Source organism: Streptomyces sp. NPDC107538 (assembly GCF_055657445.1).
The window spans coordinates 611,315-665,239 of record NZ_JBVKAY010000005.1 but is presented as its reverse complement, the minus strand read 5'-3'; the positions used below and the strand labels follow the sequence as shown (position 1 = coordinate 665,239).

Genomic DNA, 53,925 nt, shown 5'->3' with positions numbered 1-53,925 from the left:
GGCATCTCCTCGGTGAGCATCACGCTCGCCCGGATGGAGAACAGGAACGCCGTACGGGACGGTTCGACGTTCCAGAACGAGTTCCTCGCCTCCCTGGACGTCTTCCGCGACGGCCCGAAGATCAAGGGCCACGACAACGCGAAGTGCTTCCTCTCGCCGAAGGGCGCCGACGAGGACCTGGACAGGATGTTCTGCTCCGCCTACGCCGGAGACGTTCTCGTCACTCTCACCGCGAGTGCGGCGAAGCCCCTCGACCAGCGGGGAGTGGCCGAGCTGCTGCGCACCCAGCTCGACCGGGTCGCCGACCAGGGGGTGGCCGTATGAGCGACCAGTCACGCACCACGGAGGACGCCATGCCGGAGACGTACGACGCCCCGGTCGCGGTGCACGACGACGCCCCGGCCGGCGTGCATGACAACGCCCCGGCCGCGGAGCCCTCCGCCGCCGGGCCGGCGCAGCCCCCGGCGTCGCCGCCCGCGCAGGCCGGCCCGCCCCCGCACCCGCCCCGCCGTGACCGTCGCGCCCTGCGCGCCGTCCTCCGCTGGACCGCCGCCGTCGCCGTCTTCGCCTCGGTGGGGACGGCCACGGCGTACGGGATCGCCGGGGTGGAGCGTACGGACGTACCCGGTCTGGCCACGGAGTCGGACGGGCGCTGGGTCTTCCCCCGGCTCGTCAGGGCACCGCTGCCGTCCGGAAGCCCGGCACCCTTCGCCGAGGACAACCCGGCCGGAGCCCATCACGCCGATCTGCGCGCCCTCCTCCTGCCCGCGCCCGAGGGCGCGAAGGAGGACAGGGCGCTGCGCGGCTCGGACGGCTGGCTGCCGGTGAAGGAGTATCTGGCGGAGTTCGAGCCGGAGGACCGCGAGGAGCTGGGGCAGAAGCTCGTCGACACCGGCCTGCGGCACATCGCCGCCCGTGGCTGGACCACCCCGGACGGCACCCGGACGCGGATCTATCTGCTCCGGTTCAACACGGCGAACGTCGTGGAGACCGAGCTGGCGAACCACGCCCTGGCGCACGTCAGCCCGACCTACCGGGTACGGGGCGCGGGCGAGGTCGTCTACGACGAGGACTTCCCGGAGGCCGCCGCCGTCTCGGGGATCTCCCGAACCGCCTATGCCGAGGCGAAGCCGTACGGTGCCGAGCAGGTGCGCCAGGCCTATCTCTCGGCGGGGGACGTGTACGCGGTGATCCTGCAGTCGCGCGAGGCGGGGGTGCGGACGGTCCCGTTCCGGCAGACCGTGGTGCTGCAGAGCCAGCTGCTCGGCTGACCCCCCCGCCGGACGGGCAAGGGTCGACCTCACTCCGAACCCCGGGCCCCGGCCGCGTAAGCTGGGGCCCGGCCCCGTGCAGTACCGACCCTCCGCTCATCCGAGGAGCACCCCGTGATCATCTTCTTCGAGACCCTGCTGGTCCTGGTCGCCGTCGGCGTGCTCGCCTTCGCCGGGCTGACCGTGAAGAAGCTGTACCAGGGCCAGCGCTGACCCACTGCTAGGAAGAACCGATGATCGAGATCCCGTCCGACCTGCACAAGGACCTCGTCCCCCTCGCCTTTCTGCTCGGCGACTGGGCCGGCGCGGGCGTCCATGACTTCCCCGGTGCCGAGAAGTGCAACTTCGGCCAGGAGGTCACCTTCACCCACGACGGCCGGGACTTCCTGGAGTACCACTCCCACACCTGGGTGCTGGACAAGGACGGCAACAAGGTCCGCCCGCTGGAGACCGAGTCCGGGTTCTGGCGGATCGACGCCGACCGCAAGGTCGAGATCGTCATGACCCGTGACGACGGCGTCGTCGAGGTCTGGTACGGCGAGCTGGCCAAGCAGAAGCCGCAGATCGACCTGGTCACGGACGCGGTCGCCCGCACGGCGGCCTCCGGCCCCTACAGCGGCGGCAAGCGCCTCTACGGCTACGTCCACAGCGACCTGATGTGGGTCGGCGAGAAGTCCACCCCCGACGTCGAGCTGCGCCCCTACATGTCCGCCCACCTCAAGAAGGTCGTCACCCCCGAGGACGTCGAACGCTGGGCCAAGGCCCTCCCGGACGACATGCCGGACGACGGCATCGCGTTCTTCAAGTAGTCCTAGACTCTGAGGTGTGGTGAGCACCGACTGGAAGAGCGATCTCAGGCAGCGTGGCTATCGGCTGACGCCGCAGCGGCAGCTTGTGCTCGAAGCCGTGGACACCCTTGAGCACGCGACCCCTGACGACATCCTCGTGGAAGTGCGGAAGACGGCGTCGGGGGTCAATATCTCGACGGTCTACCGGACCCTGGAGCTGCTGGAGGAGCTGGGGCTGGTCAGCCACGCGCACCTCGGGCACGGGGCGCCGACGTACCACCTGGCCGACCGGCACCATCACATCCACCTCGTCTGCCGGGACTGCACGAACGTGATCGAGGCGGATGTGTCGGTGGCGGCGGACTTCACGGCCAAGCTGCGCGAGACCTTCGGCTTCGACACCGACATGAAGCACTTCGCGATCTTCGGCCGCTGCGAGGACTGCTCCCGCAAGATCTCCAAGAGTTCAACTACCGAGTCGTAGGCTTAGCGTATGAAGAGCCCTCTGCTGTCCCTGCCCGGTGCCGTCCCCGCGGAGGGGGTGGACGAAGGGGTCGCCGCGCACTACGGCGACCTGTTCCGTGAACAGCGCGCCCTCGCCGACGGCACGGGCTTCGTCGACCTCTCCCACCGGGGCGTCATCGCCGTCTCCGGCGAGGACCGGCTCAGCTGGCTGCATCTGCTGCTCACCCAGCACGTCAGCGAACTCCCCACCGGCGAGGCCACCGAGGCGCTGATCCTCTCCGCCAACGGCCACATCGAGCACGCGCTGTACCTCGTCGACGACGGCACGACCGTCTGGGCCCATGTCGAGCCCGACACCCAGGAGGCGCTGCTGGCGTACCTGGAGTCGATGAAGTTCTTCTACCGGGTCGAAGTGGCCGACCGTACGGCCGAGTTCGCGGTCGTGTATCTGCCCGCCGGTTCGATCGCCGAGGTCCCCGAGGGCGTCGTCGTCCGCGAGACGCCGTACGGCCGTGATCTGTTCCTGCCGCGTACGGATCTGGAGGCGTACGCCGAGAAGGCGGGCCCCGCCGCCGGTCTCCTCGCGTACGAGGCGCTGCGCGTCGAGCACCACCGCCCCCGGCTCGGGTTCGAGACCGACCACCGCACCATCCCGCACGAGCTGGGCTGGATCGGCACGGCGGTGCATCTGCAGAAGGGCTGCTACCGGGGGCAGGAGACCGTCGCCCGCGTGCAGAACCTGGGCAAGCCGCCGCGCCGCCTGGTCTTCCTCCACCTCGACGGCAGCGAGGTCCACCTGCCGCCGCGCGGCGCGGAGATCCGCCTCGCCGAGGACGGGCCGGACGGGCGCAAGCTCGGGTTCATCACCACGTCCGTACGCCACCACGAGCTGGGACCGGTGGCATTGGCCCTGGTCAAGCGGAACATTCCGGTCGACGCGCGGCTGATGGCCGACACGACGGCGGCGGCGCAGGAGGTCGTGGTCGAGCCGTAGGGCCCGCGCCCTCAGCCGGGCTACATCTCCAGCAGCACGGTGAACGGGCCGTCGTTCGTCAGGGAGACGCGCATGGACGCGCCGAAGCGTCCCGTGGCCACCGTCGCACCCAGCGCGCGCAGCTGGGCGACGACCTCCTCCACCAGCGGCTCGGCGACATCGCCGGGGGCCGCCGCGTTCCAGGTCGGGCGGCGGCCCTTGCGGGCGTCGCCGTACAGCGTGAACTGGCTGATCACCAGCAGCGGCGCGTTGATGTCACCGCACGACTTCTCGTCGTGCAGCATCCGCACGGACCACAGCTTGCGCGCCAGTTGCGCCGCCTTCTCCTTGGTGTCGTCGTGCGTCACCCCCACCAGGACGCACAACCCCTCGCCCTCGATCGCCCCGACCGTCTCACCGTCCACGACGACGCTCGCACCGTCGACCCTCTGCACCACCGCACGCATGCCGACCATCATGCCGCCGACGTCCATCGGCCGTACCCGAGGGGGTCCCTCGTACGGGGGGTTTGTGATCACAGGGGTTTGAAGAGTGCTTTGCCCGGTCTTTCTCATTGATCCATTACCGCCCATCTGGACCATCTGGGGTGGATCGCGGGGACTCGGTCACCAAGGGGCTACCGGGAGTGGCACCATGCTCACACACACCGGTCGAGGGGACGGTTGAGGCGCATGAGCACATCGAGTTCCGGGCAGCCCCCGGGGACCACGACGTTTGACCCTGCGACCCCGGGGCCCGGCCCCGGCGTCCGCCGGCCACCGGTCCAGCGCACGGACAGCGGACCACTGCCGCCGCCGGACCAGGCCGAGCACGATCTGTCCCGGCTGCGGCTGCCCGAACTGCGCACCCTGCGCCGGGACGCCCAGCGGGACGAGGCCGACCTCAGTTATCTGCGGCGGCTGCTCCAGGGCCGTATCGACATCCTGCGCGCCGAACTGGCCCGCCGGGGCGGAACCCAGGGCGAGCCCTCGGCGCTCGTCGACCGGCTCTCGGCGATCCTCACGGACGCACCGGCCCGGCACCGCTCCTCGGCCCGGCACGTCACCGTGGGCACGCCGCACGGGGAGGAGCACCGCAGACTCGCCGCCGAGATGCTGGACGAGGTCGAGCTGTCCGACCTCGAAGCCCGCACCGACGACGAACTCACCGCCGGGCTCGCCCGTCTCGTCCACCACGAGCAGCAGATCTCCGGCCGCCGCCAGCGCCTCCAGCGCACCGCCGACGACTGCAGCGCGGAGATCGCCCGCCGCTACCGGGAGGGCGAGGCGCAGGTGGACGATTTGTTGACGTGAGGGTGCGCTGTCGGGTGCGGGCCCGGTGGGGCTTCTCGCGCAGTTCCCCGCGCCCCTAAAGACAAAAGCACGGGGCGCAGCCCCTGCTTTTGAGGGGCGCGGGGAACTGCGCGACCAGCCCCCACCGAACCCGCACGCACCCACCCCCGCGCGGAGCGCGAAAAGGGGGTCGAAGGGGCGCAGCCCCTGGGGATGGGACGGGTAGGGGCGGCGGGGGCGAGAAAACCCCGAGACATGCCGAGGGCACCCCCCTAGCGTGACCCCATGAGCCCCTCCCAAGACACCGCCGTACGCCCCGTCACCGAGGACGAGATCCCGGCCTGGCTCACCGCCCTGAACACCGGCTTCCTACGAGCCCCGGAAACCCTGACCCCCCAGGAGCTCAAGGACCGCTCGTCCCACATAGACCCACCCCGCACCCTCGCCGCGTTCGACCCCACCACCCCCACGAACCCCGTCGTCGCGACCTTCCGCTCGTTCCCCCAGGAACTGACGACCGTCGGCGGCCGAACCGTCCCCGCCGACGCCATCTCGAACGTCACGGTCAGCCCCACCCACCGCCGCCGAGGCCTCCTCACCCGGATGATGGCCGCCGACCTCACCGCCGCGAAGGACCGCGGCGACGTCGTCGCCACCCTGATCGCCGCCGAGTACCCCATCTACGGCCGCTACGGCTTCGGCCCCGCCACCTGGACCACCGAGTGGACCGTGGACGTCCCCCGCACCGGCCTGGACCCCCGCTGGTCCGGCCCGGCGGACGGCGGCCGGGTCGACCTCGTCGACGGCGCGGCCGTACGCGCCCTCGGCCCCGCCCTGCACGAGCGCCTGCGCGCCGCGCAACCCGGCGCGGTGAGCCGCGACGAGCGCTGGTGGCGGATCAACACCGGCGAGTTGCGCGTCTTCGGCTCCTGGACCGAGCCGTTCTACGCGGTCTACCGCTCGGCGGCCGGCGAGGTCGAGGGCATGGTCTCCTACGAGGCGGACGACGCCTGGCAGATGAAGCAGCCGCAGAACACGGCCGAGGTCAACTGGCTGATCGCGACCACCCCGGCCGCCGAGCGCGCCCTGTGGCACTACCTCTGCTCGATCGACTGGATCACCAAGGTCAAGTCGGGCTGGCGGGCCCCCGACGACCTCCTCCCGCACTTCTTCCCCGACCCGCGCGCCGTGAGCGTCACCACCCACGCGGACTGGCTGTGGGTGCGAATCCTGGACGTCGTACGGGCGCTGGAGGCCCGTACGTACGCGGGGACGGGGACGCTGGTGCTGGAGGTCGTGGACCGGGACGGCTTCGCGAACGGGCGCTATCGGCTGGACGCGAGCCCGGACGGGGCGAGTTGTGTGCCGACGAGCGCGACGAGCGCGGACGGGGATCTCGTGCTGGAGGCCGCCGACCTGGCGGCGCTGTGGCTGGGCGACGAGTCGGCCGTACGGCTCGCCGCGCTCGGCCGGGTGCGGGAACAGCGGAAGGGCGCCGCCTCCATGGCCGACGCCCTGCTGCGGACGTCCAGGCGCCCTTGGTGCCCGGACCTCTTCTGACCTTTCTGGGTGGGTGCGGGGTGCTGTCCTTCTTCTGCTTCCGTAGCTGTTCAGTTGTGGCTGCGCATTCAGTTATGGCTGAACCATTCAGTTGTGACGGTGCGGACCGGTCGAACTCCCGGCTCCCCTCCGGAAGGGAGGTCGATCGGTCGGTCTGTGGTTGGTCTGAAGTTTGACCATGTTGTAAAAGTTGGTGACCAACTCCACCTTACTTATCTCCGCTTGGAGTCGTCTCATAACCACCTTCCCATGAACTGCCCAAAGATGGCGAGAAGTTGTAGGGTTTGTGCGTGGAGCGGGAACGCACGGCCGCCGACGGGCGGAAGTCGTCACAGCGGCCCCAGAGGTCACATCACGAGGTGGCCGACGTGTTGCGCGGCCGGATCAGGTCCGGCGAGCTGCGACCGGGACAGCGCATGCCCACCCAGGCGAAGCTGGCCGACGAGTTCGGCGTGGAGCGCGGGGCCGTACGCCAGGCCTTGCGCATCCTGCAGTCGGAGCACCTGCTCACCAACGTTTCCAAGGGCAGCCCGGCCACCGTCGCCGCACGTGTGGGAGCGGCGGCCGGCGGCGGTCCCGGAGCGGCGCCGCGGCCCACGATGGTGGAGCTTGCCCCGCGCATATCCGCCGCCTTCGCGGCCCCGCATGTGAAGATCGACGCCCTCTGCCTGACCTCCGTGTCCCTCACGCTCGCCGTGGGTGAGCCGTTGCGCGAGATTCACGCGGGGCGCATAAAACCGGCCAGGGTCGACGTCCGGGTGATGCTGCCCAGCCGTGACATCCCGCTGGCCTTCCCGGCCCCGGTCGACCTCCTGGACGACGCCTCGGCCGACGGCCGGGTGCAGCGCCGCTGGCTCGCCCAGCGCAACGCGCAGGGGCAGGTGCTCAAGCACAACCTGCTGGCGCTGCGGTCCACGCACGGCGTGGACGTCCATGTCTCCTTCCGGGCGCTGCCCTTCACCCCGCCCGTGAAGCTGTATCTGCTCAACGGCCGGGAGGCGCTGTTCGCGTACTACACGGTCCAGCGGAGGGAGGCCGAGGTGGACAGTGAGCAGCTGGAGATGTACGACGCCGAGGGCACCCAGTCCACGCTGTTCGCGTTCGAACGCGGCCCGGTCGCCGCGCCGCGGGACACGACGTTCGTGGAGCAGTCGGGGCTGTGGTTCAACGCGCTGTGGGAGACGATCAGTTCGGATCTGCTGCTGACCAGCTGAAGCTCGGGCCGTCGGCCGTCACATCGCCGGGCCGGCGAACATCAATGTGAGGATGACCGCGCCGATCGAGCTGCAGGCGTGGTTGTTCGCCTTCAGCCCGACGGTGAGGAACAGCAGGCCGACGATTCCCATGGTGCCGTAGCGCCACTCGACGAATCGCTGGAGGGCGAGGACGGCGAGGGCGGAGGCGAGTGCGAGGGCAGCGGGCATGGTGGTACCTCCTCCGAGGGGCGAGAGAACTTTCGCCAACTTGACCAAGTTGGCAACCAACTTCGTTTAAATGGTTCCCTCTTGGTCTATGTTCATAACCACCTTTCCGTGAACTCCCCAAAGATGGGTGAGAGTTGTAGCGTTTGGTCGTGACTCAGGAGAACGTTGCAGTGAACGGCAGCAGAAAGCTCTCGGCCCAGGAGATCGCCGCGACCCTGCGGGACCGCATCCGCGGTGGCGACCTCCGGCCCGGCGAGCGCCTGCCCACCCAGGCCGAGCTGGCGGAGGAGTTCGGCGTGGAGCGCGGCACGGTCCGGCAGGCGCTGCGCGCGCTGCAGGAGGACGGGCTGCTGAGCAACGTGAGCAAGGGGAGTCCGCCCCGGGTCGCCGAGGCCGGGCACACCGCGGGCCATGAGCCGCAGCCGACGATGGTGGGCCTCGGCCCCCGCCTCGCCGAGGCCTTCTCCGCGCCGCACGTCCGCGTCGACGCGGCCTGCCTCACCGCCGAGACCCTGATGCTGGCCCTCGGCGAACCGGTCCGCCGTATCCATGAGAAAACGATCCGCCCGAAGTCGATCGACGTCCGTATCCTGCTGCCCTCCCGGAAGATCAACCTGGCGTTCCCGGTCCCGGTGGAGGCGCGCGGCGGGGACGACGAGGAGGACCCGGTCCACAAGCGCTGGCTCGACCAGCGCAACGCCCAGATCCGCGTCCTGCGGCACAACCTGCTGGCCCTGCGCACCTCCCACCAGCTCGACGTCCGGGTGACCTTCCGCGCCCTGCCCTTCACCCCGCCCGTCAAGCTCTACCTCCTCAACGGCCAGGAGGCGCTGATCGCGTACTACATGCTCATGAAGCGCGAGGAGCAGATGGAGAACGGCCCGCTGGAGATGTACGACGCCTTCGGCACCCAGTCCCTCCTCTTCTCCTTCGAGAAGCAGACCGGCCCGCGCGACGCCGCCTTTGTGGATCAGTCCCAGCAATGGTTCAACGCCCTCTGGGAAACCATCACGACGGACCTGACACTCTCCTAGTGACTTCTGATACGGCGCGGAACAGAGCGCAGAACGAGGCGCGGAACGCAGCGCAGAACGAGGCGCGGAACGAGGCGCGGAACATGGCGCGGAACACGGCGCAGACTGAACCGGTGACAGCAGAGACAGAGTCAGAGTCGGAGCACCTTCGGGAACTGCGAGACCTGATCACCCCGGTCCGCTTCGTGCTCTGGGACCTGGACGGGCCGATCTGCCGGCTGTTCTCCGGGCATCCCGCGCACCAAGTGGCCCGCGATCTGGTGGAGTTGATCGACAGACGCGGGCTGGGCGGCCTGCTGACGGAGCGCGAACGGAGTACGGCCGACCCCCAGGTAGTCCTCCTCGGGCTGGGCCGACGCCATCCGAGCAGCGACCTCATCACCGACGTCGAGGAGTGGCTCACCCAGCAGGAGCTGACCGCCGCGCCGAAGGCGTACCCCACCAGCTGGGCCGACCCGCTCATCCGGACCTGGTCGCGCCGGGCCAGGTTCGCCATCACCACCAACAACTCGGCGCTCGCGGCGGCCCGTTACATCGAGACCCGCGGCCTCACCGACTGCTTCCCGTACATCTACGGCCGCACGCGCGACCTCGACCGCATGAAGCCGCACCCGCACACCCTGCGCCAGGCCCTCAACGCCATGGGCGCCGACTCCGCCCGCGCCCTCATGCTCGGCGACGCCCCCACCGACTTCGAGGCGGCCCGCGAGGCCGGCGTCCCCTTCCTGGGCTACGCGCGTAACGAACACAAACTCAAAACCCTCCTCGACGCCGGCGTCCCCCTCCCCCACACGGTCAACTCCCTGAAGCCAGTCCTGGACGTCCTGCGATCCCCACTCCCGGATCAGGCCTGAACCATCAGCAGGACGAAGAACAGGGTGAAGTTCGAGAAATCAGCGCGTGACGATGTCGCCCGCCTCGACGGCGGGGTCGAGCGCGTTCCACTTCCGCCGGGCCATGGCCTCCGCGGCGCGCGGGTGAGTGTGGTGCAAGGGGCCGGTCGTCTCGGGGACGAGACGTCTTCGGGCAGGCGCTCGAATGCGTGTCTGTACGGGCCGGGACGTGTGCGTGTTCAACCGGTGGACCGCCACATACGAATGAATCGCTTCTGGCACGATGCGGCACCACGGAGGAGTAACGTGCCTCCACTTCTTGATTTCACCACCGGTGAGACCACGGCGAGAGAACGATCAATGCCAGCTGATTCGGAGTCCCTGGGGCGGCGCCGCGCCGGTGAGATGAGCGCCGCCCCGGACGAGGTGGAGGGCCCGCTCAGCGGCTACCACCATGAGACGTACGTCTTCCGCCTGCCCGCCGAGGCGAAGGTCGGCGAGGGCGGACGCTGGAAGTGCCGGGAGCCGCGCGAGAGCCTGCTGTGGTTCGACCGGCGCTGCTTCGACTCCGAGGAGCGCCTCCTCACCGAACTGCGCGGGCGTATCGACAACATCCCCGATCTCATCGAGGTCGAGGGCACCGTCCTCCAGCGGTTCATCGAGGGCGACACCCTAGGGACGCTCCACGCCTCCGGCACGGCCGTCCCGGCCACGGAGTTCGAGCAGATCCTCGCCCTGTTCCGGCAACTGGTCGCCGTCAGACCCCGCACTCTCCTGGTCAAACGGAGATGCGATCAGCGCGACCGCGCGCTGGAGGGCGACAGCGCGGGTTTCCTCGACCGGCTGATCTCCTTCACCGAGGAGCGCGTCTACGGCGACAACCTCCCGGAGTACGGAGCCCTGTTCGCGGACCTGGAACTGGACCCCGACTCCTTCAAACAGCTCAGAAAGCATGTGGCCGGCCTGCGGGAGCGCCCCTTCTGCCTCCTCCACGCCGACCTCCACCGCGAGAACCTCATCGTCGACCACGAGCGCCGCCTCTGGGCCATCGACTGGGAACTCGCGATGTTCGGCGATCCGCTCTACGACCTGGCCACCCACCTCTACCTGATGCACTACCCGTCGGATCAGGAACGCCGGATGACGGAGCGTTGGTGCGCGCTCGCCGAGAACGTCCGGCGGGGAAGCTCGCGAGGCTGGCGGGAGGACCTGCCGAAGCTGCTCGACTTCAAGAAGGCCCAGTCGGTCTTCACCGACGTCATCCGCACCTCCCAGTCCCTGCGCCTGGAGCCGGGGGTGGACCGGAACCGGCTCCGCCGCGCGACCCGGGCCGTCCGGGACGTGCTGCGCAGAGGCGCACGGCCCCTGGGCATCGAGAAGCTGCCCAGTGTGTCGGTGATCGAGGCCGCGCTCGCCCGCTGGCTGCGCACGCACGCGTGACGCCGCCGCCTAGGCTCGACGGCATGAGTGAGAGCGGGCTTCGGGAGCGTAAGAAGCGGCGGATGTACGAGACCGTGTCGGGGGTCGCGATCCGGCTGTTTCTGGAGAAGGGGTTCGACGCGGTGTCCGTGGCCGAGGTGGCGGCCGCGGCGGAGATCTCGAAGCCGACGCTCTTCCGGTACTTCCCGGCGAAGGAGGACCTCGTCCTGTACCGGATCGCCGATCACGAGGACGAGACGGCGCGGGTGGTCGCGGGGCGCGCCGAGGGGGAGTCGGTGGTGGGGGCCGTACGGGCGCACTTCCTGGCGGGGCTGGCCCGGCGGGACCCGGTGACCGGGCTGAACGACCATCCGCAGGTGCTCGCGTTCCACCGGCTGCTCTACGGGACGCCGTCGCTGGTCGCGCGGGCGTACGGCCATCTGGAGCGGGCCGAGGCCGCGCTCGCCGAGGTGCTCGGCGGCGGGCTCGACGCGCGGGTCGCCGCCGGGCAGATCGTGGCCGTACGGCGGGTGCTCGCGGAGGAGAACCGGCGGCGGGTGGAACTGGGGGAGCCGCTGGAGGAGGTCGAGCGGGACGCCGTGGCCGCCGCGGAGCGGGTGTTCGGGCGGTTGGAGGGGGCGCTGCCGTTGGGGGCACGGGGGGAGGGGGCCACGGCGTAGGTGGGCCCCCGGATCCGTGAGGCCCGGCAACGCGTGAGGCTCGGTAAATAATTTAACTCGGTCACTATTTTTCGGTACGCTCGGCGGAATGACGCCTCGCGAAACCGCCGCCGACCCCGCCCTCCGGGACGCCTTCGCCCAGGAGCGCGCGTACCACGACACCTGCCGGGACGCCCTCGCCGCCATGGTCGAGGGGGCGGGGGAGCAGGTCGTCGTCGGGGAGGACGTCTCCGCCTCGGGGGCCGACGCCGAGGTGCTCGGGTACCGGCTGCGCAGCCGTGCCAAGGAGATGCGTGAGCTGCCGGAGGGGCCGTTGTTCTTCGGGCGGCTCGACTTCGCCGCGGCGGCCCGGAACGACCACGGCGGGCAGAGCGACCGCGGCGGGCCCAGCGATCACGCCGGGCACGGCGATCACGCCGGGCAGAGCGACCACGCCGGCCAGAGCTATCACCTCGGGCGGCTGCGGATCAGTGAGGATCCGGCCGTGCCGCCCCTGGTCGTGGACTGGCGGGCGCCGGTCTCACGGGCCTTCTACCAGGCCCATTCCCGCGATCCCCGGGGTGTCGCCGTCCGGCGCCGCTTCGGGTGGGCGCCGGGGAGCCGCGGCGACTCGGCCGACCTCACGGGGCTGGAGGACGAGCACCTGGACCGTCGTGACGCCTCGGGCGGCGCGGAGGCGGACACCAACCGAAGGGCCCTTCCCGGCGGTCTTCTCGCCGCCGAGATCGAGCGGCCCCGGCTCGGCCCCATGCGGGACATCGCCGCCACCATCCAGCCGGAGCAGGACGACCTGGTCCGGGCGGACCTCACCACCTCCGTCTGTGTGCAGGGCGCCCCCGGCACCGGCAAGACCGCCGTCGGCCTGCACCGCGCCGCCTACCTCCTCTACACCTACCCCCAGCGCATCCGCCGAGGCGGTCTGCTGATCCTCGGCCCGAACCGCACCTTCCTCTCCTACATCGCCGAGGTCCTGCCCGCGCTGGGTGAGACGGGGGTACGCCAGTCGACGGTCACGGACGAGATCGCCCGGCATCCGGTCACGGGGGAGGACGACGAGCGGGCGGCGGCGGTGAAGCACGACGCCCGGATGGCGGGGGTGCTGCGCCGAGCCCTGTACGCGGGAGTCGCCGGTGGCGCGGGCGGCAGCGGCAGGGGAAGGGGCAGGGGGCCCGGGGAGCGCTTCGAGCCCCTGGTGCTGGCGGAGGGGGCGTACCGGTGGCGGGTGTCCGGGGACGAGCTGCGGCGGATCGTGGCGGACGTACGGGCGGAGGACCTGCCGTACGACGTCGGGCGGGAGCGGGTCCGGGCGCGGGTGGTGGGGCTGGTGCGGGAGCAGGCGGAGCGGCGGGCCGGGCCGCGTCCGAACGCGTGGCTGTACCGGATCTCGCGGTCACGCCCGGTCGGCGCGTACGTCGACGCCGTATGGCCGAAGGTCCGGCCGGAGGAGGTGGTGGCGCGACTGCTCGGGGATCCGGACGCGCTGGCGGGCGCGGCGGAGGGGCTGCTCGACGCGGACGAGCGGCGGGCGGTCGGCTGGGCGAAGCCGCCGCGTACCTGGCGGTCGGCCCGCTGGTCGGCCGCCGACCTCGTCCTGCTCGACGAGGTCGCGGGGCTGCTCGCGCATCCAGACGGTTACGGCCATGTCGTCGTCGACGAGGCCCAGGACCTCTCCCCGATGGAGTGCCGCGCGATCGCCCGCCGGGCGGCCTACGGCTCGGTGACCGTCCTCGGCGACCTCGCCCAGGGGACGACCCCCTGGGCCGCCCGCGACTGGCCCGGCCTCCTCGCCCACCTCGGCAAGCCGGACGCCCATGTCGTCCCCCTCACCACCGGTTTCCGGGTGCCGCAGGCCGTCGTAGGGCTGGCGAACGGGCTGCTGGGGCGCCTGGGGGTGGATGTGCCCGCAGCCCGATCCCTGCGGAGGGACGGGGAGTTGCGGATCAGGAGGGTGGGTGGGCGTGATGGGGACGGGGATGGGGGTACGGGTGGGGGCGTCACGGAAGAGGCGGTCTGCGCGGAGGTGGTCTCCGCCGTGCTGGACGCGCTCGCGCAGGAGGGGTCCATCGGGGTCATCGCGGCAGACGGTCCGGATGTCGTACGGCTGCGGGGTGCCCTCTTTGAGGCCGGGGTCGCGGCGGGTGGTGCGGGTGAACTCGGGGCGCGGGTCACGGTGTTGGGCGCCGGCGCGGCGAAGGGGCTCGAGTACGACCATGTCGTGGTCGTCGAACCGGCGGCGATCGTGGCGGCGGAAGCGCGGGGGCTGCACCGCCTGTACGTCGCGCTCACCCGGGCGGTGTCGCGCCTGGACGTGGTGCATGCGCGAGCACTGCCGTGGTGAGGGCGGCCATCAGGGAGGGTGGGGGAGAGGGGTGTTACTGGACGGCGGCGGAGTCATGACCGTACCGGCACCTCGGTGATCGGGCCCGTGGCTACGGTGAGCGGGCGCCGGTGAGCGGCGGTACGCGAGCCCGATCTCCCTCCCCCCAGGGGGCTCGTACGCCGCTCACCGGTCGGTCGCTCGCGGGGGCCGATGCGCCGGAGCCCACCCCCCTCTCTATGTCTACGGGGCCGCGGGCTCGCTCTCCGGCTCGGCCGACCACTCCTTGGGCCTCGTCGCCGCGTCCAGCAGCGGGATCAACTGCTCCTCCTCGTACGCGAGATGGGCTTCGAGCGCGGTGATGAGCCGCTCCACCTCGGGGAGTACGGCGGTGGGGTCGGCGTGCTCGGCGGTCACCACCCGGCGCAGATCCGCGACGAGGGCGGCGATGCGCTCGTGCTCCTCGTCGAGACGGGCGAGGGTCGGCGCCAGCTCGGGGTGGCGGTCGCCGAGGAAGGGGAACAGGCCCATGTCCTCGCCGGTGTGGTGGTTGTGGAGGCCCTGGCAGAAGGTGAGGCAGTTGACGCGGAGCTGGGCGCCGAGGTCGGCCCTGCCGCCGCTCTCGATCAACTCCTTCTTGATCAGGGCGAGTTCGCGGCGGAAGGCGTCATGGACGACCTTGAGACCCTCGCCCATGGAACCGGCGTTGATGTTCGGCGGACCGGCCACGGGGACTTCACGCAGGGCGACGACGGGGATCGTACGGTCCGTCTTCGCCTGGTACTCGGCCCATCCCGGTTCGCTCTCGACCGCCCGCGCGAACGCCCGGTCCCGCTCCTCGCCGTCCAGGACGACGGCCTCGGCCTCGTAGGTGAACGCCCCGCTCTCCACGGTGACACGGGGGTCGGCGGTGATGTTCCGGTACCAGTCGGGGTTCTTCGGCGAGCCACCGGCCGACGCGATGACCAGGATCGAGCCGTCGCCGTCGGGGAGGTAGCCGAGGGGGGTGGTGTGCCGGTTGCCGGTACGGGCGCCGGTGGTGGTCAGGAGGATCAGTCGGGCGCCCTCGAAATATCCGCCGACCTCGCCGTGGCGGGCGCGGAACTCGTCGATGACCGGCTGGTTGAAAGGGTTGGGCATTCTCTGCTTTCGGGCATGGCGACATGCTTTGTCGCGGAATTCGGGCAGGGGTGAGCGCGGAAAGGGTTCAACGCGTGTGAAAGGAACACCAAGGGCGCCAAGGACACCAAGGACACCAACGGGTGTCGAAGGAACTCGGAAGAAAGAGAATGGTGTTCGGTGCGCGGAACCTCGGTTGGCAGGCGGGCTCCTGGCCCGCCCCGGCCTCACTCGGAGGCCGGGTAACCGATCCGCTCACGGCCCAAGGCCGACCCGGCAGTCATGCGGTCAACAGTAGGGGCAGAGAGTGCGGCGGGGCAATGTGTATTCGGCCGGAATTCCGGCGCGTTCCGGAAGGTGCCTTTCCACCGGCCCGGTCACGCCTTTCCCTCGGCCTCCTTGGCCGCCCGTTCCAGGGCCGTCTGTTCCAGCCGGTCGCGATAACGCTCCCACCACGTCGGGTCGTTCGACGGGATGCTGGTGTTGTGCTCGTTCATTCCGACCGCGCCGTCGAGGAGTTCCCGGAGGATGTCGGCGTGCCCGGCGTGCCGGTGGGTGTCGGCGATCACGCGGACGACGGCGTGGTGCAGTGTCACCTCGTCCCGGTCGTCGGGCCACCACGGCACCCGGCCGACGGTGTCCAGCGGCAGCGCCTCGATCGTCGCGTCGGCGTGCGCCCAGGCGCGGCGGTACAGGCCCACGATGTCCTCGCGGGACTCCTCGGCGGTGGCCCACATGTCCGCGTTGGGTACGGCGTCGGCGTCGAGCCAGGGCAGCGCCTCGCCGGACGGGCGTCCGAAGGTGTCGCCGAGGTAGCCGAGTTCGACCCCGGCCGCGTGCTTCAGCAGCCCCAGGAGATTGGTGCCGGTCGGCGTCAGCGGGCGACGGGCGTCGTACTCCGACAGTCCGTCGAGCTTCCACAGCAGCGCGTCGCGCGCGGACCGCAGATAGAAGAGGAGGTCGGCCTTGGCGTCCGAGGTGGTGGCGGTCATGAGGCAAGTCTGCCGCGCACGGGCTGCTCCTTGTCCACCGCGTTTCACCCACGGCCGCCTTGGACCGTTCCGGTCCGTAGGCTCATGGCCATGGAAGCGTTCTTACCGTTCCTGATCTCGGTGGTCGGCTTCGCGGTGGCGCTGGGGCCCTTTGTGTGGCTGGGGGTGCGTATCCGCCGCCGGGGCGTCGGCGGCGGGGCGATGAACGGCGCGCTGGCCGCGTACGAGGAGGCGTTCCGCGCCACCGCGCACGCCTCCCACGTCGAGATCCAGGCCCAGGCCCAGCGCAGGGCGCCGCTTCTGTCCCCCGACGACCACTGGCCCCGAAGCCCCGGCCGGGCGACGGCCGCCCGCACCGGAGCGTCGAGGGCATCGTCGTCGGCGTCGGCGTCCCGTACGCGCCCGGGCCGAGCCCGCCGAGGCCTACGCCGCTGGGCGGGCCGCCTGAAGCCGGGCCGCTGACCCGGGAACGCCGTGCCGCGTCAGTCGCCCTCGGCTACCTCGGCTACCTCGGCCACCTCGTCTGCTTCGTCTGCGGCGGACGGGAACTCGTACACGGTGTAGTCGGTGAGGCGGACGTATCCGAGGCGCTGGTACAGGGCGTTGCTGGTGGCGTTGTTGGGGTCCGTGAACAGCACGACGTCCGTCGCGCCGGCGGCCAGCGCGGCGCGGCTCGTCTCGACGGTGACGGCACCGGCGTAGCCGCGGCCCCGGAGGTGGGCCGGAGTGTAGACGGGGTCCACCCGGATCATGCCGCCGACGATCGAGGTCGCGGCCGCCATGGAGACGGGGGTGCCGTCCGGGGTCTCCCAGAACGTGTAGTGCCGGTCGCCGAAGCGGGAGTCGTCCCAGGAACCGGCGTCGATCAGGTCGATGGAGACCTGCTCCCCGACGGCGACGCAGAACTCACGGCAGAAGCGGATGAGTTGCTCCCGGTCCCGCTCGCCCACGACGCGCCCCCGGCCCTCCGGGAACGGCTCCTGCGGGGTGAGCGTGCCGAGGCGGTAGAGATGGAGCCGCGTGGTGGCCACGGCCTTGGCACCGCTCCGCCGCTGCCAGGCCTCGGCGAAGGCGGTGGACGTGTCGTGGTCCGCGCTGACACCGGGGACGGGGTGGCCGAGGTCGACCAGCCGGGCGGCGAGCGCGTCGGCCTGCTCGCGCGTGGCGGGGGTGAGGCTCAGGAACGAGGCGGGGGTGCGCTGGATGAAGGCGGCGTGCACCTCACCGTCCCGCTCCAGTCGGCCGAATACAGCCGCTTCGGAGCCGCGCGCGGCCACCCCGTTCGCCCGGTACTTCTCGGTCACCGTCAACTGCATGGTGTGCAGGGCGGGGCGCGAACGCAGAAACTCCCCAGCTCGGGCGTGAAAGTCATGAACGTCTTCGGTGAGTAGCCAGTCATCAAAGCGCATGCCCCATGCTCCCCGACCCCACCACCCCGACCGGACTTTCCAGCCAGCCGGGCCCACACCCCGACGCGGGTGGACCCGACCGGCTCGCCCCGCCCCGCCCTAGTCGGTGGCGCTGGGCTCAGGCTCGGCGCCCGGCGGGGTGGCGGAACGCGGGCCGGGACTACCCGCGGGCGCGGAATCGGAAGGTGTGAGGGGAACGAGGGCGGCCGACCGCCGCTCGCCCTGCCGGTGGCTTGCCGCGAGGACCAGAGTCACGGCGACGGACGCGGTGGCCATCAGGGTCATCGCCGGGGCCGGAGAGGCCAGTTGGGCGAGGGCGCCCGCGAGGACCGCGCCGATGCCCTGCATGGCGGCCATACCGGTGGCGTGCAGACCGAGAGCCTGGCCCGCGAGGTCGTCGGGGGTCAGGGACATCAGACGCTCTTGCAGCACCAGGCTCGCGGCGAAGCCCACGGAGGCGACGGTGACCGCCACGGCCGACAGCGCCACTCCCGGCCGGAGGACGAAGAACAGATACGGCACCGCCAGCAGCAGCCGCAGCGGTGTCGCCAGCCGGGGCCGCAGCGCGGGCGGTACCAGGCGGCCCACCGCCAGATCGCCCACGAACATGCCCAGCGCCCCGCACGCGTACAGCATGCCCGCGGCCTCGGGGGCGTAGGAGATGTAGAGCGAATCGCCGCCCACCACCAGGCCGTTGGGAACCCACAGGCCCAGATACGTCAGGCGGCGCGGGCGGGAGGACCACAGGAGGGCGTTGGTCCGCCAGGTCGCCGCGACGGACGGGCGGCCGGCCGAACGCGGCGGGCGGGCCGTGAGGCCGAGCCGGGTGACGACGGCAGACAGCGCGTACAGCGCCGCCGCGAGGAGCAGGCACGTCCGGGGCGATAGCGACGTCAGCAGCGCGCCACCCGCGGCGAAACCGGTCACCTGTGTCAGGCCCCAGAGCATGTTGAACACCGACCGGCCCAGGACGTACCCGTCCTGGCCCCGCACGCTCCCTCGTCCGCCGACGCGGTCGGGCCCACCTCCCTCGCCCTTGAGGATCTCGTTCAGCAGTCCCCCGCGCACGCCGCCGCCCAGCGACGCGACGAGGCCTTGCAGGAGGAGGACGGCGAAGACCGCGCCGACCGGCAGACCGGGCAGCGCCAGTACCGCCGTACCGGCCGCGAAGGCGAGGGCGAGGCCGGACAGAGCCGCACGCGGGGGCAGGCGGTCGGCGCCCGAGAGCAGGAACACGCCTCCCAGCAGCTGCGCCAGTTGCGGGGCGAACATGCTCACCGCCGACAGGAACGGCGAGCCGGTGGCCCGGTAGACCATCGTGCCGAGGGCCAGACCGCCGATCGTCTGGGCGGCGGCGAACGCGGCGAAGGAGAGCAGGAACGGGGTGAACTCCGGAGTGCGGAACAGGGAGCGGTAGCTGCGCATGCGTCGAAGTCTCGGAGCGGCCGGGGGCGTTGTTCACTGTTTCGCCGAGACGCGAAACGTCGTGGGTGGGCTCGTGGGTGGGCTCGTGGGCGGGGAGCCGGACGAGGTCGTATGCGGGCGGTCGGCGGTTCGTGCGCGCGAGCCCCACCGCGGTCGTACGCATACGCAGGGGCTCTAAGGTCGTGCGCATGGGCCTGTGGCAGATCGACACCGACACCCTCGCCCACAGCCGGTTCGAACTCTCGCCGTTCGCCGAGACCTTCGCGAGCCTGCGGCTCCTGCACGCGGGGACCGGTGCCCATCCGGGCGAGGAGGAATGGCTGCGCACACACCTGCCCGGCTACCGCGCACGCCTCGCGGCCGACCCGGTGGTCGCGGCGCTCGTCCGGTCGACCCTGAGCCCGTCCTGGATCGCCGACTTCTTCTGCCCCACCTCGTGCGTGGGGGAGGGCTTCGAGGAGACCGTGGCCCGGGTACGGGCGGCCGGGCCCGAGGAGGCACGCGCCAACCTTCGCGTGTCCCTCCGGGGCCCGCTTCCCGCCGTCCTGGAGCGCGACGACCTGCCCGAGCGGGCGGCGGCACTCCTGACGTACGTCTGGGAGGAGACCGTACGGCCGTACTGGGCGCACCGGCGCCGTGTCCTGGAGGCGGACGTGGTCGCGCGCACCGCCCGGGTGAGCCGGGGCGGCTGGGCGGCGGTGCTCGACTCGCTGCGGCCGGGGACGCGGTGGCTCGGGGAGAGCCGGTTCCAGGTCAACCTGAACGCGTATCCGCCGCGCGAGGTCGCCGCCGGGGCCGAACTGCTGTTCATGCCGGTGACGCCGAGGACGGGGTGGGTGTCGTGGGAGGGGCGGGAGCGGTACGCCGTCGTCTACCCGTGTCTCGGGGTGCTCGCCGAGGACCACGACCGGCGCCCGGTCCCGGCCGGGCTCGGCGCGCTCATCGGAACCGCCCGTGCCGGCCTGCTGACCCTGCTCGCGACCCCCATGAGCACGACCCAACTGGTCGCCGTCACCGGCCAGGGCCTGGGTTCGGTGGGCCGTCACCTGCGCGTCCTGCTGGACGCGGGCCTGGTCGAACGGCGACGGGCCGGCCGATCCGTCCTGTATGCCCGGACGACGACGGGGGAGGCACTTCTGGAGGCGTCGGGCGGGTGTCGGACGGGCGTCGGGCGTCGGCGGTCGGCGGACCGTGTCAGGGCTGCGCGGCCCGGAACGCGAGGTACCGGCTGAAGGCTGCGTGGCTGTCGGGAGTGAAACGCCACTCCTGCAGGGCCGACCGTAGCTCCGACTCCGTCAGCCAGCCATGCCAGACGACCTCATCGGGATCGGCGGTCACGGCGTCCGGCACCACGGCTTCGTGCACGCCGAGCCAGTGCGGGCTCAGACCGCCGCGGTTGAGGAACGTGAACAGCAAGCGCGGCAGCACACGGACGCCCAGCTCTTCGGCCAGCTCCCGCGCGGCGGCCTGTTCATAGGACTCGCCGACACCCACCGCGCCACCGACCACGATCTCGTAGAGCCCGGGGAAGCGCGACAATCGCTCCGACCGCCGATGGACGAGGATCCGCCCACGCCTATCACGACACACCGTCACCGCGACCCGGTGCGGCCAACCCTCCCGGACGGCCTGCCGACGGCTGACCACCACCCCCAGCACATGATCCTGATCGTCGACCCGCTCCACCAGTTCATCCACGACGGACAGGCTGGCAGAGCCCACTGACAACGCCGCTTCCCGGCGATGCGACACCGCGCAGTGGTCTAGCGCACTTTTGCAAGCGGGTGCTTGCAATAGTTAGCGGGGGTGGGGCATGGTGGAGGCATGGCATCGCTCAACGTCGGCAATCTCGGTGAGTACCTGCGTGAACAGCGGCGAAACGCGCAGCTGTCGCTCAGGCAGCTCGCCGACGCCGCCGGGGTGTCCAATCCGTATCTGAGCCAGATCGAGCGCGGGCTGCGCAAGCCGAGCGCGGAGGTGCTGCAGCAGGTCGCCAAGGCGCTGCGGATCTCCGCGGAGACGCTGTACGTCCGGGCCGGCATCCTCGACGCCGAGCGGGATCGCGACGAGGTGGAGACACGTGCGGTCATCCTCGCCGATCCCACGCTGAACGAGCGGCAGAAGCAGGTGCTGCTCCAGATCTACGAGTCCTTCCGCAAGGAGAACGGGTTCGAGATCGAAGCCGAAGGCGATGGGGAAGGCGAAGGCGAAGGCGAAGGTGGGCACGGGGTCGGGCTCGGTTCCGGCGCCGGCGAAGCCTCGGGCCCCGTCGTGGCCGACGGCGGCGATGCCGCTCCGCGTGAGACGGCGAGTTGATGCGCGGAACGGTACGAGTGCCGGCACGAGTACCAGTACCAGGACCAGGAAGCAGTACGAGTACGTAGTACGCGTACGACCAAAACCCTCAGCTGAGAGCAACTCGGAGGACCTCACCATGGCCATCACCGACGACATCCGTAAGGCCGTCACCGACCCGACGCCGTTCTACTTCGCCGCCGGCACCGCCGACCTCGCCCTGCAGCAGGCGAAGAAGGTCCCCGGCATCGTCGAGCAGCTGCGCGCCGAGGCGCCGGCCCGGATCGACGCGGTACGCCAGACCGACCCGAAGGCCGTCCAGGAGAAGGCGACCGCCCGGGTCAAGGAGACCCAGGAGAACCTCTCGACCAAGGTCACCGAGCTGATCGGCACCCTCGACACCGACCTGAAGAAGCTCGGTGAGACCGCCCAGGACCTCGCGCTGCGCAGCGTCGGCGTCGCCGCCGAGTACGCGGTGAAGGCCCGGGAGACGTACGAGAAGGTCGCCGAGCACGGTGAGCAGGCCGTGAAGACCTGGCGTGGCGAGGCCGCGGAGGAGATCGAGGAACTGGCGATCGCCGTCGAGCCGAAGGCCCAGCCGGTCGAGGTCAAGGACGAGCCGGCCGTGAAGCCGGTCCCGGCCCAGGCCCAGGCCGCGCCCGCCCCCGCCGCCAAGAAGGTCGCGCCGAAGAAGGCCCCGGCCCGGAAGCCCACGACCGCGAAGAAGACCACCCCGCCCGCCAAGTAGGCGGCAGGGCGCGTTTCCCAGTGGGCGACATAGCCGACGGCGAGGTCGGCGACAGAGCGAGAGGTGCCCGTGTGGTGCCTCGGAGGTATCGGGGGTACCCGCGCGCCGGGCGCGTGGGACCTCACGGTACGGAGACGGGCCGGGCACCTTTGGGGTGGCCGGCCCGTTCTACGGGTACGGTGGCCGCGTAGGGGTCGGCAGTCGAGAGAGCGAACGGAACGGGTGGTGTGAGCGGCATGCTGATGACGGGCTTCGCGGGGTTCCTGGGACTTCTGAAGATCGTCCTGATGGCCCTCGCCGCGTTCGGGCTGTTCGACGCCGCGTTCCGGCGTGAGGACGCGTTCCGTGCGGCGGACAAGCAGACCAAGGTGTTCTGGCTGATCATCCTCGGGATCGCCCTCGTCGTGAGCTATCTGTTCTCGATCCTGTCGTTCCTGCCGATCATCGGTGTCATCGCGAGCATCGTGTACATCGTGGATGTGCGGCCCGCGGTCAAGCAGGTCTCCGGCGGTGGAGGCGGCGGCGGTCGCCGCGGCTCCAGCAGCGACGGTCCGTACGGGCCGTACAACGGCGGTCGGTGACCTCCCGGGAGGTCAGCCCTCCCGGTCCCGGTCCAGTAGGAGGACCGCCACGTCGTCGGTCAGTTCGCCGCCGTTGAGGTCGCGGACCTCGTTCACCGCCGCGCGCAGCAGATCCTCGCCGCGCAGACCCTCGGTGAGCTGGCGGCGGACCATCTCCACCATGCCGTCCTGGCCGAGCCGCTCTTTGCCCTGGCCGATCCGGCCCTCTATCAGGCCGTCGGTGTAGAGCATCAGACTCCAGGCGGCGCCCAGCTCGATCTGGGTGCGGGGCCAGCGGGCGTTCGGGAGCAGGCCGAGGGCGGGGCCGCCGTTGTCGTACGGCAGCAGCTCGGCCGGTGGGGTGGGCAGGCCGTCGCGGCCGTGGCGGACGATCAGCGGGGCCGGGTGGCCGGCCAGGCACAGGCCCGCGCGGCGACCGTCGGGGGCGATGTCGACCGTGCAGAGCGTCGCGAAGATCTCGTCGCTCTCGCGCTCGTGCTCCAGGACGCGCTGGAGCGTGGACAGCAGCTCGTCGCCGCACAGCCCCGCGAACGTCAGCGCCCGCCAGGCGATCCGCAGCTCCACACCGAGCGCCGCCTCGTCGGGGCCGTGCCCGCAGACGTCGCCGATCATCACGTGCACGGTGCCGTCCGGGGTGCGGACGGTGTCGTAGAAGTCGCCGCCGAGCAGCGCGCGCGAACGGCCGGGCCGGTAGCGGGCGGCGAACCGCAGGGACGAACCCTCCAGCAGGGGCGTCGGCAGCAGGCCGCGCTCCAGCCGGGCGTTCTCCTGGGCGCGCAGCTTGGACTCCGTGAGCCGGCGCTCGGCCGTGTCCGACCGCTTGCGCTCCACCGCGTAGCGGATCGCGCGGCTCAGCAGGCGGCCGTCCACTTCGTCCCGGAAAAGGTAGTCCTGGGCGCCGACTCGGACCGCCTCCGTGCCGCGTTCGGCGTCGCCGGAGTCGGTGAGGGCCAGGACGGCGTGGCGGGGGGCCAGCTCCAGGACGTGTTTGAGGACGGCGAGTTCGTCGTCGGGGCGGTCGGCGGCCTCGGGGTCCGCGTCGGGCTCCGCGGGGGTGGGGCGGGCCGGGGCCGGGAGTGCCAGGTCCAGGAGGATGCAGTTCACGTCGTCGGTCAGCAGCCGCTGGGCCTCGGTGAGGTTGCGGGCGGTGCGGACGCGGATCGGCTTGCCCGCGGAGTCGAGCAGTTCGGGCACATTGAGGGAGCCCGCCGGGTCGTCCTCGATGAGGAGGACCGTGAGGTTGGTGGGGCCGCCGGGCTGTGCGGTCGGGCCGACGGGGCCCGGGGCCGCCGGGCCGGCGCCCGGGGCGCGGTCGCCGGTGGGGCCGGGCGGGTTTGTGGAGTTGTGTGCAGGGGCCAGGGCCGAGGCGTTCATGGCAGCCCCCTCTCCGGACGGTCCGCTGGGTGCGGACACGGCGTGCGCCTGACCACTTTCCACGGCCGGGATCGCTCTCTGCCGCGGTACGGGTACGGGCATCGTGTTGGGTTCCTTCCCTCCCCCCGAGGGCACGGCGGGGCGAGGGACCTCGACCCACCGACGGGGACCATAGCGCCCGGCGCCGCCGCAACGGAATGGTCGGCGGGGCGCCGGGCGGCAAACGGCCGGTGTCATATGCCGCATCCTGTACCGCACTTGGACATGGCAGGGCTTTCTCCTGGGATGACGAATGTCACGCGGTGGGGGTTGAGCGGGGGCGGGGAAGGTGGTGAGAGTCACGTGGGGTGGGTCACTTGGGGGTGGGGGTGTCAGCGGGGGCTGCGCCCCTTCGGCCCCGCCCGTGCGCGTGGGCGTTCGCCGCGCCCTCACGGGGCTCCGCCCCGGACCTCCCGCCAAGGGCGCTGCGCCCCCTGACCCCGCTGGTTTCCAGCCCCGGCCGCTCACGCGTCCGGTCGTACGACTCCCAGGATCTGCATCGTCCCCGCGCCCGCGATCGTCACCTTTCGGTTCGGTCGGGGGGCGTGGACCATGGAGCCGTTGCCCAGGTACATGGCGACGTGGCTCGCGTCGGCGTTGTAGATGATCAGGTCGCCGGGGCGCATGTCCTGGATGTCGATGTGCTTGAGCCGGCGCCACTGCTCCTGGGAGGTGCGGGGGACGGTCAGGCCGGCGGCGGCCCAGGCCTGGCTGGTGAGGCCGGAGCAGTCGTACGTGTCGGGGCCCTCGGCGCCCCATTCGTACCACTTGCCTATCTGGTCCGTCGCGAACTTGACGGCCTTCTTGCCCTGCGGGGACGCCTTGCCGTTGATCTCGTCGAGGATGCCGGAGTCGAGCCACGCGGCCTGTGACTGCTGCGCGGCCTCCTCCTCCAACTGCGCCAGCCGCTCCCGCTCGTCGTCCTCCAGCTGCGCCTCCAGCTCCTCGGCGGCGGCGATCTGCTTCTTGATCTTCTTCTTGGCCTTCTCCTTGGCCTTGCGGTTGGACTCCAGCTTCTCCCAGCGCGCGGAGGCGTCCTTGGAGTACTGCTCCAAGTCCTGCTGGGTCCGCGTCATTTCGGCGAGCAGACCCTTCGTCGCGAGCTGGCCCTGGCGCACGCGGTCCGCGCCCTCCAGGAAGTCCTGGGGGTTCTCGCTCAGCCACAGCTGCACCTCGGGCGGAAGGCCGCCGCCGCGGTACTGGGCACGGGCCGCGGCGCCGATGAGATCCTGCAGCTTGTCCAGCTTCTGCTGGCCCTTGACGACCTCGTGGGCCAGATCGACGAGCTCCTTCGACTGCTGGTCGGCCTTCTCCTCGGCCGCGTTGTACGCGTCCGTCGCGACCGCCGCGTCGTGGTAGAGGCCCTCCAGCTTGGTGCGTACGGCCTCCAGCTCCTCGTTCGTCACGGGTGTCGACGGAGACGATGACGGCGACGGTGACGTGGACGGCGAGGCGGCGGTGGACGGCGAGGCGCCCGGGGTCGGTTCGGTCGGTTTGGACTGGCTCGCGTACGCGTGCACCGGTGCGCCCAGCACCGTCATCGCGCAGACCACGGCCACGGCCGCCATGGTCAGGTTCCGCTTGCCGGCTCCCATACCCCTTGCCCCCAACCCCATGAAAAAACAGCAGTGGTTAACCGTCAGTAACTTGCCGGTGCCCGGGTGATCGTGTCACGGCGTCGCGGAATACGACAGAGGCGGGCAAGAACTCACGTCTCCTCGCTCCCACTTGCTCCCCTCCTGCTCTCACCTGCGCGACACGGGCCCTGCCTGTGTGACGAACGGCCCGGGGTGATCGTTCCCGTGCGTCGCACATTCGTCGCTCTGAGTTACGGCGACGGCGACAGCGACGGTGGGGTCGCGGGTGCGGGTGCGGGTGCGGGTGCTGGTGCGGGCGCGTGGCTCAGCGCCGTGGCGCCAACGCCTCCCATGCCACCGTGACTTCGCCCTGCCGCCAGCGCGTCACCCCGTCCCGGACCGGCCAGTCCGCGCTCAGGCTGCGGACCGTACGGATCCAGCGCTGGCGCGCGCCGTACGAGGCGTACGGGGCCGCGGCGGCCCAGGCGCGGTCGAAGTCGCGGAGGAAGGCGTGCACCGGTTCGCCGGGGACGTTGCGGTGGATGAGCGCCTTGGGGAGGCGTTCGGCGAGGTCGGAGGGGCGGTCCAGGGAGCCGAGCCGGGTGGCGAAGGTGAGGGTGCGGGGGCCCTCCGGGCCGAGCGCGACCCAGACGTGCCGGCGGCCGATCTCGTCACAGGTGCCCTCCACGAGCAGGCCCCCGGAGGGGGCGGACGGGAAGGGCGACGAAAGGGAGGGCGAGGGAGAAGGGGAGTGGGAAGGGGTGGCTGGTTCGAGGCGGGCGCACAGGCGGTCCCAGACGGCGGCGACCTCGTCCTCGTCGTACTGGCGCAGGACGTTCGCCGCCCGGATCAGGGTCGGGCGGCCCGGCACGGGCACCTCGAAGCCGCCGTGCCGGAAGGTCAGGCCCTCGCACTCGTACGGTTTCGCCGCCGTGACCCGGGCCGGGTCGATCTCGACACCGACCACCTGGGTGCGGGGCGCTGTCGCGCGGAGGCGGTGGAGGAGTTCGACGGCGGTCCAGGGGGCGGCGCCGTAGCCGAGGTCGACGGCGAGGGGGGCGGTGGCGCGGCGGAGTTCGGCGCCGTGCGTCGCCGCGATCCAGCGGTCCATGCGGCGCAGGCGGTTGGGGTTGGTGGTGCCGCGCGTCACGGTGCCGACTGGTCTTGCCATGGGGTGAGCGTATGCCGGTCGGCCGGGGTGGGGTCCTCGGATGGTTTTCGGACGGTCCTCGGATGGTCCCCGGGTGCGATGTCCCCATTTCCTCGAACGGTTGAGCGAAGCTCGGTAATATTTATGCAAAGGGGAAATGGAACAGCCTCCTCCGGCGTTCCCCCTGCCTAGAGGGACCCCACGCCCTCCGAACGGCATGCCCGGAGCGAGGAGGAACGCCACGTGAGCCACTACGTCAGCAGGCTCGGGCGACGCTCCCCGGTCGGCGCGGCGCGGCTGCGGCTGCACCGGAGGCCGCGCCGGGTCGCGATGCTCTCGGTGCACACGTCACCGCTGCACCAGCCCGGCACGGGCGACGCGGGCGGGATGAACGTCTACATCGTCGAGCTGGCGCAGCGGCTGGCCGCGCAGAACATCGAGGTGGAGATCTTCACCCGGGCCACCACCGGCGCCCTGCCCCCCACGGTCGAGCTGGCCCCGGGCGTCCTCGTCCGGCACGTCGACGCGGGCCCGTACGAGGGGCTGGCGAAGGAGGAACTCCCGGCCCAGCTGTGCGCGTTCACGCACGGGGTGATGCAGGCCTGGGCCGGCCACCGCCCCGGCCACTACGACCTCGTCCACTCGCACTACTGGCTCTCCGGCCACGTCGGCTGGCTCGCCGCCGAACGCTGGGGCGTCCCCCTGGTCCACGCCATGCACACCATGGCCAAGGTCAAGAACGCCGCGCTCGCCACCGACGACACCCCCGAGCCCGCCGCCCGCGTCATCGGCGAGACCCAGATCGTCCGCGCCGCCGACCGCCTCATCGCCAACACGGCCGAGGAGGCCGACGAACTCGTCCGCCACTACGAGGCCGACCCGGCCAAGGTCGCCGTCGTCCACCCGGGCGTCAACCTCGACCGCTTCCGCCCGGCCGACGGCCGCGCGGCGGCGCGGGCCCGTCTCGGCCTGCCGCAGGACGCCCTGATCCCCCTCTTCGCCGGCCGTATCCAGCCCCTCAAGGCCCCCGACGTCCTGCTCCGCGCCGTCGCCGTCCTCCTCGACGAGCGCCCCGAGCTGCGCTCGCGGATCGTGGTCCCGGTGGTCGGCGGGCCCAGCGGCAGCGGCCTCGCCAAACCGGAGGGCCTGCAGAAACTGGCCGCGCGGCTCGGCATCGCCGACGTCGTACGGTTCCGGCCGCCGGTCGGGCAGGAGCAGCTCGCGGACTGGTTCCGGGCGGCGTCCGTGCTGGTCATGCCGTCGTACAGCGAGTCCTTCGGGCTGGTCGCGATCGAGGCGCAGGCGGCCGGTACGCCGGTGCTGGCGGCCTCGGTCGGCGGTCTCCCAGTCGCCGTACGGGACGGCGAGACCGGCTTCCTGGTCCCGGGCCACGATCCTGCCGCCTACGCGCGCGTGCTCCGCGATTTCGCCGACGCCCCCGAGCTGCCCGCCCGCATGGGCGCGGCCGCCGCCCGCCACGCCGAGTCCTTCGGCTGGGACAGCTCGGCCGCCGCCACCGCGGACGTGTACACGGCCGCCGTGCACGACCACCGCCGTCAGACGGTGCGGGGCCACTACGGGTGAGTCGCCGGCCTGTCCGTACCGGCGGGTACGCTCGCCCCATGGCTGACAAAGCGTCGATCATCGAGCAGGTGTCGATCATCGAGCAGGTCCTCACCGAGGCCGAGCTGGAGTGGGAGGGTCCGGCGCCCGGCACGTACGTCGTGAAACTCCCCGGCACCCGCAAGCTCTCGACGACGGTCTCCCTGATCGTCGGCCGGCACTCCCTCTCCCTCAACGCCTTCGTGATCCGCCACCCCGACGAGAACGAGGCGGGCGTCCACCGCTGGCTCCTGGAGCGCAACCTCAAGCTGTACGGCGTGAGTTACGCCGTCGACCCGCTCGGCGACATCTACGTCACCGCCCGGCTGCCCCTCTCCGCCGTCACCCCCGACGCCATCGACGGCCTCCTCGGCCAGGTCCTGGAAGCGGCCGACGGCGCCTTCAACACCCTCCTCGAACTGGGCTTCGCCTCCGCGATCCGCCGGGAGTACGCGTGGCGCGTGTCCCGGGGCGAGTCGACGCGCAACCTGGACGCGTTCGCCCACCTGACGCGTGAGGCGACTCCGAATGACAGCCCCCGCAGCCCCCACAGTGGCCCGGCGACTACCGCTGACCGCTCCGATAGCGGCCAGGGGTGACCCCCACCCACCGCTTGAAGTGCCGTGTCAGATGCGCCTGGTCGTAGAAGCCGGCGAGCGCCGCGGCCTCGCCCGGCCGCACCCCGTCCAGCAACAGCCGTCTGGCCCGTTCCACCCGGCGGGACATCAGATACTGGTGCGGCGCGATCCCGAAGGCCGCCCCGAACGCCCGTACGAGATGGGCGGGGTGGGCACGCACCGCCCCCGCGGCCTCCTCCAGTGTCACCCCGTCGGCGATCCGCGCGTCGAGCAGTTCCCGCAGCCGATGGGCGACGGTACGACCGCCGCCGCCCCGAGCTGTCCCGGCGGCCCGTGGACGCAGATGCCCGCGCAGCCGCTCCCCGACGAGGGCGAGCCGGCTCTCCGCCTCCAACTCGTCCCCCGGCCGCGCGAGCGCCGCGTGCAACTGCCCCACCCGTAGCCGCAGCAGCGGATCCCGGAGGTCCGGTTCGTCCACCGCCGCGCCGATGAGACTCTCGTCCAGCTCCAGCGTGCTCGAATCCAGGTCCAGGTACAGCACCCGCTTGCGGAAACCCGCGTCCGTGACCGGCGCCCCGTTGTGCGGCACGTACGGCGGCAACAGCGAGACCGTGTCGTTCGGCGTCCCGTGCTCCTGCCGGTCCAGCTCGTACCGTACGGCCCCGTCGTCCACGATCAGCAGCGTCCACACGTCGTGCACATGCATCGGGTACGCGTACTCCGTGTAGTGCGCGTGGAACACCTCGGCGATGCCGGGCACGCGGGGCCGCCAGGCGGAGACCTCGCGCTGAGGGGATCGCTGCCGCTGGGGGCACATGCAAAGAACGTACAAGACGGGGGCGTACGCCGGTCGACAGTCTCGTCCCATGAACAGCGCGAACAACGTGGACAGTGTGAACAGGGTGAGCAGCGAGACCCCTGTGGACGTGCCGCCCCCCATCCGCTTCGACACCAAGATCGCCGTCGTCCTCCGCGACGACCTCGAGACCTGGCAACGCCTCAACGTCACGTCTTTCCTGGTCAGCGGCCTCGGTCCGACCGTTCCGGAGGTGATCGGCGAGCCGTACGAGGACGCCGACGGCACGGGCTACCTCCCGATGTTCCGCCAGCCGGTCCTCGTCTTCGAGGCCACCAAGGAGGTCCTGAAGGCGGCCCACGCACGGGCGCTGGCCCGTGCCCTGCCCCGCGCCGTCTTCACGTCCGACCTCTTCACCACGGGCAACGACCGCGACAACCGCGCGGCCGTACGAGCGGTGGGCACGGGCGACCTGGACCTGGTCGGGCTGGCGGTGTACGGGCCGCGCAACGGCGTGGACAAGGTGGTGAAGGGGGCGCGGATGCATCCGTGACATCTGTGACATCCGTGCCGACGCCGGTTCGTCGTCGGCACTCAGCCCGAGCCGGTACGGACCTTCGCCGCGTCCGTCTCCGTCTCCGTCTCCGCCGCCTCCGTGGGAGCCGCTGCCTCCGTAGCCGTATCCGTATCCGTATCCGCACCCGTACCGACTTCCGGCGGCATCCGACGCATCAGCGCCCAATACCCCACCCCCGCCACGGTCCCGATCACCGCGCACATCCCCCACAGCCACTCCGCGCCCCACCGGTCGATGACGACACCGGACATGAGCGGAGCGACCAGCGCGGCGACGGACCACGACATCGTGTACATGCCCTGGTAGCGGCCGCGCCCCTGCGCGGGGGAGAGGCGGACGACGAGGCCGGTCTGGGTGGGCGCGTTGACGATCTCGGCGAGGGTCCAGACGCAGACGGTGAGGGCGAAGACGCCGATCGACCCGGCGAAGGCGGTGAGGCCGAAGCCGTACCCGGCGAGCACGGAGGAGACGACGAGGAGCCGCCCCGGATCGCGGTGCTCGATGAACCGGGTGACCGGGATCTGCAGGGCGACGATCAGTACGCCGTTGACGGCGATGGCGAGACCGTAGTCGGCGGGCGTGAAACCGGCCTCGCCCATGGCGACGGGCAGGCCCACCGCCCCCTGCTGGAAGATCAGCGCGACGAGGAAGGACAGCCCCACGACCCCCATGAACCGCCCGTCGCGTACGACGGTCCCGAGCCCGACCGCGCCCGTGCCGCCGCCACCGTCGGCCTTCCCGTCCCCTGCCGTACCGCTGTCGGGCCGTGACTCCGGAAGCTTCAGGAAAACAAGAACCGCGCAGGTCATCGTCATCCCTGCCTCGATCAGGAACCCGGCGCGATAGCTGACCTCGGCGATGAACCCGGCGGCCATGGAGGAGATCGCGAAACCGAGGTTGATGGCCCAGTAGTTGAGGGAGAAGGCGCGGACGCGGTCCTCGGGCCGGACGATGTCGGCCATCATCGCCTGCACGGCGGGGCGGGACGCGTTGCTGGTGGCGCCGACGAGGAAGGCGACGGCTGCGATGGCGACGGGGTGCTGCACGAAGCCGAGGAGCGCGACGGACCCGGCGGTGGACGCCTGGGCGATGAGCAGCGTGGGCCGCCGCCCGAGCCGGTCGGCCATGACCCCGCCGCCGAGCGAGGAGATGACACCGCCGAGGCCGTGCAGCGAGGCGACGAGCCCGGCGTACGAGGCGGAGTAGCCGCGGTCGAGCGTCAGATACAGCGCCATGAAGGTGGCGACGAACGCGCCGAGCCGGTTGACGAGCGTGCTGGTCCACAGCCACCAGAACTCCCGGGGCAGCCCCGAGACGGACTCCCGGACGGCACGTCTGGCAGCGACGAGTGGCATGAGGGTCCCCCACGGACGTAAGTGGCTAACGCGGCGAAGACAACTTACGGACGCGCGCGGGAGACGGGCCACCCAATTAGCAACCCCAGTCAACTGTCCGCGACGGCGGATGCGGCCCTGTCCGCCTGTCGGCCGGGCGAGTGATCGTTTCCGGCCGTCGATTACGCTCGGGGCCATGGCCGACGCACCGTACAAGCTGATCCTGCTCCGCCACGGCGAGAGCGAGTGGAACGAGAAGAACCTGTTCACCGGCTGGGTGGACGTCAACCTCACGCCGAAGGGAGAGAAGGAGGCGACGCGCGGCGGTGAGCTGCTGAAGGACGCCGGCCTGCTCCCCGACGTGCTCCACACCTCCCTCCAGAGGCGCGCCATCCGCACCGCGCAGCTGGCGCTCGACTCCGCCGACCGCCACTGGATCCCCGTCCACCGCTCATGGCGCCTGAACGAGCGCCACTACGGCGCCCTCCAGGGCAAGGACAAGGCCCAGACCCTCGCGGAGTTCGGCGAGGAGCAGTTCATGCTCTGGCGCCGCTCGTACGACACCCCGCCGCCCCCGCTCGCGGACGACAACGAGTTCTCCCAGGCGGCCGATGCGCGCTACGCGACGATCCCGCCGGAGCTGCGCCCCCGCACGGAGTGCCTCAAGGACGTCGTCACCCGCATGCTCCCCTACTGGTACGACGGCATCGTCCCCGACCTCCTCGCCGGCCGCACGGTCCTCGTCGCCGCCCACGGCAACTCCCTCCGCGCCCTCGTCAAGCACCTCGACGACATCTCCGACGCCGACATCGCGGGCTTGAACATCCCCACCGGCATCCCCCTCGCCTACAACCTCGACCCCAACTTCAAGCCCCTCAACCCCGGCGGCACCTACCTCGACCCCGACGCGGCCGCCGCGGCGATCGAGGCGGTCAAGAACCAGGGAAAGAAGAAGTAAGCGGAGCTGATCAAGCCCCCTACCTGCGGGTGTCCGCTGGTAGGGGGCTTTTTGGCGGGCCTGGGCCGTCTGTGGGCCGGCAGTTGCTTGACGGAGCGTCAGGCTTTGCCGGCGTGCCGCCACTCGTAGGCGCTGGGTGATGTCTCGATGACCTCGCGGGGGAAGACCTCGCGCACTCGGGCGAGTAGCTCACGCTGCTTGCTGGCCCATGCTCCCGATGGTGCGAACAGTGGGACGGTGACAGTGACCCCTGACGACGGCCCGTCGTGCACGGACACCCAAAGACTGTGGCTCTCGTCGGGCTTGAACTTCATCGAGGGAGTCCGCCCGGAGTTGAGCCACATGGCGAACCGACCGGATTCCAGGATTGCCAAGGTGTCCTCCCAGTCCTCCAGGTCCTCGGGTAGGAGAGTCACCGGGAAGGTGGCATTGACGGATTCCGTCACGATGACGATCTCGCAGTCGAGGAAGTCGTGGCCGGTCAGGATTCCGGGTCGGTATCGGCCCAGGACGCGCACGGAGACACAGTGACCGCTGGTGCCGGGCCTGTCGGCCAGATGTATCAGATCGACGACGCCATCCGTGGAGCCCATGTAATTCCCTCCCGAAGTAACGAATTCCGAGCATCCTGCCGCACTACGTCCTCGGCGCTCTCGCCCGTCTGCCGGTCGCGGACGTTGGGCTCGGGAACATGCGTCGGCAGGATCGTGCTGACTTGAGGGGCTCAACACGAATGGCTCGCAAGGCAGCTCACTGATCTAATCGTCTATACGAGTATGCTTGTTGGGGGTTGTACGAGTCGGAGAAGCGTCCCCCCGCGCACCACCGCACATCACCTCATCACGTCGCCGGGAGCTGGTACGCCAGCACGTATGCGTCCGCTGCCATGACCGTGTCGCAGACCTCCACGGCCCGGCCCTCGGCGTCGAAGGCGGTACGGATCAGGTGGATCACCGGTACACCGGAGGCCAGCCGGAGCGTCTTCACCTCGGCGGGCGAAGGCATCCGGGCGCGAATCTCCTCCTCGAAGTGGTCGAGGCGGTGGCCCAGCTCTTCGAGACGGGCGTAGATCCCGCCGGGTCCGGGGTTCGGCTCGGCGATCGGCGTACCGCGAGCGATGTCGAGCGGGAGATATGAGGTGGCGAACTCGACCGGCCGTCCGTCGAGGAGATACCGGCGCCGGCGAGCCAGCACTCGCCGCACGGAACCGAGCCGTGTCGAGACGTCCTGACTGGCCTTTTCTTCCTTCACTTCAAGGCTGTCGACCTGGGGGTGACTGCCGGCGGCGCCTGCTTCGACGATGAAGGCGGCCTTGCCCTGCTCGCGGTGGCGCCGGGCGAACCGGTCGGAGGCGAGTCGCCGCACGGGCGGCCGGGGCCGGACGAAGACGCCCTTGCCGTGCTCGGCGTGTACGAGACCTTCGCCCTGGAGGACGGAGAAGGAGTTGCGGACCGTCATCCGGGATACCCCGTAGTGGTCAACAAGCTCGGCTTCCGAGGGCAGTTTTTCACCCTCCTTGAACCGCCCACGGTCGATGGCCTCGCGCAACTGGTCGGCGATCTGCCGAAAGACCGCACGATCACTCGTGGGATCGAGATCACCGAGGAAGCCGGAAGGAAGAGAGGGCACGTGTACTCCTTTAGATATCTAGACGAGTGGGCGATTGTTGTTGCTACGGTGGAGAGCCTAGCCAGCCGAGAGGGCCGAGGAACGTGAGCACTGACCGTCCGCACTCCGTGAGCGTCGCCGGAGTCATCGTCGACGACCAGGGCCGGGCCCTCTTGATCAAACGCCGTGACAACGGCAAGTGGGAACCCCCGGGCGGAGTCCTCGAACGCGAGGAAACCCTCCCCGAAGCCCTCCAGCGCGAAGTACTCGAAGAGACCGGCATCAAGATCACACTTCCCGCGACCCTGACCGGTGTCTACAAGAACATGACGGGCCTGATCGTCTCGCTGGTCTTCCGCTGCGAGGCGGCCGACGGCACCCCGACCACCGGCGACGAGACCCGCGCACTGCGCTGGGCCACCCGCGAAGAAGTCACCGAGCTTGCCGACGAGGCATACGCGATCCGCGTCACCGACGCATTGGACGCGGTATCCCCGCCGGCCATCCGCGCCCACGACGGCGTGAAACTCGTCTAGCCCGAACCCGCTGCACATGGCGGCCTACCAGCACGAAGGAACTTGTATGCACGAGTATACGAGCACCGCCCGGGTCTGGGGACTCACTTGCCCAGGATTTCCCGAAGAGGTCAGCCGGGCCCGCCGCTGGACCCGCGACATCCTGCGCGGATCACCCCTGGCCGACGACGCCGAACTGATCGTGAGCGAACTGAGCGCGAACGCGATCCTCCACACGGCCAGCGGCATGGAATCCGGCAGCTTCCACCTGGCCCTAGCGGTGACCCGGCAGGTGATCGCCCTGTCGGTGACGGACGGCGGAGGAACCGGCACGGCCCCCAAGGCCGAGCACCAGGACGACGAGGCCGAACACGGCCGGGGCCTGGGCATGGTCACCGCACTCGCCCACCGGGTCGTCATCCACGGCAGCGAGGGCGGCTGCACGGTCACCGCGGAACTGTTCACCGGCACCCGACCGGGAGACCACCTGTGCTGAAGGACGAAGCCCGCCGGGGCTACTGGTGCGAGTGCTGGACCGAAGGCCTCTACGGTCAGGGCGGGGCGGAGCTGAGGGCGTCGTTCGACGCCTACTCGGCGCCCCAGGCGGACAGGTGGGTTGCTGTCGCGCTCCGCACCATCTCTCCAGCGTTTGACCCGGAAGCATCCGAGCAGGCATGGCAGTGGTTGTACGACGGCCGCATAGACACACGACGAGCCCTCCTGCGCTCCGAGCCCTGCACCGTGTCGGTCACCTTCGACTCGACCCGCATCACGTGGACGATCCGGCCAGTGCTCTACCTGCCACTCGCTCACCGTCAGGGCATCCAACTTCCGGTGTGTGCCTATGACTTCAAGCCGCTCCACGACGGCCACCAGCGGTGACGGTCTCCACTAGCGTGGCCCTATGACAGAGACGGGGAAGGCAGCACGGAGGCCCAGACAGCTCAGCGAGTTGGCGGATGTGTATGACTTCCTGGACGAAGTCAGGCTTCGTCCGAGCATGTGGGTGCGAGGCCGGTCGCTCCTGCACCTGGAGTCCATGCTGATCGGCTACACAGCGGCCCTCGGCATCCATGGCATCGACGAGGATTGCGACCTCCACCCTGGAAGTCTGGGGCCGTTCGCTCAGTGGCTTTGGCGCCGCCTGGGGATGTCGTACCCCAGCTCGCTGGGTTGGGCGGTCGAGATCGAGCGCAGGGCGGAGCAGACCGACGTGCCGGCCATGGAAATGTTCTTCGAGCTACTGGACGAGTTCCGCGCCGCAGGCCACGACACGCACCAGATGAAGCCGGACAGTCAAGCGCCCACCGAGGCTGAACAGTCCCAGCAGTCCGACTGAGTTACAACTTTCTCTACTGGTTCAAGAGCCCGCGCACGGCGCGGGCGCGCGCCGCCTCTGCGGCGCGGCCTGCCTCCTGTCTGCGCCCCGGCTGGCCGCGCCCGGCGGCGCGCTACGTGCATGCGGGCAGAAGCGAGGAAGTCACCCGCGGGTCAAGGACATGCCTCCGGCGGGGGCGCTCAGGCTCCGAGATGGCGGGGGCGCCGTTCGCGAGTGCCGGCCGTTGGTGGCGGGCGCGGGGAGCTCCCATCCCGTCTGCCGTCGACCCAGGCAGAGCCGAGCAGCCACGGTTCAGGGCGTCAAGGTCGTTCCTACAGTGGCGCACTCCACCTTGACGCCCTGAACCGTGCCCGCTCCACGGTGTGTGGGTCGACGGCAGACGGGATGGGAGCTGAGGTGAGTGGGGAGCTGAGGTTGTGGCGCCTACCTGCCTTGGCTGGATTGCGAAATATCCTGAGCACCACGATCTGAAGGTGGCCCTGCGATCATCGCTTGTACCAAGGAACTCAGGATTTCCGCTCGCTGCTGTGTTTCGAGACGGGCGTCAGTAATCAGCCGTTCAGCAGCTAGATAGCGGGCGAACTCAAGTGGCTGATCAAAGTAGGCACGCAAATGCTCGGCAGCAGTTTCCTGTGATTTAACGAAGGTTCTGCTCACATATCCAGCGAGAGCAGCGGAGACTGCGCCGAGTGCGCCAGCTACGACGGCGCCAGCTGTCGTGCTGGCGAAGAAGGCCACAGCGGCGAACGCAACTAGCAAGATGAAGCCGACAGTCATGGCGATCTGGGCGTTGCGGAACGATTTGGCTGCTTGTTCTAGTGCAATGCCATGGTAGTGGTCCAATCGGCGATGGGTCACTGTCCAGAGGGCGGAAAGCGTCAGGCGTGCCTGCTCCTCATCCTCCGCTTGTGACTGCGAAGCATCGGCATGGAAGGAGCGGAGTTCCTCTTCCAGTTCGGCTTCAGCCTGCCGCACCCTCTCTCGCGTTTGGGCGACGTCTTCGTCCTCGGGCCTCCACCCTACGAGTTCCACCATTAGCCCAGCGAAAAGAATTGAGAAGCCTAGTAGGGCTGCTCCAGGCGTAAGAGATGCAGGATCATTTCCTTGTAGGAACCGGACCAGAAAAAGCGCGCCAGGCAGGACTAGGGCTGCGGCCGCTATAATCAGGACGTTGCGACGCCGGAACGCTCGGCGTCGATTTAGCGAAGCCACTCGAACTTCGGGAACTATTTGATTCGAATCAGGGGTGCTGGATGAACGAAGTGCGAAATTCGATGCGGGTATCGTCGTAATGCTCGATCCCACTCGTATAGCCACTTGGCCATCACTGGATACAGGCGTGCTTTGGGACGCTTCTACGCGAATTATGCCGAACTGTTTGCCTCGAGCTGTAACGCAAAAGGCTCGTATCTCGGGTTGGGGATCCAGGTGCCTGCGCGCGTAATTTACGAGGCGTTCAAATGCGTGCGGATCGACGCCGGTTAGCCTGCCCGCTGTTGGATTAGGTCGATCGTCAATGCCAACAATGATCGTGCCACCGCGCGTATTGGCGAATGCGGCGATAATTCTGCCGAGTACGCGAGGATGCACTCTGGCATTCTTGAACTCAAGATCAACTCCCTCGGGTTGGCGCAGGAGGGCTTCGATCTCTTCGGGTGTCGCCATGGCCGTGAGACTAACGGCTGTTGAACGGCTAGTCCCATGAACTGATCAAGATGTGCACCGATCGTGTGCCGCGGGCAGCGTGCTCGATCGGCGGCGCAGCCTCGTGGGCCGTCTCTGGGCCGTGCGAGGTCGACCAACGCTGACAGTCGGCACCCACGGGTGACCACCCCCGTTCCCCTCTGGCCTGGGCTCCCCGAGTTGATCTGCGACACTGGGTGGGTTATGCCGAAGCCCGGAGAACTGGCAGTGATTCGGCAGCAACGGGCCCTCTAACTGCGCGTTTGGCCAAGATGGGGGCCTTTCGCCCACCTCTAGGCCGTCGCATCTTCTGACTAAGTTGCGCAAACGCCTTACAGCGTTTCCCCTAGAAGCCAAGATGATCTGGTGGAGATAGCCCGTCTGGTTCTGGACTTCCTCAAGGTGCTTGTGTGGCCGGCCGTGATCCTTGCCGTCGCGTACGGGTTCAGGGAGGAGGTTCGAGGCTTGCTCCGGCGAGTCAAAGCACTGAGCGCTGTGGGTGTGGACGCTGAGTTCTCGGAAGCTGTTGAGCAGGCCAGCGCCGAGGTGGAGGAGGCCGTGACACAGGCCGAGCCGCAGGCCAGCGAACTGCCGCTGCCGTCCACCGCGACAGCTGCCGAGCGACGTGAACGTGATGCTCGGCCGACAGGTCCCTACATTGACCCGACCAACGCGATGCTCGAAGCGTGGAATCAAGTTCGCTCGACTATCAGCCGCATGGTGTTGGAGCACACGACCTACGGCAGGATCGGCGAGACCATATTGACGCGCCTCTTCTGGAGTGAACGGTACTTCCCCCATGACATCGCGCAGTCCCTGCGTGATCTCCACGCAATCTCACGGGAGCTCCGAGACAGAAGGCGTCTCCCGACCACTGGTGCCGCACAGGACTACATCGCGAGCTGTGAAGCGATGGTCGATTGGCTAAGGGAGTATGCCAAGAGCCCGGCCTGGGCGGGCGCGGTTGGGAAACTGGAGACCCCCTGACCTGAACCAATGGCAGGGGGCTCCACACTCTGTGGCTTCCAGTTGCCGCGGCGCCCCCTGTCAAATACGTGTCGAAGGCGCCGATCCATCGCGCTCGGCGTCCGTGAAGCACTAGGTCAGGAGAGATGCGCCGACGGTCACACCAGGCGCCTTCTAAGCCCTTGGCTGCTCGCTGCTCAGGCCGCCCTCAATGTCCTCGGCATCACGCCCCTGCAGGAGCGGCCGAGCCTGCACCTGTGTTATCACCTCGGCTGACCCCGTAGCGCCACCGAAGGAGCACGATGGCTGACACCGGCATTGACGACCTGTCCAAGTACGAGTCCGGGACCGACCCATTCACCGCGGCCGAGCTGGAGGCGATTGCCCGCTTCCGCGAAGACCTGTCCGGCATCCCCGACATCGCCTTCAAGGGCTTCGACGCCGACGGGATCCGCCTCCTCGCGTCCGAACACGGAGTGGGCGAAGCCCGCAAGATGCTGCACTCGTTCGCTACCGACCTCCTCAACGGCTGGTGGCTGGCGATCCTCTCGTTGAAGAACGACCTGCCGACCGGCACTGACGAGTCCGCCCGGCATAGCGCGGCCGCCGCCCGGTACGTTGCCCACCTCACCGCCCAGCACCTCAACGCCTGCGCAAAGTTTGAGCACGCCGTCACCATGTGGTTCCTGGACCTGGACACGGACCTCTCTTCCCCGCTGTATCTGAACAGGGACGGGGATGAGTGAGCCACACGGGGGCGACGAAGAAGTCATCGACGTCGAGCTCTGTTGGCAGACCGAGGGGGAACCACGGTAATTGACGGACCAGCTCTCGTGAAAGCGACCCCTGACCGATTCGCCAGGTCAGGGGCCGCTTTTACTGCGGAAACGGTGGGATTTGAACCCGCGGTGACATCACTGCCACGACGGTTTTCAAGCCCTTGCGAGAGGGAAGCTAGAACCGTCCGCGGATCTGCTTACCCGTTTCGCTCTCCGGGTGGTTCAGCGCGTCGTAGACCTTGTGGCCAGAGTCACGGGCGCCGCCGGCCCAGGAGACGGCGCCCCGGTCAGTCACCTTGGCCGCGATGCCGCTCCAGTACTTCGCTTCGCGCTCCCACTCGATACCCTCCAACAGGCGCTCAAGAGTGAGGCCCTCGGGCAAGGGGTCCGCGCTCCAGGACATGGTGCGGTTCATGGTCGCGCCCAGGCCGGCCACGACGGCAGGTGCGGTGATGGCAGTCTTGGCATGGAAGAGCGCGGCGTTCTCCTGGAGAAACGCGCCCACCGTCTCCATGACCTCTCGCTGCACGACGACCTTGTCCGGACGGTCGCCGCTTTCGTCGGCGGGGATGTCCTCGTGCTCGATGCCGGTCGACGCGGCGTGAATACCGGCCTTGCCGAGCATGGCCGTGGCAACGAGGGTCCGTAGGACCGACATCGTCATCCACTCCACGGCCTTGTCTGACACCTGGCGCTTGCCGGTGAGGATCAAGCTGGACAGCGGAACCGTGGTCTCACCGAACGGCACCTTCAGCGACTCCATCAACTTCCGCGTCACGGTGGTGCCGAAGTCGCGGCCATCCATGGACATGGCCAAGGACTTGTCGACCGGGACACCCTTCAGGTTGCGGTCGTGGAAGATCTGGCGGGCGGCCATGACGCTGATGCCGTGGAAGATCTCGAACGACAGCGGGATCGCACCGAAGTCGAAGTCCTCCAGGTCGTACGCGGCCGGGTGCCGCTTGATCCGGTGCCAAGCGGTGACCTGAGTCTCGCTGTCGAGAGCGTAGAGGCCATCCTTGATCGGCAGGGCCGACGAGCCATCCTCAGCGATGACCAACGGGCGCGGCGACCACAGAGTGATCTGCGGCAGCGACCATGCGTTGTCGAAGTCCCCCCGCAGGCCGGCCGCAATGTAGTCGGCGTACTCGCCGACGTTCTTAGCCTTCTTGCTGCTCGCAGTGCCGAGGAGCCGCTGAATCTCGCCGCGCGTGCGGGCGTACTCGCTGATCGGCTGTCCGGCCTTCTGGGCACGCTTGGCGGCGTCCTCGACCTCCTGAGGGTCGTTGACGATCGCCAGCAGGTTCTCGCAGTCGATGACGCCGTTCGCCATGACCCCCCTGCGGATCTCCCGGAGGCCGACGGGCAGACCGGTGGTCACCGGCTTCAAGGACGTGGTGATGCTCAAGTTCCCTCCCCCTTCAGGGACGCCACTATGACGCCCCGTCACGTTGTAGGACGCTAGCGGACACACCATCAGGGGGTCAACTGAGGTAACGATAATCCTCAGTTCTCCATACCGCAGTGGGTCATCTTTCAGCTGCGGCGGAGCTAATTACCTCACAAGCGTGACTGCGGTGGGCATCTTTCGACCATGCGAGTTGTCCGCGGAAGCGACGAAGGCCCCTGCAAAGGCGATCCTTGATCGGCTCAGGCCGTGACGGTCGCGCCTACGGCAGGGGTGTAGCGGGGCTTACGCGCGCTTGCCCGGTCGGCGCACCCGCCGTCGTGGCTGACTATCGTCGGTGGACGCTCAGACGCTCCAAGGCCTAGCCTCCGCGCGCTCCGGAGCGGAGATGCCGTGCCATTCGCGTGCCAGATCCTGCGGGGAACCACGGGGAACAGCAGGGGCCGACCGCGGTGCGACCAAGGCCCCGACCCCGCCCCCGCCGCAGGGCAGCAACAACCCCCAGAAGACCCAAGCTTCCCAAGCTGATGTCACGCAGCTACGGAGGCGAGGGATGCTGTCAGTGGCGACCAGTAGCCTGCGACGATCAGCCGTCGCGTGCCTGGAGATGCCGTGGAAGCTACCGCTCTCGTCAGTCCCGATCAGTTGTGGTCGGCGCAGGAGGTCTTGGTTCGTCCGAGTCCTGTACCGGCGGCGGCAGGGGTCTATGGGTGGCACTTCGAGCAGCCGCCCCACCCCGACCTGGACGCTGGGCGCCTGCTGTACGTCGGTATAGCCCCGCGGTTCATGGCGAACCGGACCAGCACGCAGAACCTTCGCAAGCGGGTGCGCTACCACTACCGGGGCAACGCGGCCGGCTCGACACTGCGGCTCACCCTCGGGTGCCTGCTCGGCCTTGAACTGCGCCGCGTGGGCAGCGGTAAGCGGATGACCTTCGGCAAGGTCGGCGAAGCGACCCTGAGCCAGTGGATGGCGGACAACGCGCGGGTGTGCTGGATTGAGCAGAGCGAACCATGGGCCCTGGAGTCACAGCTCATTTCCCAGCTCGACCTCCCGCTGAACCTCGATCAGAACCGCCACAACGCGTTCCACAGTCGCCTGAAGGAGATACGAGCCCAAGCACGCCAGCGAGCACGAGAGTTGCCCATCAGCTCGTAGGCCGCCGAAGGGGCCGATGTCTGGGCCGTCCCTGGGCCGTCCGAGGACGCTCAACAGTGGCCAATGATGACCAACGACGACCACCCGGTGCACGATCCCACTGCCCCTGACCAGCAAAAACCCAGCTCACCAAGATCTCCGACAAGACCCAGGGCAAGAAGAAGTAAGCAGCGCCGAACAAGCCCCCTACCCGCGGATTCTCTCCGCCGGTAGGGGGCTTCTTCGCTGAGCCCATGCCCATGCCCATGCCCGTGCCCTGAACCGGGCCCCGGCTCAGCGAGTGGGTGGATCGGGTGCTACGTCGGTGTCGCGAGCCCGGCCAGGAGTAGCGCTCCCGTTCCCAGGACGAGGAGTTGCACGAGGGCGGTAATGCGCCAGCGGAGTGCGAGCAGCGCACCGCCTGTGATGACCGCGCCGCCGAACAGGATCCACATGCCTTGGGATGCCTGCCCGGGGGCGCTGGGCGCGTTCCCGGAGTCGTAGCTGTCGGCCCAGCCCGCCATCCCGTAGGCGAACACCAGCCAGGCGATGACCATCAGGTCGATGATGAGCAGGGCCACGCCGGCCCCGAGCTGTTGGCCGGTCGTCGGCTCGCTCCCGCGACTCACATCCACCACCGCCCCGACCCCGACTCCGGGTGATTGTCCGTCCGCCACATGGCGCCCAGCATGCCGGTGGGGCAGTCACCGCACATGAGTACGGGTACTCAGGTGCTCAGATGCCCCGGCCGGCGCCCTGCCCTACGCCGCGCCCGTGACGTCCGGGGCGACGAAGCGGCGGTGGAGGGGGCTGAAGGTGGTTTCGGGGGTGCCGGTGAGGCCGGCCTTCTGGATGACGGGGGCGAGCCTCTCGGCGAAGAAGGCCTCGAACGCCTCCTGGGACTCCCAGACGTCGGTGACATGGAGGCCCTGGTCGTCGAACCAGGCCACGTGAAGCTGGCCGCCCGCCGCCGGGACCCCCTCCCAGTCGACCGCGTCGCGCACGGTGTCGTACTCCTCCGGAGTCACCTCTGGCCAGTGCATCGACATCACTACGGACATGTGCGGAACCCCCCTGTTGTGTGGTGCCGCCGATATCGGCCTATCGGAGCAGCGGCCTATCGGAGTAGCGGCATGGGGATGGTTCCATCTCGCGGACGGCGCCGGACAGGGCGTGCGGGGGCGTGCCGCGCGTACCGAAAGCCCTCGTACGCGGCCCAAGTTCTGCTAAATCGTCAGCGGGACCGGGTGGATCTCGTCCGCCTTGTGGCCGGCGCGTTCGTGGATGCGCTGGACGGCGTCGGCGGAGGGTGCCTCGGAGAGGCAGTAGACCGTGCCGGACTGGGGGTCGGCCCAGGCGCGCTGGAAGCGGACGTTCTCGTCGCTCTGGATGTCGACGTCGGCCTTGTGCGCGGCGTGCAGCTGCTCCTCCGTGATGCCCTTCATGTCGTGGTGGACGTCCATGAACATGGTCATGACCCGTACCTCTTTCGTCCTCGCCCCCCCGGTTGTCTCGTCCCCCTCCCCGGCCCTCCTTCTCCGTCTACCTCCCCTCCCTTCCCGTCCCCCTCCTCCTCTTCATGCTCCGCCCGTACGGCCATCCGGGCGACTCCATGGCGAAGGGGGCCCGCCGCGAGCGACAGGCCCCCTTCGCCGCCGTACGAGGCGACCGCGTGCGGTCAGCCGCACTGGCACGGGTTGCCGGACTGGCACCCGCACGCGCATCCGGAGCCGCAGCCGCAGGCGCCGAGAAGCGGCAGGGCTTTGAGGTCGGTGGGCTGATGGGTGTCCCGGGCCCGGGTCGGGTCCGGCGTGCTGGGGCTGGCGGGGGATTTGGCCATGGTCCCTCCTCGAAGGCACGGAAGGCGACGCAGCGAAGGCTGGTGCCCGTGCCCGTTGGTTGCCCCATTGCACGCCCGTTCGGCCGGGCGTATCAACGGCGCATCAGCGGCGCATGGAGGCGTCCGCACGCCCCGCCGGGTCCCCGAGCGCCGACCAGCCACTTCCACCGCCCTCGGTCCGACCCCGGGCCGTAGCCCTCCGGCCAACCCCCGGCTCAACCCGAGGCCGTAGCCCTCCGGCCAACCCCCGGCTCAACCCGAGGCCGTAGCCCTCCGGCCAACCCCCGGCCCAACCCGAGGCCGTAGCCCCCGCCCCACCCCCCGGAGGGCTACGCCCCCTCCACCCCCGTAACCGGCTGGATGTCCGCCTGCAGCTCGTCCGCGTGCTCGCCCGTCACCAGGTACACCACACGCTTGGCGACGGACACCGCGTGGTCGGCGAAGCGCTCGTAGTAGCGGCCGAGGAGGGTGACGTCGACGGCGGTCTCGATGCCGTGCTTCCAGCGGTCGTCCATGAGGTGCTGGAAGAGCGTGCGGTGCAGGAGGTCCATCGCGTCGTCGTCGCTCTCCAGCTGCAGCGCGAGGTCGACGTCCTTGGTGATGATCACCTCGGCGGCCTTGGCCATCAGACGCTGCGCGAGCTGGCCCATCTCCAGGATCGTGGCGTGCAGGTCGCGCGGGACCGTGTGCTCGGGGAAGCGGAGCCGGGTCAGCTTGGCGACGTGCTGGGCGAGGTCGCCGGAGCGCTCCAGGTCGGCCGACATCCGCAGCGAGGTCACGACGATCCGGAGATCCGTCGCCACCGGCTGCTGCCTGGCCAGCAGGGCTATCGCACGGGCTTCCAGGTCGTGCTGGAGGTCGTCGACCTTCTTGTCGGCCTCGATCACGCTCTCGGCCAGCTTCAGGTCGGCGTCGAGCATCGCCGTCGTGGCGCGCCCGATAGCCGACCCCACCAGTCGGGCCATCTCGACCAGGCCCTCACCGATCGAGTCAAGTTCCTCGTGGTACGCGTCCCGCATCAGGGTGTCCCTCTCTTACGTACGTCTGCTCGTGGGTAACCAGAAAAGCCGTGCCGGAAGCCGTTCCGCCAGGCCAGGACGACCGAACGACCGAATGAACGGCGAAGATGAACGGCGAAGGCGAACGGTGACCGGGGGCCCCGGACGAACCCACGCTCCCACGTTCCGACCCGTACGCGTCCGTTTCAGCCATCTCAAATGAACCAATACTGGCTCCAAGGTGAACTCTGGGCGACGAGTGTTCGAGGTCGCCCTCCGATCGCTGTGGGGATGTCCGACCTCGTGCCTAACCTGGACGCATGGACGTGAACGCGGCGGTCGCCGCAGCGGCAGCGATCGCCGGAGTGCTCACCGGCGTCATCGCCATGCTGGCGTTCCGTGTCAGCGAGCGCGAGCAGAAGCGTCCCACCAGAACCTCCCTGCACACGGACCCGGTGCTGCCGCCCGGCGTCGACACCGTGCTGTCCGTGCTCCGCTCCTCCGCCGTCGTCCTCGACGAGGCGGACGCCGTCGTCAAGGCCAGCTCCGCCGCGTACGCCCTCGGGCTGGTGCGCGGAGGGAAGCTCGCCGTCGAGCCGATGATGAAGATGGCCCGCGAGACCCGCCGGGACGGCGAGATACGGCAGGTCGAGCTGGACCTGCCCCGGCGCGGCACCGGACGCGGCGAGGCGCTCGCCGTCTCCGCGCGCGTCGCGCCGCTGGGCTCCCGGCTGGTGCTGCTCCTGGTCGAGGACCTCACCGAGGCCCGCCGGATAGAGGCAGTACGACGCGACTTCGTCGCCAACGTCAGCCATGAGCTGAAGACGCCCGTCGGCGCGCTCTCCCTCCTCTCGGAGGCCGTCATGGGCGCCTCGGACGACCCCGAGGCGGTGGAACGGTTCGCCGGGCGCATGCAGATCGAGGCCACCCGGCTCACCAACCTCGTGCAGGAGCTGATCGACCTCTCCCGGGTGCAGAACGACGACCCGCTGGAGGACGCCGAGCCCGTCCGGGTGGACGAGCTGGTCGCCGAGGCCGTCGACCGCTGCCGCCACCAGGCCGGCACCAAGCAGATCACCATGGCCGCCGGCGGCACCGCCGAGCTGCGGGTCTGGGGCAACCGCGGTCAGCTGGCCGCGGCTCTCGGCAACCTCGTCGAGAACGCCGTCAACTACTCCCCGGCCCGCACCCGCGTCGGCATCGCCGCGCGCCGGGTGACCGCGCCCGGCGGGGACCATATCGAGATCGCCGTGACCGACCAGGGCATCGGCATCTCGGACAGGGACAAGGAGCGCATCTTCGAGCGCTTCTACCGCGTGGACCCGGCCCGTTCCCGCCAGACCGGCGGTACGGGTCTCGGTCTCGCGATCGTCAAGCACGTGGCCGCCTCGCACGGCGGGGAGGTCACGGTGTGGAGCTCGGAGGGACAGGGCTCCACGTTCACCCTCAGGCTGCCGGAGGCGGGCGCGTCCCGTGACCGTGCGGCCCAGCACCCGGACCTCGACGACGAGGACGGACAGCCTCACACCGACCCATCCCCGTACGGACCGTACGAATCGCATCCCGCCCCGGAGGTCCTTCCGTGACCCGAGTGCTCGTCGTCGAGGACGAGGAGTCCTTCTCCGACGCCCTGTCCTACATGCTCCGCAAGGAGGGCTTCGAGGTCGCCATCGCGACCACCGGGCCCGACGGTCTCGACGAGTTCGAGCGCAACGGAGCCGACCTCGTCCTGCTCGACCTGATGCTGCCCGGCCTGCCGGGCACCGAGGTCTGCCGTCAGCTGCGCGGCCGTTCCAATGTCCCGGTGATCATGGTGACCGCCAAGGACAGTGAGATCGACAAGGTCGTGGGCCTGGAAATAGGAGCCGATGACTATGTCACCAAGCCCTTCTCCTCCCGCGAGCTCGTCGCCCGTATCCGGGCCGTACTGCGCCGTCGCGGCGAGCCCGAGGAGGTCACCCCGGCCGCGCTGGAGGCGGGCCCCGTCCGGATGGACGTCGACCGTCACGTGGTCACTGTCTCGGGCTCCAAGGTCGACCTCCCCCTCAAGGAGTTCGACCTGCTCGAAATGCTGCTGCGCAACGCGGGCCGCGTCCTGACCCGGATGCAGCTCATCGACCGCGTCTGGGGTGCCGACTACGTCGGGGACACCAAGACCCTCGACGTCCACGTCAAGCGCCTCCGCGCCAAGATCGAGCCCGACCCCGGCGCCCCGCGGTACCTGGTGACGGTCCGCGGTCTCGGATACAAGTTCGAGCCGTAGGCCCTTCGGCCACACAGCCGCCGTATGCCGAAGGGCGGCACCCCCTGGGAGGGGTGCCGCCCTTCGGCGTAGCTGTACGGGCGCGTACGGCCTCAGTGGCCCGCGGTCTCCTCGGAGGCCGAGGTCGAGGTGGACGGGGAGGCCGTCGAGCCGGCGGCGGTGCCCTCCTCCTCGGCGGCCGTGCCGTCCGGGGACGGCGAGCCCGTGCCGTCCGGGGAGGGCGAGCCGGAGGTCTCCTCGGACGGGGAGGCGGAGGCGGTGGCCTCGGGGATGTCGCTCGGGCCCCACTTCTCGAAGTAGTGCTCGGCGGGGACCACGAAGGCGCGCAGGCCGACCTCGCCGGTCTCGCTGAAGTTGAAGGTGACCTGCTGGGCGTTGCCGTCCTTGACCGCGTCGGTGACGTCGGTCAGGACCGCGGAGGCGTTGTTCTCGCCGCCGAGGATCACGGAGCCGCCGGCGGGGACGACGACCTTGCCGCCCTTGCCCTCGCCCTTGGCCGGCTTCAGCTCGGCGGTGCCGGCGCCGTCCACGGTGACGGAGTCCAGGGTCTGGTCGGTCGTGGAGGTGTTGAACAGCGTCGCGGAGACCACGGCGGGGCCCTTGGTCTCGGTGCCCGGCTGGGTGACCACGATCGCGTTCTGGATCTTGATGTCGCCCACGCTGGTGGCCGCGTTGTCCGGCTTGATCTCCAGGGTCTGGGCGTTGTTGCCGGCGGCGCACGCGGCGAGTGAGGCGATCGAGAACGCGAGGACGGCGGCGGCGAGGGCGCCGCGTCGAAGGCTGCTGCTCACGGCGGCGGCAACTCCTTGAACGTGGGCGGTACGTGGTCTGTAGCGGGCTTAGGTTACCGAGCCGTCCCGTCGCCGCCGCACCCGACCCTCCCCAAGTCCCCGACGAGTCCCCGACATGTCACCGGAGGCAATTGCGGGCACGTCGCCCACACGCCCGTCCGGCATTCACATATCCACCATCGAACTCGCCGCCACCGTGTCCTGGATTTCCGGCAGGAATGCGAGGCACCACGAAAAATCGATCAACTGCCGGAACGCCACCGGAACAGCGCCAGAACACGATCCGGTAACGGCGGAACATGGCCCCCGGATCGAACTCCTTGATCAATTCCGGATTCGTCTCGTACCCGACTCCGCTCATCGAACGGAGTAGCGGAAGTCGCACACTTGGCGGCGGACAAAGCGGGACGTTCGGTCGCTCGTGAACCCCTCCGGATGCGTGTAACGTACGCGTTTCACTCTGCCCGGAGAGCCGCTCCGACCTGCGGATACCCTCTTCCGTTCGGCCCCCGCAGCACGTTCCTGTCGCAGTTGTCAAGCCCCGAGATGCGCCCTGACCTGCGAAAACGCCATTCAGAACACGCCGTTTCCGTGTTACCCTGGATAGCCACGGAAGGGGTACCTGTCACATGACGTTCAAGGTTGGCGACACCGTGGTCTATCCCCATCACGGGGCCGCGCTGATTGAGGCCATCGAAACTCGCCAGATCAAAGGCGTGGACAAGACCTACTTGGTGCTCAAGGTCGCTCAGGGCGACCTGACGGTGCGTGTGCCAGCGGACAATGCGGAGTTCGTCGGCGTACGTGATGTGGTCGGTCAGGACGGCCTGGACCGGGTCTTCGAGGTGCTGCGCGCGCCGTATGCCGAGGAGCCCACGAACTGGTCGCGTCGCTACAAGGCAAATCTGGAGAAGCTCGCCTCCGGCGATGTCATCAAGGTCGCGGAAGTCGTGCGTGACCTGTGGCGTCGTGAGCGTGAGCGCGGACTGTCCGCCGGTGAGAAGCGCATGCTCGCCAAGGCCCGCCAGATCCTGGTGAGCGAGCTCGCCCTCGCGGAGAACACGAACGAGGACAAGGCCGAGGCCCTGCTCGACGAGGTCCTCGCGTCCTGAACTGACTGCACGTCCGAACCGACCTGAGGCAGGCAGCCAGCCCGCTCAGCCGTTCGGTGCAGCAGCAAGCAGCACATCGAAATGCCGCGGTGCCCGATGACGTACGTATTGTCGCCGGGCGCTGCGGCATGTTCGTACCCGGATGCCGTACGCCTGCTCGGGGTCACCGATACTTGGCGATGCTTGGTGTGCCCCGGTGCTCACAGGTGCTGACGAAGACCGCTCATCAGCACCGAGTACTCGTCCTTGGCGTGCCGGGCCCGGGCAGCTGGCTCGACCAGATGTCACGGAAGGGTCCGGTCAAGGTGTCGCGCCCGGCACGCTGTGGCCATACCCACGTAGGCCGAGCACACAAACCTGACAGGAACCGATGTCTGACGATTCGCGCCCTTCGCCATCCGGAACCGGTACGGCAACCCCCACGCCGACCCGTACGGCGGCCGTGATCCCGGCCGCCGGCCGGGGCGTACGCCTCGGTCCGGGCGCCCCCAAAGCGCTCCGCGCGCTGAACGGCACCCCGATGCTGATCCACGCCGTGCGGGCGATGGCCGCGTCCCGTGCCGTCTCCCTCGTGATCGTCGTGGCGCCGCCCGACGGCGCGCCCGAGGTCAAGACCCTGCTGGACGCGCACGCCCTGCCCGAGCGGACCGACTTCCTCGTGGTCCCCGGGGGCGAGTCGCGCCAGGAGTCGGTGAAGCTCGGGCTCGACGCGCTGCCGCCCGGCTTCGACATCGTCCTCGTCCATGACGCGGCCCGGCCCCTGGTGCCCGTCGACACGGTCGACGCCGTCATCGAGGCCGTACGGGACGGGGCGCCGGCCGTGGTGCCCGCGCTGCCGCTCGCGGACACGGTCAAGGAGGTCGAGCCCGCGGACGCGCCGGGGGCGCCGGAGCCGGTCGTCGCCACGCCCGCGCGGGCGCGGCTGCGGGCCGTGCAGACGCCGCAGGGGTTCGACCGGGAGACGCTGGTGCGGGCGCACGGGACGGTCACCGGGGAGGTGACCGACGACGCGAGCATGGTGGAGCGGCTCGGGCTGGGCGTCGTGGTCGTGCCGGGGCACGAGGAGGCGTTCAAGGTGACCAGGCCGCTGGATCTGGTGCTCGCGGAGGCGGTTCTGGCGCGCAGGAGGCTGAACGATGGGTTCTGAGACGTCACCGGGGCCGGTGCCGCTGCCGGGGTCCGTGGTGTTGCCGCAGGTCGGGATCGGGACCGACATCCACGCCTTCGAGGAGGGGCGGGAGCTGTGGTGCGCCGGGCTGAAGTGGGAGGGGGAGGGGCCGGGGCTCGCCGGGCACTCCGACGCGGACGTCGTGGCGCACGCGGCGTGCAACGCGTTGTTCTCCGCGGCCGGGATGGGGGACCTCGGGCAGCACTTCGGGACCGGGCGGCCGGAGTGGTCCGGGGCGTCCGGGGTGACGTTGCTGGCGGAGGCGGCGCGGATCGTGCGGGCCGGGGGGTTCGTGATCGGGAACGTGGCGGTGCAGGTGGTGGGGGACCGGCCGAAGATCGGGAAGCGGCGGGACGAGGCGCAGCAGGTGTTGTCCGAGGTGGTGGGGGCGCCGGTGTCCGTGTCCGGGGCGACGACGGACGGGCTGGGGTTTCCCGGGCGGGGGGAGGGGCTGATGGCGGTGGCTACGGCGTTGGTGGTGCGGGTGGGGTGACCTCCGGGGTGGGCGGTGGGTTTTCTCGCCCCCGCCGCCCCTACCCGTCCCATCCTCAAGGGGCTGCGCCCCTTTGACCCCCAGGCGTCCGTCCGGTGGGGGTTCTCGCGCCGTTCCCCGCGCCCCTTTTGGGCCTGCGGCCCATCAAGGGGCGTCGGCCTCCTCTGGGCATACGTCACGAATCTGTCGTCCTTGGGGTGAAGGGCTCGGGGCATGGGTGAGGGGCCACTACGCTTGGGGGCGTGACTATTCGCCTGTACGACACCAGCGCCCGGCAGATTCGTGACTTCGCCCCGCTCACGCCGGGTTGTGTCTCGATCTACCTGTGTGGCGCCACGGTGCAGGCGGCCCCGCACATCGGGCACATCCGGTCGGGGCTCAACTTCGACATCATGCGCCGGTGGTTCGAGTACCGGGGCTACGACGTGACGTTCGTCCGGAACGTCACGGACATCGACGACAAGATCATCGCCAAGTCGGCCGACCAGGGCCGCCCGTGGTGGTCGATCGGGTACGAGAACGAGCGCGCGTTCAACGACGGTTACCGCGCGCTCGGTTGCCTGCCGCCGACCTACGAGCCGCGTGCCACCGGGCATGTGACCGAGATGGTCGAGATGATGCGCGGGCTGATCGAGCGCGGCCACGCGTACGAGGCGGACGGGAACGTCTACTTCGACGTGCGGTCCTTCCCCGAGTACCTGCGGCTGTCCAACCAGGAGCTGGACAACCTGCTGCAGCCCTCGGGCGAGGGCGAGACCGGGAAGCGGGACCCTCGTGACTTCGCCATGTGGAAGACGGCGAAGCCCGGGGAGCCCACCTGGGAGACACCGTGGGGCCGGGGGCGGCCCGGCTGGCACCTGGAGTGCTCGGCCATGGCGCACAAGTACCTGGGCAGCGCCTTCGACATCCACGGCGGCGGCCTCGACCTGATCTTCCCGCACCACGAGAACGAGATCGCGCAGGCCAAGGCCTTCGGCGACGACTTCGCCAAGTACTGGGTGCACAACGCCTGGGTCACCATGAGCGGCGAGAAGATGTCCAAGTCGCTGGGGAACAGCGTCCTGGTCTCCGAGATGGTCAAGCACTGGCGCCCCATCGTGCTCCGCTACTACCTGGGCACCCCGCACTACCGGTCGATGATCGAGTACAGCGAGGACGCGCTGCGCGAGGCCGAGTCGGCGTTCGCCCGGATCGAGGGCTTCGTGCAGCGGGTCGTCGAGAAGGCGGGCGGGGTCGTGGAGCCCGCGGCCGAGGTGCCGCCGGCGTTCGCCGAGGCGATGGACGACGACCTGGGCGTGCCGCAGGCGCTCGCCGTCGTGCACACCACGGTCCGGCAGGGCAACAGCGCGCTGGCCGCCGACGACAAGGAAGAGGCGGTGGCACGGCTCGCCGAGGTGCGGGCCATGCTCGGGGTGCTCGGCCTCGACCCGCTGGACGCGCACTGGGCCGGTGACGGCGCCGACCGGGGCGAGGATCTGCACGGGGTCGTCGACACGCTCGTGGGGCTGGTCCTGCAGCAGCGCGAGGCGGCCCGGGCCCGTAAGGACTGGGCCACCGCGGACGCCATCCGGGACCAGCTCAACCAGTCCGGCCTGGTCATCGAGGACAGCCCGGACGGTCCGCGCTGGACGCTCGGCCCCCGCTGAGCCGGACAAATCCCCCCGGTCACCTTGATCGATTGTGCCGCCCGGCCTTCCGGGCGGCACACTGCATTGAGCACCGCATTGAGCACCGCATTGAGCACATACGAATATCGAGTACATACGCATGACGTACGCCCGGCGCGTACGTCCGCACGCTTCTGAAGAGACGGGTAGGTCATGGCCGCTAACAACCGCCGCATGTCCGGCAAGAAGGGCGCGCAGGTCGGCAGTGGCGGCCAGCGGCGCAGGGGTCTGGAGGGCAAGGGTCCGACGCCGCCCGCCGAGATGCGCAAGAAGCACAAGGCGAACCGGATCGCGAACGCCAAGGCGAAGCAGGCCGCGCGCCGCCCCGTGGCGCGCCGGGGCGGCAAGGGCACGTCCGAGATGGTCGTGGGCCGCAACCCGGTCGTCGAGGCGCTGCGCGAGGGCGTGCCCGCCTCGACGCTGTACGTCCAGCAGTTCATCGACAACGACGAGCGGGTGCGCGAGGCGCTGCAGCTGGCGGCCGAGCGCGGCGGCATCAACCTCATGGAGGCGCCGCGGCCCGAGCTGGACCGGATGACCAACGGCCTCAACCACCAGGGGCTCGTCCTCCAGGTCCCGCCGTACGAGTACGCGCACCCCGAGGACCTGGTGGCCGCCGCGTTCGACGAGGGTGAGGACCCGCTGATCGTCGCCCTCGACGGGGTGACCGACCCGCGCAACCTCGGCGCCGTCGTCCGGTCCGTCTCCGCGTTCGGCGGCCACGGCGTGGTCGTACCCGAGCGGCGCGCGGCCGGCATGACCGCCGGCGCGTGGAAGACGTCCGCCGGCACGGCCGCCCGTACGCCCGTCGCGCGCGCCACCAACCTCACGCGGGCGCTGGAGGCCTACAAGAAGGCCGGTGTCGTCGTGGTCGGTCTCGCCGCCGACGGCGAGGCCGAGGTCGGCGAGCTGGAGGCCCTGGAGGGCCCGGTCGTCATCGTCGTCGGCAGCGAGGGCAAGGGCCTGTCCCGACTCGTCGGCGAAACCTGCGACTTCCGCGTGCGGATTCCGATGCCGGGTGGGGCGGAGTCGCTCAACGCGGGTGTGGCGGCGGGAGTTGTGCTGTACGAGGCGGCTCGGCGCCGGGCCTGAGATGGGCTCTGACCGGGGGTTCGGGGCGTTCTGGATCACCTTGACGGGGTCCGGACAGATCGGGGCGGTCAAAGCAGTGTCCTAACGACACGTCACTCGGTTAGATGAGTGTGGACACCAGAACACCCCGCACACCCACGGGGGACCGTTCGTCGGGATTCGACTCGGGATTCGACGACGCTCCCGCGCTGAGCATGGTGAAGGTGCCGAGCGATCCGGCGCAGGTCATCGTCAACCACGCGAGCTTCCGCGTGCAGTTGGGCGTCTCCACGCGGGCGTCCCCGCGTATCGCACGGCACTTGAGCGCTGCCGAGGACACCGCGCGTATCCCCGTCGTGGGCACGGCGGGGCGCTCCGGCGCGCCCGCCGCCGGGCGCCGGCGTGCGCCGGTCGTCTGGAGCGGGAAGTCCGCGCCGGACGACACCGGGGCCCACCGGCTCCTCCAGGCGGTACGCG

The 53,925-nt window shown here is 69.9% G+C and carries 58 protein-coding genes (2 of these 58 only partly in view); 37 read left to right on the top strand and 21 right to left on the bottom strand.

Annotated features, from left to right (window positions below; genetic code table 11):
- From ACZ7MG_RS21425 to ygfZ, 5 genes are all read left to right on the top strand, one after another.
- Window positions 1-324, top strand: the 3' portion of a protein-coding gene (locus tag ACZ7MG_RS21425) for a hypothetical protein (protein WP_471395606.1). Its footprint begins 618 nt before the window's first position; 324 of the gene's 942 nt are visible here — the last part of the coding sequence; its start codon lies beyond the left edge, outside the window; its stop codon occupies window positions 322-324.
- Complete coding sequence (locus ACZ7MG_RS21420; protein WP_471395605.1) at window positions 321-1,271, top strand: hypothetical protein; 951 nt, start codon at window positions 321-323, stop codon at window positions 1,269-1,271. The genes ACZ7MG_RS21425 and ACZ7MG_RS21420 overlap by 4 nt, the downstream gene beginning before the upstream one ends.
- 233 nt (window positions 1,272-1,504) lie before the next feature.
- A complete protein-coding gene (locus ACZ7MG_RS21415) occupies window positions 1,505-2,080 on the top strand; it encodes a heme-binding beta-barrel domain-containing protein (protein ID WP_471395604.1) in 576 nt (191 codons plus the stop codon).
- 16 nt (window positions 2,081-2,096) lie between these two features.
- Complete coding sequence (locus tag ACZ7MG_RS21410) at window positions 2,097-2,543, top strand: Fur family transcriptional regulator (protein WP_471395603.1); 447 nt, start codon at window positions 2,097-2,099, stop codon at window positions 2,541-2,543.
- Window positions 2,544-2,552: 9 nt separating this feature from the next.
- Window positions 2,553-3,518 carry a CAF17-like 4Fe-4S cluster assembly/insertion protein YgfZ gene (gene ygfZ, locus ACZ7MG_RS21405; RefSeq protein ID WP_471395602.1) on the top strand — a complete coding sequence of 322 codons (966 nt, stop codon included), beginning with the start codon at window positions 2,553-2,555 and terminating at the stop codon, window positions 3,516-3,518.
- 20 nt (window positions 3,519-3,538) lie between these two features.
- Here ygfZ and dtd read toward each other — a convergent pair whose 3' ends face one another.
- Entirely contained in the window at window positions 3,539-3,964 is a 426-nt protein-coding gene (dtd, locus tag ACZ7MG_RS21400; protein ID WP_471395663.1) for a D-aminoacyl-tRNA deacylase, read from the bottom strand.
- Between the two features lie 225 nt (window positions 3,965-4,189).
- On the opposite strand from dtd, the gene ACZ7MG_RS21395 reads away from it, so the two are divergent.
- The 3 genes from ACZ7MG_RS21395 (at window position 4,190) to ACZ7MG_RS21385 (ending at window position 7,563) form a co-directional block, all read left to right on the top strand.
- The gene (locus tag ACZ7MG_RS21395; RefSeq protein ID WP_471395601.1) at window positions 4,190-4,810 is read left to right on the top strand and encodes an RsiG family protein; all 621 of its coding nucleotides are present in this window, start codon (window positions 4,190-4,192) and stop codon (window positions 4,808-4,810) included.
- Between the two features lie 264 nt (window positions 4,811-5,074).
- The gene (locus ACZ7MG_RS21390; RefSeq protein ID WP_471395600.1) at window positions 5,075-6,349 is read left to right on the top strand and encodes a GNAT family N-acetyltransferase; all 1,275 of its coding nucleotides are present in this window, start codon (window positions 5,075-5,077) and stop codon (window positions 6,347-6,349) included.
- 359 nt (window positions 6,350-6,708) lie between these two features.
- Window positions 6,709-7,563, top strand: coding sequence for a winged helix-turn-helix domain-containing protein (locus tag ACZ7MG_RS21385; protein WP_471946150.1), 855 nt, complete (start codon window positions 6,709-6,711; stop codon window positions 7,561-7,563).
- Window positions 7,564-7,581: 18 nt separating this feature from the next.
- Here the strand turns inward: ACZ7MG_RS21385 and ACZ7MG_RS21380 are convergent, their stop codons facing one another.
- Window positions 7,582-7,773, bottom strand: coding sequence for a hypothetical protein (locus tag ACZ7MG_RS21380; RefSeq protein WP_471395598.1), 192 nt, complete (start codon window positions 7,771-7,773; stop codon window positions 7,582-7,584).
- Window positions 7,774-7,943: 170 nt separating this feature from the next.
- Between ACZ7MG_RS21380 and ACZ7MG_RS21375 the strand changes: the two genes are divergently transcribed.
- From ACZ7MG_RS21375 to ACZ7MG_RS21355, 5 genes are all read left to right on the top strand, one after another.
- The gene (locus ACZ7MG_RS21375; protein ID WP_471395597.1) at window positions 7,944-8,807 is read left to right on the top strand and encodes a GntR family transcriptional regulator; all 864 of its coding nucleotides are present in this window, start codon (window positions 7,944-7,946) and stop codon (window positions 8,805-8,807) included.
- A gap of 113 nt (window positions 8,808-8,920) precedes the next feature.
- Window positions 8,921-9,661, top strand: a complete 741-nt coding sequence (locus tag ACZ7MG_RS21370) for an HAD family hydrolase (RefSeq protein ID WP_471395596.1) — start codon at window positions 8,921-8,923, stop codon at window positions 9,659-9,661.
- A 339-nt stretch (window positions 9,662-10,000) separates the two neighbouring features.
- A complete protein-coding gene (locus ACZ7MG_RS21365) occupies window positions 10,001-11,080 on the top strand; it encodes a phosphotransferase (protein WP_471395595.1) in 1,080 nt (359 codons plus the stop codon).
- Window positions 11,081-11,103: 23 nt separating this feature from the next.
- Window positions 11,104-11,739: a TetR family transcriptional regulator gene (locus ACZ7MG_RS21360; protein WP_471395594.1), complete on the top strand. Its 636-nt coding sequence runs from the start codon at window positions 11,104-11,106 to the stop codon at window positions 11,737-11,739.
- An 88-nt stretch (window positions 11,740-11,827) separates the two neighbouring features.
- On the top strand, window positions 11,828-14,077 hold the full coding sequence (locus ACZ7MG_RS21355) for a HelD family protein (protein ID WP_471395593.1): 2,250 nt from the start codon (window positions 11,828-11,830) through the stop codon (window positions 14,075-14,077).
- A 222-nt stretch (window positions 14,078-14,299) separates the two neighbouring features.
- On the opposite strand, the gene ACZ7MG_RS21350 is transcribed toward ACZ7MG_RS21355, so the two are convergent.
- Window positions 14,300-15,196, bottom strand: coding sequence for a nitroreductase/quinone reductase family protein (locus tag ACZ7MG_RS21350; protein ID WP_471395592.1), 897 nt, complete (start codon window positions 15,194-15,196; stop codon window positions 14,300-14,302).
- Window positions 15,197-15,552: 356 nt separating this feature from the next.
- A complete protein-coding gene (locus ACZ7MG_RS21345; RefSeq protein ID WP_471395591.1) occupies window positions 15,553-16,167 on the bottom strand; it encodes a DinB family protein in 615 nt (204 codons plus the stop codon).
- 90 nt (window positions 16,168-16,257) lie between these two features.
- Here ACZ7MG_RS21345 and ACZ7MG_RS21340 point away from each other — a divergent pair, with 90 nt between their 5' ends.
- Window positions 16,258-16,629 carry a hypothetical protein gene (locus ACZ7MG_RS21340; RefSeq protein ID WP_471395590.1) on the top strand — a complete coding sequence of 124 codons (372 nt, stop codon included), beginning with the start codon at window positions 16,258-16,260 and terminating at the stop codon, window positions 16,627-16,629.
- 20 nt (window positions 16,630-16,649) lie between these two features.
- Here ACZ7MG_RS21340 and ACZ7MG_RS21335 read toward each other — a convergent pair whose 3' ends face one another.
- The gene (locus ACZ7MG_RS21335) at window positions 16,650-17,576 is read right to left on the bottom strand and encodes a GNAT family N-acetyltransferase (protein WP_471395589.1); all 927 of its coding nucleotides are present in this window, start codon (window positions 17,574-17,576) and stop codon (window positions 16,650-16,652) included.
- A gap of 99 nt (window positions 17,577-17,675) precedes the next feature.
- Entirely contained in the window at window positions 17,676-19,001 is a 1,326-nt protein-coding gene (locus ACZ7MG_RS21330) for an MFS transporter (protein WP_471395588.1), read from the bottom strand.
- 188 nt (window positions 19,002-19,189) lie between these two features.
- On the opposite strand from ACZ7MG_RS21330, the gene ACZ7MG_RS21325 reads away from it, so the two are divergent.
- The gene (locus ACZ7MG_RS21325) at window positions 19,190-20,233 is read left to right on the top strand and encodes an ArsR/SmtB family transcription factor (RefSeq protein ID WP_471395587.1); all 1,044 of its coding nucleotides are present in this window, start codon (window positions 19,190-19,192) and stop codon (window positions 20,231-20,233) included.
- Here the strand turns inward: ACZ7MG_RS21325 and ACZ7MG_RS21320 are convergent.
- Entirely contained in the window at window positions 20,196-20,708 is a 513-nt protein-coding gene (locus ACZ7MG_RS21320) for an NUDIX domain-containing protein (RefSeq protein WP_471395662.1), read from the bottom strand. The two genes, ACZ7MG_RS21325 and ACZ7MG_RS21320, sit on opposite strands and share 38 nt — an antisense overlap.
- A 117-nt stretch (window positions 20,709-20,825) precedes the next feature.
- Between ACZ7MG_RS21320 and ACZ7MG_RS21315 the strand changes: the two genes are divergently transcribed.
- The 3 genes from ACZ7MG_RS21315 to ACZ7MG_RS21305 all read left to right on the top strand — a co-directional run bounded on the left by ACZ7MG_RS21315 (window position 20,826) and on the right by ACZ7MG_RS21305 (window position 22,625).
- Window positions 20,826-21,317 (top strand): helix-turn-helix domain-containing protein, encoded by a 492-nt coding sequence (locus tag ACZ7MG_RS21315; RefSeq protein ID WP_471395586.1) that lies wholly within the window; start codon window positions 20,826-20,828, stop codon window positions 21,315-21,317.
- Between the two features lie 118 nt (window positions 21,318-21,435).
- Complete coding sequence (locus tag ACZ7MG_RS21310) at window positions 21,436-22,044, top strand: hypothetical protein (RefSeq protein ID WP_471395585.1); 609 nt, start codon at window positions 21,436-21,438, stop codon at window positions 22,042-22,044.
- 227 nt (window positions 22,045-22,271) lie between these two features.
- The gene (locus ACZ7MG_RS21305) at window positions 22,272-22,625 is read left to right on the top strand and encodes a DUF2516 family protein (RefSeq protein ID WP_471395584.1); all 354 of its coding nucleotides are present in this window, start codon (window positions 22,272-22,274) and stop codon (window positions 22,623-22,625) included.
- Window positions 22,626-22,637: 12 nt separating this feature from the next.
- Here ACZ7MG_RS21305 and ACZ7MG_RS21300 read toward each other — a convergent pair whose 3' ends face one another.
- The 3 genes from ACZ7MG_RS21300 to ACZ7MG_RS21290 form a co-directional block, all read right to left on the bottom strand.
- Window positions 22,638-24,101, bottom strand: a complete 1,464-nt coding sequence (locus ACZ7MG_RS21300; protein WP_471395583.1) for a PP2C family protein-serine/threonine phosphatase — start codon at window positions 24,099-24,101, stop codon at window positions 22,638-22,640.
- 401 nt (window positions 24,102-24,502) lie between these two features.
- Window positions 24,503-25,633: a C40 family peptidase gene (locus tag ACZ7MG_RS21295; RefSeq protein ID WP_471395582.1), complete on the bottom strand. Its 1,131-nt coding sequence runs from the start codon at window positions 25,631-25,633 to the stop codon at window positions 24,503-24,505.
- Window positions 25,634-25,940: 307 nt separating this feature from the next.
- Entirely contained in the window at window positions 25,941-26,786 is an 846-nt protein-coding gene (locus tag ACZ7MG_RS21290; protein ID WP_471395581.1) for a class I SAM-dependent methyltransferase, read from the bottom strand.
- 222 nt (window positions 26,787-27,008) lie between these two features.
- Between ACZ7MG_RS21290 and mshA the strand changes: the two genes are divergently transcribed.
- Together mshA and ACZ7MG_RS21280 are read left to right on the top strand one after the other, a co-directional pair.
- A complete protein-coding gene (mshA, locus tag ACZ7MG_RS21285; protein WP_471395580.1) occupies window positions 27,009-28,349 on the top strand; it encodes a D-inositol-3-phosphate glycosyltransferase in 1,341 nt (446 codons plus the stop codon).
- Window positions 28,350-28,387: 38 nt separating this feature from the next.
- The gene (locus tag ACZ7MG_RS21280; RefSeq protein WP_471395579.1) at window positions 28,388-28,966 is read left to right on the top strand and encodes a type III secretion system chaperone family protein; all 579 of its coding nucleotides are present in this window, start codon (window positions 28,388-28,390) and stop codon (window positions 28,964-28,966) included.
- Here the strand turns inward: ACZ7MG_RS21280 and ACZ7MG_RS21275 are convergent.
- On the bottom strand, window positions 28,932-29,762 hold the full coding sequence (locus ACZ7MG_RS21275; RefSeq protein ID WP_471395578.1) for a helix-turn-helix transcriptional regulator: 831 nt from the start codon (window positions 29,760-29,762) through the stop codon (window positions 28,932-28,934). The genes ACZ7MG_RS21280 and ACZ7MG_RS21275 overlap by 35 nt on opposite strands.
- Between ACZ7MG_RS21275 and ACZ7MG_RS21270 the strand changes: the two genes are divergently transcribed.
- On the top strand, window positions 29,761-30,294 hold the full coding sequence (locus ACZ7MG_RS21270) for a DUF2000 family protein (protein WP_471395577.1): 534 nt from the start codon (window positions 29,761-29,763) through the stop codon (window positions 30,292-30,294). The genes ACZ7MG_RS21275 and ACZ7MG_RS21270 overlap by 2 nt on opposite strands.
- Window positions 30,295-30,335: 41 nt before the next feature.
- Here ACZ7MG_RS21270 and ACZ7MG_RS21265 read toward each other — a convergent pair whose 3' ends face one another.
- A complete protein-coding gene (locus ACZ7MG_RS21265) occupies window positions 30,336-31,673 on the bottom strand; it encodes an MDR family MFS transporter (RefSeq protein ID WP_471395576.1) in 1,338 nt (445 codons plus the stop codon).
- Between the two features lie 175 nt (window positions 31,674-31,848).
- On the opposite strand from ACZ7MG_RS21265, the gene ACZ7MG_RS21260 reads away from it, so the two are divergent.
- The gene (locus ACZ7MG_RS21260) at window positions 31,849-32,610 is read left to right on the top strand and encodes a phosphoglyceromutase (RefSeq protein ID WP_471395575.1); all 762 of its coding nucleotides are present in this window, start codon (window positions 31,849-31,851) and stop codon (window positions 32,608-32,610) included.
- A 98-nt stretch (window positions 32,611-32,708) separates the two neighbouring features.
- On the opposite strand, the gene ACZ7MG_RS21255 is transcribed toward ACZ7MG_RS21260, so the two are convergent.
- Together ACZ7MG_RS21255 and ACZ7MG_RS21250 are read right to left on the bottom strand one after the other, a co-directional pair.
- Window positions 32,709-33,203, bottom strand: coding sequence for a DUF5959 family protein (locus ACZ7MG_RS21255; RefSeq protein ID WP_471395574.1), 495 nt, complete (start codon window positions 33,201-33,203; stop codon window positions 32,709-32,711).
- Window positions 33,204-33,450: 247 nt separating this feature from the next.
- Complete coding sequence (locus ACZ7MG_RS21250) at window positions 33,451-34,239, bottom strand: GntR family transcriptional regulator (RefSeq protein ID WP_471395573.1); 789 nt, start codon at window positions 34,237-34,239, stop codon at window positions 33,451-33,453.
- A 107-nt stretch (window positions 34,240-34,346) separates the two neighbouring features.
- Here ACZ7MG_RS21250 and ACZ7MG_RS21245 point away from each other — a divergent pair, with 107 nt between their 5' ends.
- From ACZ7MG_RS21245 to ACZ7MG_RS21230, 4 genes are all read left to right on the top strand, one after another.
- A complete protein-coding gene (locus ACZ7MG_RS21245; RefSeq protein WP_467329542.1) occupies window positions 34,347-34,754 on the top strand; it encodes an NUDIX hydrolase in 408 nt (135 codons plus the stop codon).
- Window positions 34,755-34,800: 46 nt separating this feature from the next.
- The gene (locus ACZ7MG_RS21240; protein ID WP_471395572.1) at window positions 34,801-35,229 is read left to right on the top strand and encodes an ATP-binding protein; all 429 of its coding nucleotides are present in this window, start codon (window positions 34,801-34,803) and stop codon (window positions 35,227-35,229) included.
- Window positions 35,223-35,615 (top strand): hypothetical protein, encoded by a 393-nt coding sequence (locus tag ACZ7MG_RS21235; RefSeq protein ID WP_471395571.1) that lies wholly within the window; start codon window positions 35,223-35,225, stop codon window positions 35,613-35,615. The genes ACZ7MG_RS21240 and ACZ7MG_RS21235 overlap by 7 nt, the downstream gene beginning before the upstream one ends.
- 157 nt (window positions 35,616-35,772) lie before the next feature.
- Window positions 35,773-36,072, top strand: coding sequence for a hypothetical protein (locus tag ACZ7MG_RS21230; RefSeq protein ID WP_471395570.1), 300 nt, complete (start codon window positions 35,773-35,775; stop codon window positions 36,070-36,072).
- 423 nt (window positions 36,073-36,495) lie between these two features.
- On the opposite strand, the gene ACZ7MG_RS21225 is transcribed toward ACZ7MG_RS21230, so the two are convergent.
- Entirely contained in the window at window positions 36,496-37,737 is a 1,242-nt protein-coding gene (locus ACZ7MG_RS21225) for an AlbA family DNA-binding domain-containing protein (protein ID WP_471388639.1), read from the bottom strand.
- A 384-nt stretch (window positions 37,738-38,121) separates the two neighbouring features.
- Between ACZ7MG_RS21225 and ACZ7MG_RS21220 the strand changes: the two genes are divergently transcribed.
- Together ACZ7MG_RS21220 and ACZ7MG_RS21215 are read left to right on the top strand one after the other, a co-directional pair.
- Window positions 38,122-38,742, top strand: a complete 621-nt coding sequence (locus ACZ7MG_RS21220; RefSeq protein WP_471388642.1) for a hypothetical protein — start codon at window positions 38,122-38,124, stop codon at window positions 38,740-38,742.
- A gap of 281 nt (window positions 38,743-39,023) precedes the next feature.
- Window positions 39,024-39,467, top strand: coding sequence for a hypothetical protein (locus ACZ7MG_RS21215; protein ID WP_471388645.1), 444 nt, complete (start codon window positions 39,024-39,026; stop codon window positions 39,465-39,467).
- Between the two features lie 208 nt (window positions 39,468-39,675).
- On the opposite strand, the gene ACZ7MG_RS21210 is transcribed toward ACZ7MG_RS21215, so the two are convergent.
- Window positions 39,676-40,908 carry a DNA sulfur modification protein DndB gene (locus tag ACZ7MG_RS21210; protein ID WP_471388648.1) on the bottom strand — a complete coding sequence of 411 codons (1,233 nt, stop codon included), beginning with the start codon at window positions 40,906-40,908 and terminating at the stop codon, window positions 39,676-39,678.
- A gap of 786 nt (window positions 40,909-41,694) precedes the next feature.
- On the opposite strand from ACZ7MG_RS21210, the gene ACZ7MG_RS21205 reads away from it, so the two are divergent.
- The gene (locus tag ACZ7MG_RS21205; RefSeq protein ID WP_471388650.1) at window positions 41,695-42,066 is read left to right on the top strand and encodes a GIY-YIG nuclease family protein; all 372 of its coding nucleotides are present in this window, start codon (window positions 41,695-41,697) and stop codon (window positions 42,064-42,066) included.
- Between the two features lie 296 nt (window positions 42,067-42,362).
- Here ACZ7MG_RS21205 and ACZ7MG_RS21200 read toward each other — a convergent pair whose 3' ends face one another.
- From ACZ7MG_RS21200 to phoU, 4 genes are all read right to left on the bottom strand, one after another.
- Window positions 42,363-42,674, bottom strand: a complete 312-nt coding sequence (locus ACZ7MG_RS21200) for a DUF6234 family protein (protein WP_471388653.1) — start codon at window positions 42,672-42,674, stop codon at window positions 42,363-42,365.
- Window positions 42,675-42,806: 132 nt separating this feature from the next.
- A complete protein-coding gene (locus ACZ7MG_RS21195; protein WP_471388655.1) occupies window positions 42,807-43,106 on the bottom strand; it encodes a hypothetical protein in 300 nt (99 codons plus the stop codon).
- A gap of 165 nt (window positions 43,107-43,271) precedes the next feature.
- Entirely contained in the window at window positions 43,272-43,520 is a 249-nt protein-coding gene (locus tag ACZ7MG_RS21190) for an SCO4226 family nickel-binding protein (protein WP_471388656.1), read from the bottom strand.
- Window positions 43,521-44,214: 694 nt separating this feature from the next.
- On the bottom strand, window positions 44,215-44,904 hold the full coding sequence (gene phoU / locus ACZ7MG_RS21185; protein ID WP_471388658.1) for a phosphate signaling complex protein PhoU: 690 nt from the start codon (window positions 44,902-44,904) through the stop codon (window positions 44,215-44,217).
- A 299-nt stretch (window positions 44,905-45,203) separates the two neighbouring features.
- Here phoU and phoR point away from each other — a divergent pair, with 299 nt between their 5' ends.
- Window positions 45,204-46,469 (top strand): two-component system sensor histidine kinase PhoR, encoded by a 1,266-nt coding sequence (phoR, locus tag ACZ7MG_RS21180; protein WP_471388661.1) that lies wholly within the window; start codon window positions 45,204-45,206, stop codon window positions 46,467-46,469.
- A 5-nt stretch (window positions 46,470-46,474) separates the two neighbouring features.
- A complete protein-coding gene (gene phoP, locus ACZ7MG_RS21175; protein WP_010985401.1) occupies window positions 46,475-47,146 on the top strand; it encodes a two-component system response regulator PhoP in 672 nt (223 codons plus the stop codon).
- 92 nt (window positions 47,147-47,238) lie between these two features.
- On the opposite strand, the gene ACZ7MG_RS21170 is transcribed toward phoP, so the two are convergent.
- Complete coding sequence (locus ACZ7MG_RS21170; RefSeq protein ID WP_471388664.1) at window positions 47,239-47,937, bottom strand: copper chaperone PCu(A)C; 699 nt, start codon at window positions 47,935-47,937, stop codon at window positions 47,239-47,241.
- Window positions 47,938-48,566: 629 nt separating this feature from the next.
- Between ACZ7MG_RS21170 and ACZ7MG_RS21165 the strand changes: the two genes are divergently transcribed.
- The 6 genes from ACZ7MG_RS21165 to ACZ7MG_RS21140 all read left to right on the top strand — a co-directional run.
- The gene (locus ACZ7MG_RS21165; RefSeq protein WP_003953493.1) at window positions 48,567-49,049 is read left to right on the top strand and encodes a CarD family transcriptional regulator; all 483 of its coding nucleotides are present in this window, start codon (window positions 48,567-48,569) and stop codon (window positions 49,047-49,049) included.
- Between the two features lie 370 nt (window positions 49,050-49,419).
- Window positions 49,420-50,196 carry a 2-C-methyl-D-erythritol 4-phosphate cytidylyltransferase gene (gene ispD, locus ACZ7MG_RS21160; protein WP_471388666.1) on the top strand — a complete coding sequence of 259 codons (777 nt, stop codon included), beginning with the start codon at window positions 49,420-49,422 and terminating at the stop codon, window positions 50,194-50,196.
- Window positions 50,186-50,710, top strand: a complete 525-nt coding sequence (gene ispF / locus ACZ7MG_RS21155; protein ID WP_471388669.1) for a 2-C-methyl-D-erythritol 2,4-cyclodiphosphate synthase — start codon at window positions 50,186-50,188, stop codon at window positions 50,708-50,710. The genes ispD and ispF overlap by 11 nt, the downstream gene beginning before the upstream one ends.
- Window positions 50,711-50,952: 242 nt before the next feature.
- Window positions 50,953-52,356, top strand: a complete 1,404-nt coding sequence (cysS, locus tag ACZ7MG_RS21150; RefSeq protein ID WP_471388672.1) for a cysteine--tRNA ligase — start codon at window positions 50,953-50,955, stop codon at window positions 52,354-52,356.
- A 174-nt stretch (window positions 52,357-52,530) separates the two neighbouring features.
- Window positions 52,531-53,469, top strand: coding sequence for a 23S rRNA (guanosine(2251)-2'-O)-methyltransferase RlmB (gene rlmB, locus ACZ7MG_RS21145; protein WP_471388675.1), 939 nt, complete (start codon window positions 52,531-52,533; stop codon window positions 53,467-53,469).
- A 110-nt stretch (window positions 53,470-53,579) separates the two neighbouring features.
- Window positions 53,580-53,925, top strand: partial view of a DoxX family protein gene (locus ACZ7MG_RS21140; RefSeq protein WP_471389148.1) — the 5' portion only. 1,436 nt of this gene lie beyond the right edge of the window; 346 of the gene's 1,782 nt are visible here — the first part of the coding sequence; its start codon is at window positions 53,580-53,582; the stop codon falls past the right edge of the window.

What these genes read in the sequence shown, in the direction of transcription:
- ACZ7MG_RS21420 (WP_471395605.1), top strand. Translation starts at nt 321, where the DNA reads ATGAGCGACCAGTCACGCACCACGGAGGACGCCATGCCGGAGACGTAC.
- ACZ7MG_RS21415 (WP_471395604.1), top strand. Translation starts at nt 1,505, where the DNA reads ATGATCGAGATCCCGTCCGACCTGCACAAGGACCTCGTCCCCCTCGCC.
- ygfZ (WP_471395602.1), top strand. Translation starts at nt 2,553, where the DNA reads ATGAAGAGCCCTCTGCTGTCCCTGCCCGGTGCCGTCCCCGCGGAGGGG.
- dtd (WP_471395663.1), bottom strand. Translation starts at nt 3,964, where the DNA reads ATGCGTGCGGTGGTGCAGAGGGTCGACGGTGCGAGCGTCGTCGTGGAC.
- ACZ7MG_RS21395 (WP_471395601.1), top strand. Translation starts at nt 4,190, where the DNA reads ATGAGCACATCGAGTTCCGGGCAGCCCCCGGGGACCACGACGTTTGAC.
- ACZ7MG_RS21390 (WP_471395600.1), top strand. Translation starts at nt 5,075, where the DNA reads ATGAGCCCCTCCCAAGACACCGCCGTACGCCCCGTCACCGAGGACGAG.
- ACZ7MG_RS21380 (WP_471395598.1), bottom strand. Translation starts at nt 7,773, where the DNA reads ATGCCCGCTGCCCTCGCACTCGCCTCCGCCCTCGCCGTCCTCGCCCTC.
- ACZ7MG_RS21365 (WP_471395595.1), top strand. Translation starts at nt 10,001, where the DNA reads ATGCCAGCTGATTCGGAGTCCCTGGGGCGGCGCCGCGCCGGTGAGATG.
- ACZ7MG_RS21360 (WP_471395594.1), top strand. Translation starts at nt 11,104, where the DNA reads ATGAGTGAGAGCGGGCTTCGGGAGCGTAAGAAGCGGCGGATGTACGAG.
- ACZ7MG_RS21355 (WP_471395593.1), top strand. Translation starts at nt 11,828, where the DNA reads ATGACGCCTCGCGAAACCGCCGCCGACCCCGCCCTCCGGGACGCCTTC.
- ACZ7MG_RS21350 (WP_471395592.1), bottom strand. Translation starts at nt 15,196, where the DNA reads ATGCCCAACCCTTTCAACCAGCCGGTCATCGACGAGTTCCGCGCCCGC.
- ACZ7MG_RS21345 (WP_471395591.1), bottom strand. Translation starts at nt 16,167, where the DNA reads ATGACCGCCACCACCTCGGACGCCAAGGCCGACCTCCTCTTCTATCTG.
- ACZ7MG_RS21340 (WP_471395590.1), top strand. Translation starts at nt 16,258, where the DNA reads ATGGAAGCGTTCTTACCGTTCCTGATCTCGGTGGTCGGCTTCGCGGTG.
- ACZ7MG_RS21335 (WP_471395589.1), bottom strand. Translation starts at nt 17,576, where the DNA reads ATGCGCTTTGATGACTGGCTACTCACCGAAGACGTTCATGACTTTCAC.
- ACZ7MG_RS21330 (WP_471395588.1), bottom strand. Translation starts at nt 19,001, where the DNA reads ATGCGCAGCTACCGCTCCCTGTTCCGCACTCCGGAGTTCACCCCGTTC.
- ACZ7MG_RS21325 (WP_471395587.1), top strand. Translation starts at nt 19,190, where the DNA reads ATGGGCCTGTGGCAGATCGACACCGACACCCTCGCCCACAGCCGGTTC.
- ACZ7MG_RS21315 (WP_471395586.1), top strand. Translation starts at nt 20,826, where the DNA reads ATGGCATCGCTCAACGTCGGCAATCTCGGTGAGTACCTGCGTGAACAG.
- ACZ7MG_RS21310 (WP_471395585.1), top strand. Translation starts at nt 21,436, where the DNA reads ATGGCCATCACCGACGACATCCGTAAGGCCGTCACCGACCCGACGCCG.
- ACZ7MG_RS21300 (WP_471395583.1), bottom strand. Translation starts at nt 24,101, where the DNA reads ATGCCCGTACCCGTACCGCGGCAGAGAGCGATCCCGGCCGTGGAAAGT.
- ACZ7MG_RS21295 (WP_471395582.1), bottom strand. Translation starts at nt 25,633, where the DNA reads ATGGGAGCCGGCAAGCGGAACCTGACCATGGCGGCCGTGGCCGTGGTC.
- ACZ7MG_RS21290 (WP_471395581.1), bottom strand. Translation starts at nt 26,786, where the DNA reads ATGGCAAGACCAGTCGGCACCGTGACGCGCGGCACCACCAACCCCAAC.
- ACZ7MG_RS21280 (WP_471395579.1), top strand. Translation starts at nt 28,388, where the DNA reads ATGGCTGACAAAGCGTCGATCATCGAGCAGGTGTCGATCATCGAGCAG.
- ACZ7MG_RS21270 (WP_471395577.1), top strand. Translation starts at nt 29,761, where the DNA reads ATGCAAAGAACGTACAAGACGGGGGCGTACGCCGGTCGACAGTCTCGT.
- ACZ7MG_RS21275 (WP_471395578.1), bottom strand. Translation starts at nt 29,762, where the DNA reads ATGTGCCCCCAGCGGCAGCGATCCCCTCAGCGCGAGGTCTCCGCCTGG.
- ACZ7MG_RS21265 (WP_471395576.1), bottom strand. Translation starts at nt 31,673, where the DNA reads ATGCCACTCGTCGCTGCCAGACGTGCCGTCCGGGAGTCCGTCTCGGGG.
- ACZ7MG_RS21260 (WP_471395575.1), top strand. Translation starts at nt 31,849, where the DNA reads ATGGCCGACGCACCGTACAAGCTGATCCTGCTCCGCCACGGCGAGAGC.
- ACZ7MG_RS21255 (WP_471395574.1), bottom strand. Translation starts at nt 33,203, where the DNA reads ATGGGCTCCACGGATGGCGTCGTCGATCTGATACATCTGGCCGACAGG.
- ACZ7MG_RS21240 (WP_471395572.1), top strand. Translation starts at nt 34,801, where the DNA reads ATGCACGAGTATACGAGCACCGCCCGGGTCTGGGGACTCACTTGCCCA.
- ACZ7MG_RS21230 (WP_471395570.1), top strand. Translation starts at nt 35,773, where the DNA reads ATGCTGATCGGCTACACAGCGGCCCTCGGCATCCATGGCATCGACGAG.
- ACZ7MG_RS21225 (WP_471388639.1), bottom strand. Translation starts at nt 37,737, where the DNA reads ATGGCGACACCCGAAGAGATCGAAGCCCTCCTGCGCCAACCCGAGGGA.
- ACZ7MG_RS21215 (WP_471388645.1), top strand. Translation starts at nt 39,024, where the DNA reads ATGGCTGACACCGGCATTGACGACCTGTCCAAGTACGAGTCCGGGACC.
- ACZ7MG_RS21205 (WP_471388650.1), top strand. Translation starts at nt 41,695, where the DNA reads ATGGCGAACCGGACCAGCACGCAGAACCTTCGCAAGCGGGTGCGCTAC.
- ACZ7MG_RS21195 (WP_471388655.1), bottom strand. Translation starts at nt 43,106, where the DNA reads ATGTCCGTAGTGATGTCGATGCACTGGCCAGAGGTGACTCCGGAGGAG.
- ACZ7MG_RS21190 (WP_471388656.1), bottom strand. Translation starts at nt 43,520, where the DNA reads ATGACCATGTTCATGGACGTCCACCACGACATGAAGGGCATCACGGAG.
- phoU (WP_471388658.1), bottom strand. Translation starts at nt 44,904, where the DNA reads ATGCGGGACGCGTACCACGAGGAACTTGACTCGATCGGTGAGGGCCTG.
- phoR (WP_471388661.1), top strand. Translation starts at nt 45,204, where the DNA reads ATGGACGTGAACGCGGCGGTCGCCGCAGCGGCAGCGATCGCCGGAGTG.
- ACZ7MG_RS21165 (WP_003953493.1), top strand. Translation starts at nt 48,567, where the DNA reads ATGACGTTCAAGGTTGGCGACACCGTGGTCTATCCCCATCACGGGGCC.
- ispD (WP_471388666.1), top strand. Translation starts at nt 49,420, where the DNA reads ATGTCTGACGATTCGCGCCCTTCGCCATCCGGAACCGGTACGGCAACC.
- ispF (WP_471388669.1), top strand. Translation starts at nt 50,186, where the DNA reads ATGGGTTCTGAGACGTCACCGGGGCCGGTGCCGCTGCCGGGGTCCGTG.
- rlmB (WP_471388675.1), top strand. Translation starts at nt 52,531, where the DNA reads ATGGCCGCTAACAACCGCCGCATGTCCGGCAAGAAGGGCGCGCAGGTC.